Annotated in this window: 45 protein-coding genes (2 of these 45 cut by a window edge); 28 read left to right on the top strand and 17 right to left on the bottom strand. The window is 47.6% G+C overall.

What is annotated here, in order from left to right:
- The 4 genes from D9Y29_RS18290 to D9Y29_RS18275 all read right to left on the bottom strand — a co-directional run.
- Positions 1-337: the beginning of a RagB/SusD family nutrient uptake outer membrane protein gene (locus D9Y29_RS18290; protein WP_127130878.1), read on the bottom strand. Its footprint begins 965 nt before the window's first position; only the first 337 of its 1,302 coding nucleotides appear in the window; it begins with the start codon at positions 335-337; the stop codon falls past the left edge of the window.
- Between the two features lie 18 nt (positions 338-355).
- Positions 356-3,886, bottom strand: a complete 3,531-nt coding sequence (locus D9Y29_RS18285; protein WP_164735468.1) for a SusC/RagA family TonB-linked outer membrane protein — start codon at positions 3,884-3,886, stop codon at positions 356-358.
- A gap of 212 nt (positions 3,887-4,098) precedes the next feature.
- The gene (locus D9Y29_RS18280; protein WP_127130874.1) at positions 4,099-5,217 is read right to left on the bottom strand and encodes a FecR family protein; all 1,119 of its coding nucleotides are present in this window, start codon (positions 5,215-5,217) and stop codon (positions 4,099-4,101) included.
- 93 nt (positions 5,218-5,310) lie between these two features.
- Complete coding sequence (locus tag D9Y29_RS18275; protein ID WP_127130872.1) at positions 5,311-5,901, bottom strand: RNA polymerase sigma factor; 591 nt, start codon at positions 5,899-5,901, stop codon at positions 5,311-5,313.
- Positions 5,902-6,094: 193 nt separating this feature from the next.
- Between D9Y29_RS18275 and D9Y29_RS18270 the strand changes: the two genes are divergently transcribed.
- The 8 genes from D9Y29_RS18270 to D9Y29_RS18235 all read left to right on the top strand — a co-directional run bounded on the left by D9Y29_RS18270 (position 6,095) and on the right by D9Y29_RS18235 (position 17,844).
- Positions 6,095-6,646 (top strand): RNA polymerase sigma factor, encoded by a 552-nt coding sequence (locus D9Y29_RS18270; protein ID WP_164735467.1) that lies wholly within the window; start codon positions 6,095-6,097, stop codon positions 6,644-6,646.
- A 91-nt stretch (positions 6,647-6,737) separates the two neighbouring features.
- Positions 6,738-7,952, top strand: coding sequence for a FecR family protein (locus D9Y29_RS18265; RefSeq protein ID WP_127130868.1), 1,215 nt, complete (start codon positions 6,738-6,740; stop codon positions 7,950-7,952).
- A gap of 140 nt (positions 7,953-8,092) precedes the next feature.
- A complete protein-coding gene (locus D9Y29_RS18260) occupies positions 8,093-11,662 on the top strand; it encodes a SusC/RagA family TonB-linked outer membrane protein (RefSeq protein WP_127130866.1) in 3,570 nt (1,189 codons plus the stop codon).
- A 9-nt stretch (positions 11,663-11,671) separates the two neighbouring features.
- A complete protein-coding gene (locus D9Y29_RS18255; protein ID WP_127130864.1) occupies positions 11,672-13,084 on the top strand; it encodes a RagB/SusD family nutrient uptake outer membrane protein in 1,413 nt (470 codons plus the stop codon).
- A 20-nt stretch (positions 13,085-13,104) separates the two neighbouring features.
- A complete protein-coding gene (locus D9Y29_RS18250) occupies positions 13,105-13,938 on the top strand; it encodes a substrate import-associated zinc metallohydrolase lipoprotein (RefSeq protein ID WP_127130862.1) in 834 nt (277 codons plus the stop codon).
- A gap of 2 nt (positions 13,939-13,940) precedes the next feature.
- Complete coding sequence (locus D9Y29_RS18245; RefSeq protein WP_127130860.1) at positions 13,941-15,425, top strand: DUF4302 domain-containing protein; 1,485 nt, start codon at positions 13,941-13,943, stop codon at positions 15,423-15,425.
- A gap of 20 nt (positions 15,426-15,445) precedes the next feature.
- Positions 15,446-16,792 (top strand): DUF4302 domain-containing protein, encoded by a 1,347-nt coding sequence (locus tag D9Y29_RS18240; RefSeq protein WP_127130858.1) that lies wholly within the window; start codon positions 15,446-15,448, stop codon positions 16,790-16,792.
- A gap of 11 nt (positions 16,793-16,803) precedes the next feature.
- Positions 16,804-17,844, top strand: coding sequence for an isoaspartyl peptidase/L-asparaginase family protein (locus tag D9Y29_RS18235; RefSeq protein ID WP_241237976.1), 1,041 nt, complete (start codon positions 16,804-16,806; stop codon positions 17,842-17,844).
- A gap of 69 nt (positions 17,845-17,913) precedes the next feature.
- Here D9Y29_RS18235 and D9Y29_RS18230 read toward each other — a convergent pair whose 3' ends face one another.
- Positions 17,914-18,633, bottom strand: a complete 720-nt coding sequence (locus tag D9Y29_RS18230; protein WP_127130856.1) for a hypothetical protein — start codon at positions 18,631-18,633, stop codon at positions 17,914-17,916.
- A 125-nt stretch (positions 18,634-18,758) separates the two neighbouring features.
- Between D9Y29_RS18230 and D9Y29_RS18225 the strand changes: the two genes are divergently transcribed.
- Positions 18,759-19,871, top strand: coding sequence for an SGNH/GDSL hydrolase family protein (locus D9Y29_RS18225; protein ID WP_164735466.1), 1,113 nt, complete (start codon positions 18,759-18,761; stop codon positions 19,869-19,871).
- A 59-nt stretch (positions 19,872-19,930) separates the two neighbouring features.
- On the opposite strand, the gene D9Y29_RS18220 is transcribed toward D9Y29_RS18225, so the two are convergent.
- Complete coding sequence (locus D9Y29_RS18220) at positions 19,931-21,100, bottom strand: LA_2272 family surface repeat-containing protein (RefSeq protein ID WP_127130852.1); 1,170 nt, start codon at positions 21,098-21,100, stop codon at positions 19,931-19,933.
- Positions 21,101-21,315: 215 nt separating this feature from the next.
- On the opposite strand from D9Y29_RS18220, the gene D9Y29_RS18215 reads away from it, so the two are divergent.
- Positions 21,316-22,308 (top strand): helix-turn-helix domain-containing protein, encoded by a 993-nt coding sequence (locus tag D9Y29_RS18215; protein WP_127130851.1) that lies wholly within the window; start codon positions 21,316-21,318, stop codon positions 22,306-22,308.
- Between the two features lie 22 nt (positions 22,309-22,330).
- Positions 22,331-23,530: an outer membrane protein assembly factor BamB family protein gene (locus tag D9Y29_RS18210; RefSeq protein WP_127130849.1), complete on the top strand. Its 1,200-nt coding sequence runs from the start codon at positions 22,331-22,333 to the stop codon at positions 23,528-23,530.
- 8 nt (positions 23,531-23,538) lie between these two features.
- Here D9Y29_RS18210 and D9Y29_RS18205 read toward each other — a convergent pair whose 3' ends face one another.
- From D9Y29_RS18205 to D9Y29_RS18195, 3 genes are all read right to left on the bottom strand, one after another.
- On the bottom strand, positions 23,539-24,585 hold the full coding sequence (locus tag D9Y29_RS18205; RefSeq protein WP_127130847.1) for a linear amide C-N hydrolase: 1,047 nt from the start codon (positions 24,583-24,585) through the stop codon (positions 23,539-23,541).
- Between the two features lie 80 nt (positions 24,586-24,665).
- Complete coding sequence (locus D9Y29_RS18200) at positions 24,666-25,091, bottom strand: hypothetical protein (RefSeq protein ID WP_241237975.1); 426 nt, start codon at positions 25,089-25,091, stop codon at positions 24,666-24,668.
- Complete coding sequence (locus D9Y29_RS18195; RefSeq protein WP_127130845.1) at positions 25,072-25,428, bottom strand: hypothetical protein; 357 nt, start codon at positions 25,426-25,428, stop codon at positions 25,072-25,074. Before D9Y29_RS18195 ends, D9Y29_RS18200 begins: the two co-directional genes overlap by 20 nt.
- Positions 25,429-25,718: 290 nt before the next feature.
- Here D9Y29_RS18195 and D9Y29_RS18190 point away from each other — a divergent pair, with 290 nt between their 5' ends.
- The 3 genes from D9Y29_RS18190 (at position 25,719) to D9Y29_RS18180 (ending at position 28,334) form a co-directional block, all read left to right on the top strand.
- The gene (locus D9Y29_RS18190; protein ID WP_164735465.1) at positions 25,719-26,198 is read left to right on the top strand and encodes a LytR/AlgR family response regulator transcription factor; all 480 of its coding nucleotides are present in this window, start codon (positions 25,719-25,721) and stop codon (positions 26,196-26,198) included.
- A gap of 20 nt (positions 26,199-26,218) precedes the next feature.
- Complete coding sequence (locus tag D9Y29_RS18185) at positions 26,219-27,508, top strand: OmpA family protein (RefSeq protein WP_164735464.1); 1,290 nt, start codon at positions 26,219-26,221, stop codon at positions 27,506-27,508.
- Positions 27,509-27,593: 85 nt separating this feature from the next.
- Positions 27,594-28,334, top strand: coding sequence for a LytR/AlgR family response regulator transcription factor (locus D9Y29_RS18180; protein ID WP_127130839.1), 741 nt, complete (start codon positions 27,594-27,596; stop codon positions 28,332-28,334).
- Positions 28,335-28,368: 34 nt separating this feature from the next.
- On the opposite strand, the gene cls is transcribed toward D9Y29_RS18180, so the two are convergent.
- The 5 genes from cls to D9Y29_RS18155 form a co-directional block, all read right to left on the bottom strand.
- On the bottom strand, positions 28,369-29,823 hold the full coding sequence (cls, locus tag D9Y29_RS18175; protein WP_127130837.1) for a cardiolipin synthase: 1,455 nt from the start codon (positions 29,821-29,823) through the stop codon (positions 28,369-28,371).
- Between the two features lie 36 nt (positions 29,824-29,859).
- Positions 29,860-30,954, bottom strand: a complete 1,095-nt coding sequence (locus D9Y29_RS18170) for a PorP/SprF family type IX secretion system membrane protein (RefSeq protein WP_127130835.1) — start codon at positions 30,952-30,954, stop codon at positions 29,860-29,862.
- Positions 30,955-30,964: 10 nt separating this feature from the next.
- The gene (locus D9Y29_RS18165) at positions 30,965-34,702 is read right to left on the bottom strand and encodes a DUF7948 domain-containing protein (protein WP_241237974.1); all 3,738 of its coding nucleotides are present in this window, start codon (positions 34,700-34,702) and stop codon (positions 30,965-30,967) included.
- Between the two features lie 72 nt (positions 34,703-34,774).
- Positions 34,775-36,865, bottom strand: a complete 2,091-nt coding sequence (gene recG / locus D9Y29_RS18160) for an ATP-dependent DNA helicase RecG (protein WP_127130833.1) — start codon at positions 36,863-36,865, stop codon at positions 34,775-34,777.
- 47 nt (positions 36,866-36,912) lie between these two features.
- Positions 36,913-38,535 (bottom strand): hypothetical protein, encoded by a 1,623-nt coding sequence (locus tag D9Y29_RS18155; RefSeq protein WP_127130831.1) that lies wholly within the window; start codon positions 38,533-38,535, stop codon positions 36,913-36,915.
- On the opposite strand from D9Y29_RS18155, the gene D9Y29_RS18150 reads away from it, so the two are divergent.
- Genes D9Y29_RS18150 through D9Y29_RS18135 form a run of 4 tightly spaced genes read left to right on the top strand, consistent with a single transcriptional unit; the run spans position 38,536 to position 42,247 of the window.
- The gene (locus D9Y29_RS18150; RefSeq protein ID WP_241237973.1) at positions 38,536-39,546 is read left to right on the top strand and encodes a decaprenyl-phosphate phosphoribosyltransferase; all 1,011 of its coding nucleotides are present in this window, start codon (positions 38,536-38,538) and stop codon (positions 39,544-39,546) included.
- A gap of 20 nt (positions 39,547-39,566) precedes the next feature.
- Complete coding sequence (locus D9Y29_RS18145) at positions 39,567-40,901, top strand: FAD-binding oxidoreductase (protein ID WP_127130829.1); 1,335 nt, start codon at positions 39,567-39,569, stop codon at positions 40,899-40,901.
- A gap of 24 nt (positions 40,902-40,925) precedes the next feature.
- The gene (locus D9Y29_RS18140) at positions 40,926-41,657 is read left to right on the top strand and encodes an SDR family oxidoreductase (RefSeq protein WP_127130827.1); all 732 of its coding nucleotides are present in this window, start codon (positions 40,926-40,928) and stop codon (positions 41,655-41,657) included.
- Positions 41,654-42,247 carry an HAD-IB family hydrolase gene (locus D9Y29_RS18135; protein WP_164735463.1) on the top strand — a complete coding sequence of 198 codons (594 nt, stop codon included), beginning with the start codon at positions 41,654-41,656 and terminating at the stop codon, positions 42,245-42,247. Before D9Y29_RS18140 ends, D9Y29_RS18135 begins: the two co-directional genes overlap by 4 nt.
- 8 nt (positions 42,248-42,255) lie before the next feature.
- Here the strand turns inward: D9Y29_RS18135 and D9Y29_RS18130 are convergent, their stop codons facing one another.
- The gene (locus D9Y29_RS18130) at positions 42,256-44,157 is read right to left on the bottom strand and encodes a PKD domain-containing protein (RefSeq protein WP_127130823.1); all 1,902 of its coding nucleotides are present in this window, start codon (positions 44,155-44,157) and stop codon (positions 42,256-42,258) included.
- 510 nt (positions 44,158-44,667) lie between these two features.
- Here D9Y29_RS18130 and D9Y29_RS18125 point away from each other — a divergent pair.
- Both D9Y29_RS18125 and D9Y29_RS18120 read left to right on the top strand, forming a co-directional pair.
- The gene (locus D9Y29_RS18125) at positions 44,668-45,303 is read left to right on the top strand and encodes a DUF4136 domain-containing protein (RefSeq protein WP_127130821.1); all 636 of its coding nucleotides are present in this window, start codon (positions 44,668-44,670) and stop codon (positions 45,301-45,303) included.
- 38 nt (positions 45,304-45,341) lie between these two features.
- Complete coding sequence (locus D9Y29_RS18120; protein WP_127130819.1) at positions 45,342-45,971, top strand: outer membrane beta-barrel protein; 630 nt, start codon at positions 45,342-45,344, stop codon at positions 45,969-45,971.
- Between the two features lie 274 nt (positions 45,972-46,245).
- Here the strand turns inward: D9Y29_RS18120 and D9Y29_RS18115 are convergent, their stop codons facing one another.
- Positions 46,246-46,797: a YqgE/AlgH family protein gene (locus D9Y29_RS18115; RefSeq protein WP_127130817.1), complete on the bottom strand. Its 552-nt coding sequence runs from the start codon at positions 46,795-46,797 to the stop codon at positions 46,246-46,248.
- 273 nt (positions 46,798-47,070) lie between these two features.
- Between D9Y29_RS18115 and D9Y29_RS18110 the strand changes: the two genes are divergently transcribed.
- On the top strand, positions 47,071-48,444 hold the full coding sequence (locus D9Y29_RS18110; RefSeq protein WP_241237971.1) for a sensor histidine kinase: 1,374 nt from the start codon (positions 47,071-47,073) through the stop codon (positions 48,442-48,444).
- On the opposite strand, the gene D9Y29_RS18105 is transcribed toward D9Y29_RS18110, so the two are convergent.
- Positions 48,441-49,667, bottom strand: a complete 1,227-nt coding sequence (locus tag D9Y29_RS18105; protein WP_127130813.1) for an S-adenosylmethionine:tRNA ribosyltransferase-isomerase — start codon at positions 49,665-49,667, stop codon at positions 48,441-48,443. The genes D9Y29_RS18110 and D9Y29_RS18105 overlap by 4 nt on opposite strands.
- A gap of 638 nt (positions 49,668-50,305) precedes the next feature.
- Between D9Y29_RS18105 and mraZ the strand changes: the two genes are divergently transcribed.
- The 7 genes in view from mraZ to murD are tightly spaced (at most 26 nt apart) and all read left to right on the top strand, a layout consistent with a single transcriptional unit that may run on beyond the window.
- Positions 50,306-50,782 (top strand): division/cell wall cluster transcriptional repressor MraZ, encoded by a 477-nt coding sequence (gene mraZ / locus D9Y29_RS18100; RefSeq protein ID WP_127130811.1) that lies wholly within the window; start codon positions 50,306-50,308, stop codon positions 50,780-50,782.
- A complete protein-coding gene (gene rsmH, locus D9Y29_RS18095; RefSeq protein ID WP_127130809.1) occupies positions 50,779-51,708 on the top strand; it encodes a 16S rRNA (cytosine(1402)-N(4))-methyltransferase RsmH in 930 nt (309 codons plus the stop codon). The genes mraZ and rsmH overlap by 4 nt, the downstream gene beginning before the upstream one ends.
- Positions 51,701-52,072, top strand: a complete 372-nt coding sequence (locus D9Y29_RS18090) for an FtsL-like putative cell division protein (RefSeq protein WP_127130807.1) — start codon at positions 51,701-51,703, stop codon at positions 52,070-52,072. Before rsmH ends, D9Y29_RS18090 begins: the two co-directional genes overlap by 8 nt.
- 15 nt (positions 52,073-52,087) lie before the next feature.
- On the top strand, positions 52,088-54,235 hold the full coding sequence (locus D9Y29_RS18085; protein ID WP_127130805.1) for a penicillin-binding protein: 2,148 nt from the start codon (positions 52,088-52,090) through the stop codon (positions 54,233-54,235).
- A gap of 21 nt (positions 54,236-54,256) precedes the next feature.
- On the top strand, positions 54,257-55,723 hold the full coding sequence (locus tag D9Y29_RS18080; protein WP_127130803.1) for a UDP-N-acetylmuramoyl-L-alanyl-D-glutamate--2,6-diaminopimelate ligase: 1,467 nt from the start codon (positions 54,257-54,259) through the stop codon (positions 55,721-55,723).
- 26 nt (positions 55,724-55,749) lie between these two features.
- Complete coding sequence (mraY, locus tag D9Y29_RS18075; RefSeq protein ID WP_127130801.1) at positions 55,750-57,027, top strand: phospho-N-acetylmuramoyl-pentapeptide-transferase; 1,278 nt, start codon at positions 55,750-55,752, stop codon at positions 57,025-57,027.
- Positions 57,028-57,671, top strand: partial view of a UDP-N-acetylmuramoyl-L-alanine--D-glutamate ligase gene (murD, locus tag D9Y29_RS18070; protein ID WP_127130799.1) — the 5' portion only. The gene runs 697 nt beyond the window's last position; only the first 644 of its 1,341 coding nucleotides appear in the window; the start codon lies at positions 57,028-57,030; its stop codon lies beyond the right edge, outside the window. It begins immediately after the preceding gene.

Below are 57,671 nucleotides of genomic sequence, written 5' to 3'. Positions count from 1 at the left end.
CCATCACTTCATTGATCACGAGATTGGCATAGTAAACGGTTTTGTAAGGCATAGACCACAGCGTGGGATCCTCGTTCACATAAGGCTGGTCCTGCCAGGTGTACAATCTTGCTGTAATGCCGTTGGGAGTGCGGGAAGGCAGGTATTCGAAATTATCGCTCAGCTGGATCAGTGGCCAGTTGAAATAGCCATTCACGTCATCAGCATTCAGGAGCTGATCATAATCCGGAGTGGCGCTTACGGTTACCACGCCTGGCTGATCCACTTCCAGGAATTTTTTCTCACAGCTGGTGATGAATAGAACGGATGATAATATGATGGGGATGATCTTGTTCATGTTTTTGATGATTGTGCATTAAAAATTGGCCAGTACGCCGAAAGTGTAGGTGGGAGTGATGGGGAGGGTTCTTTCACCACTTTCCATCAGGTGGGCTTCGGGATCAATTCCATTTTTATTCTTTAACCATTTCCATGCGTTCCTCACCTGGAAGTTGAGTTTGATACTGTTCACCGGCCAGGTGCCCAGCATCTTTTTATCGAAGAGATAGGCAACGGCCACTTCACGTAGTTTGATGAAAGCGGCGGAAGCGAATTTCTGATCGCTCCAGTTGTACTGGTTGCTTTGCATTACACTCTTCCTGGGAATCTGTGTATGCAATTCATCGCCTGGCTTTTGCCACCTGGATGCAGCTACACGGGATACATTCGTATAGCCTTCACCGTTGAAACTGTTGGAGAAATAGAATTCATCCAGCATATCGGTTGCCATGAAATGACCACCATTGGCGATGAAGAGGAAGGACAGGTCCCAGTTGCCGTACTGCAGAATATTCGTAAGACCTGCCGTGTATTTGGGAACGATGGAGCCGATCACCACCAGGTCTTCATATTTGAGATTGGAGTATTGTGCGGCGGGGATCTTTACACGCTTGCCATCCGGCTGCACATCCCACATCAGGCCTGCGCCTGTTTCATCCACACCTGCCCACTGATAAGCGAAAAATGTACGGGAAGGGAAGCCGGTGAAATTCCTTGGGAATCCGGCCAGGCTTCCATTGTTGAGATTCGAGTATCCCACCTTGTTAGTGTTGAGGCCGAGATTCACGGTAGTCTGCCAGCGGAATTTACTGTTGTTGATATTGATGGTGTTCAGCCTCAGCTCAACGCCTTTGTTGGTGATATCGGATGTATTCAGGTTGATCAGGTAGAAACCTGTGCGGGTGGGGTCCCAGGTTTGCGATGCCAGCAGGTCAGTGGTCTTCTTATGGTAAAAATCTACAGAGCCGCTGATCCTGTTGGAAAGTAAACTGAAATCCAATGCAAGGTTATGTGTGAAAGTAGGCTCCCATCGCAGTTCCCTGTTGGCAGGAGAATTGATATTGAGATGCGTGTTGTTGAGATTGAAACTGCTCCAGGCCTGCGCGATGGTCCTGAGTGATGAGGAAGTAAGATCAGGTACGTTACCGGTAAGACCTGCAGTATATCTTATTTGCAGGAGGTTCATCCAGGAAGGCGCTTTGATAAAATGCTCGCGCAGCAGGTCCCATTTCAATCCTGCGGAAGCCAGTATCTGTTTGTTCAAACCTGCGGACCGGTCGAAACGGCTGCTCTTGTTGATACGCGCGCTGGTGCTCAAAGTATATTTCCCTTTGTAAGCGTAGGAACCTGCAAAATAGTAGAAGATATAACGATCATCCAGTGTGCTTTTCTTGAAATACTGATCGTATTCGAATTTGCTGAACAGGGTGCTGACCGGATTTTCCACGCCAACTGTTGTGATATACCTGAAGTCAACGGGGAAGTTGAGATTATTGGATGGATCGTATCCGAAACGGGTATCCATCGAATTATCGAAAAGTGATTTTTGTCTTTCAAGGCCCAGTGTCATATCCACCCTGTGATCATGATTGAAAGTATGGTTCAGGTCAAGCTGGGCGCGTACATAAAAATTCCTGGTGGTATTCCTCGTTTCAGAAAGTATGCCGCCTTTGGGAATGTTGAAAACGGGCAATGTGCCGTCCAGCGTGGCATAGCTGGCAACGAGGTTGCGTGCCTGGAAGGAACTGGCGTTATAGATATCTTTTTTCAGCTCATCGATATTCTCCGATTTATAGCTGACACTAAGGGCGATGCTGTTATTGAACTTGTAGCTAAGGGTGGACTGAAGACGGAGATTATTGGTCTTGTTGTTGAAATCATAGTCTGTCAGGTCATCGAGCGGGGCATAAGTAAGCGCGGGAAAGCCGGCTTCCACGAATTGCCTGCTAAGATCATCATTCCACCTGTATGGGATCTGCCGGTGACTGCCGTCCGGGTTGCGCAATCTTTCATAAGGAAGGATCTTCAGCGAGCCCGGAACAACGGAGTTGGAACTGCCACCGAATCTTTTCAGTGGAGATACATCCTGGTCATTCACACTGTAGTTGGCATTGATGGCCAGTGTGAGCTTGCTGGTGAGTTTGATGTCGCTGTTGAAGTTCACATTGGTCTTCCGGAATTCATCGCCTTTGTAAAGATTGGTGCCTTTTACATAACCGAAGGAAGCGTAGTAGCTGAAACGGTCTGTGGGCGCGGCACTGATACTGACTGTATTGTCAGTGGAATAAGCATTATTGAAGAATTCCTTTGCGGCTTCTTTGAGGTTATCGTAAGTTCCGATCTCCTTCAATCTTCTGTCTCTTTCTTCTGCAGTGATCTTTCCTTCTTCAAAATCGAACAGGGTAGCAAATACAGGCGTGTAGGCATCGCGGGAATAACTGTAGTCGTCGCGGGCGGGAATATTGTTCGGGTAGGCATAGAATTCTTCTTTTTCAAACTCCACCATTTCAGCAGGGCTCAGCAGGTTGAGGTAGCTGAGTTTGGGCCTGGGGTTGATATTGAAAGATGAACGGAAAGTGACCCTGGGCGAAAGTGTTTTTCCTTTTTTGGTATTGATCACGATCACACCATTGGTGGCTTTCACGCCCCAGATGGCGGCTGCGGCCGCATCGCGAAGCAGGGTAATTGTTTCAACATCGTTCGGATTGATGGTAGACAGGCTGCCTTCGATGGGAAATCCATCTACAACGATCAATGGTTGTTGATTGCCGAAAGTAGACACGCCGCGCATCAGGATGCTTGGATCGTCTTCCCCTTCAATACCATTGGCGCTTTTGGAGATCAGCAATCCCGGCGCCATGCCTTCTATCAGGTTGAAGAGATCCGGCGAGGTCCTGCGTTCCAGGTCTTTTGCCGTTATCACGGAGTAAGAGCCGGTTGCCCGCTCTTTGGGTATCTTCTGGTAGCCGGTATTCACGGAAACGGTTACATCTCCCAGTGAGGATACTTTGGTTTTCACTACAATCAGGATATTGTTCTTCCCATTCACTTTTACTTCCTGTGTTTCATAATTCACGCTGGAAACGATCAGTACTGCCTGCTCGTTCACTCCTTCGAGTGTGAACTCGCCTTTGCTGTTGGTAGCAGTGCCTTTGTCTGTGCCTTTCACTGTGACCGTTACGCCGCTGGCAGGCTCGCCGCTTTCCGTGGTGATCCGGCCCCGGATTTCGATAGTGGGAGGGTAGAGTTGAAAAACAGGCGGCGCGATCTTCCTTGCAGAGATCACGATCGTTTTTTTCTGAATGGAATAATCGAATAATTGTTCCTTTAGAACATTATCGAGGAACGACAATAAAGGCATATTATTCGCCTGAATGTTTACCGGAGCAGCTTTCCGGAGGATGGCGCCGTCATAGAAAACTACAAAGCCGGTTTGTTTTTCAATGGCGGTAAACACTTCTTTCAGGGAAGCTTTCTTCCCTGAAAATGTGATAGTCTGGGAGTTACTTTTGGCGCTGATATGCAAACAGAGCCCCAGTAATAGAATGCCGACAAATGTGAGCCGCATAAGCAGTTGTTTTTTCGCAGAGGATAGGGAACGCGTGTTGTGGCGCCCTTTCCGGAGAGCATTTAATTGCATAAATTCGCAACAGTTTTGGGTTTGATAATAATAATAGTCAGCAACGGCTATCTTGATTTGACCACCCGAAATATTGCCGGGCCCGATCGCGACTCGGGTTCCGGTTTTTTCAGATGATCAATTTTGTCCTTTTTTATAGTTTATGGTGTTATCACCAGTTTTCTTTCACCCTCCAGTTTTATATGCAGATCAGCTTTTTCCAGTAAGGAGATCAACTCGGAAAGGTTAAGGTCCCGCTGCATCTTGCCCTGGAATTCCCGCTTTGGAATAGCGCCTTCATAACTTACTTCAATATTGTACCAGCGTTGCAATTGCCGCATAACCGTGGGGATATCGGCATTCACGAAATGAAAAAGTCCGTTCTTCCAGGCAATTGCTTCGTCAACATCTGCGTCCCTAACTGTAACAGTATTTTCATCTACCTGTGCCTGCCGGCCCGGTTGCAGCAAGGAAGAAGATGATGAATGATTGTGTTTCACTTTTACAGATCCTTCCAGCAAAGTGGTGCGTTCGTTCAGTTCATCGGAATAGGCATTGATATTGAAGCTGGTGCCGATCACTTCCACCTTTTGTTTGCGTGTGATAACAATAAAGGGTTTGTTCTTATCTATTGCTATTTCCAGGTAAGCTTCTCCATCGATTTCCACTTTTCTTTCATTTCCGGAGAAGGTGCTGGGGTACCGGATAGAGCTGGCAGCGTTGAGCCATACCTGTGAACCATCGGGCAATTGCAATTGGAACTGGCGGCCTTTCGGCGTGCTCATGGTATGCCAGGCAATTGAGCCATTGTTTCGCTGCGGATACATGAGCTGTCCATTTTTCACTTCCATGCTGATACCGTTCAACTGCAGTATGCTGCCATTTTTCACAGTGTCCAGCATGATCTGTTTTCCATCTGCCAGTGTAAGGATGGCGCCATCCTTACCAGGCGGAATATCTTTGGCAGCAAACGTTGCAGGCTTTTGCCCTGTGCTCTTTTCGGACGTTGACAGCCAGAACCAGGTCCCCAGCACTGCGGCCACCACAGCAGCCGCTGCTGCGATCCTGAACCAGTTTTGTTTCACCAAAGGCCGTTCCATGGCGGACTGTGGCCGGCTTGCTTCCAGGTCATGCCAGACCTCATCGAATAGTTCCTGGAACAATGGAGCCAGTGCCGGATCATTGCTGAGGGCAAACAATTCCTGTTGTTCCGCTGCGCTGATGCTGGCATCGAGCTGTTTCTGAAGAAGCGCTTTCAGTCGTTGTCGGGTATTGTTCACAGTTACAGGTTTAAATGAAGTAACAGAACGTGAACAGTAGAAACGAACGGCAGGAGGTTCACTACCAGTTGCTGTAAAAATATTTTTTGCAGGTTACCATTCTTTCAGCAGGAAGGCGATCGGGAGGAGTGCGCCATGTTTGTTCACATGCTCGCGCACGGAGCGGATGGCCTGGGCCATATGATTGCGGACAGTGTTGGGAGAGAGTTGCAGCCGCTCAGCGATCTGCTCATAACTGAGATGATGATCGCGATGTAATGTGTAGATGATCCTTTTTTGCGGAGGAAGCCTGTTGATGCCATCACGATAAATACGTAGCAGTTCTTTCTCCTGTAGCTGGTCAACAGGCTGCTGGTACAGGTTACTGACAGCTTCATACAATACCTGTTGCAAAGCCTGGTCCCTGCCTGCTTTCCGGTACATGTCCAGCACCAGGTTCTGTGTGATACGTTTGATATAAGGAAGAATGATCATGTGTTCCGGGAACTGTTCTCTTTTTTCCCAGACCTTCACAAAAGTTTCCTGTACTACTTCTTCCGAGAGCTCCCTTGATTTGGTGAGATAGAATGCAAATGCAAAAACAGGTTGCTGGTATAGTTCATAAATGGAGTTGAATGCCGCTTCATCACCTGCTGCAAGCCGCTTCAGCAGCTGTTCTTCGTTATATGATGCGTGCCTGATCAATGGATATGAACTTGGGTATGCAACTTACAAAAGTTGACGCTATTCATTCTATTAAAATGATATTTGTCCGGAATTACTGGTTTACCGGTATATTCCGGAAATCCTGTTTTTTCGTTTTTAATTATATTTATAGCGTTTAAAGGAAAAGGAACTGACTGCAGATAGCTTACATACTGACCATGAACTATTCCGTTTGATAGCGCTCGATGATGAGGAAGCCTACAGACTTTTTTTCCAGCGTCATTTTGACCGGCTCTTTGGAGTGATGCTCCGTTACATTGGCCGGAGGCCGGATGCAGAGGATATAGTGCAGTCTGTATTCCTGAAAGTGTGGGAGAAACGGAAACAGCTTCCGCAGATCGCACAGCCTGAAAGCTGGCTGTTCATCACTGCCCGCAATGAATTCGTGAACAGGTTCCGCAAACTCAGAACGGAACAACAATACCGCGATTATCTTAGTGACATGTTTGCAGAAGAGCTGGATGCTCCTGATCACCTGCTGATCATCCGGCAGCGTGATTCGCTGATCCGGAAAGCCCTGCACGGCCTTCCGGAAAAACAGCAGCAGGCATTTCTGCTCAGCAGGGAAGAAGGACTTACCTATGAAAAGATCGCGGAGCGGATGGGTGTTGCCCGCACCACCGTGAAGGAGCATATCTCCCGTGCCATGAAAACTTTGAGGGATTTCATGCTTTCCAATGAAGGGGAAATGCTGGTCTTTTTCTGTTTTTCCATTTTTTCATAAATTTTTTTGAGAGGCATGTCCTCCCATATTTAAACCCGTGCGTCTTTATTATACCGGAAGGAATTACTGAAGGCTGATTTCAAACCTTGTCATGACCAACGAACAATTCAAAACCCTGCTGTTGAAATTCAAACAGCAACAACTGACCGGAGAAGAGCTGGATCTTTTCCTGAAGGAAGCATCATTACCTGAGCGCGAAGCGCTGTTGGGTGAAATGCTTACTGACGACCTGGCTGCGTATACTCCCGGAGCTTCAACTGATCCGGAGGCCGCAGAGAAGGTATGGAATAAACTCTCGGAGGCAAGGAACAACATTGAAATTCCGGAAGCTGCACCGGCGAAGCTGTACAGGCTTCGTTATTGGAAATGGGCGGCTGCCGCTGTTGTGATCATTGCTGCCGCAATTTGGTTAAGGTTCATAAGCGGCGCGGATCACAACAGCAAGATGGCAAAAAATGAACCGGCAGCAGCCATCGAGCCAGTGCAACAATCCGTGGTGCTTACATTATCTGATGGCAGGACCATCCAGCTGGATAGTGTGGCCAATGGTAAGCTCGCTGAAGAAGGCGCAACACAGGTGATGAAAGCATCCGGCGGAGAGCTCAGTTACCAGGTAACAGACAATAAACTGGCTGCATCGCAGGAAACCTTGTACAATTCCATGAGCACACCGCCGGGCACTCAATATCATTTTACACTTCCCGATGGTACGCGTGTATGGATGAACGCCGCTTCTTCTATCAGCTTCCCCACTGCTTTCACAGGAAAACAACGCCAGGTGAAGATCAAAGGCGAAGTATATTTTGAAGTGCTTCAGAATAAGGAGCAACCCTTCCTGGTGAATGTAGACGATCGCGGCCTGGTGGAAGTATTGGGCACGTCTTTCAACATCAATGCCTACAATAATGAGCAGGCCATCAAAACAACATTGCTGGAAGGCAGTCTGCTGGTAGGCAACCGGCTGGAAGCCGGCAGATCAAAAGACCAGGTGAAACTCAAGCCAGGTGAGCAGGCTTTGCAAAAGGAAAATCATGTACCGGTTGTATTGAAAGAGGTAGATAAAGAAAAAGTGATGGCCTGGAAAACCGGGGTCTTCAATTTCAACAATGCCAGTTTACAGGAAGTGATGAGAGAGCTGGCGCGCTGGTATGATATTGAAGTGGTGTATGAGAAAGGAGTTCCTGAGCTGGAATTTGTTGGTAAGATCAGCCGGAAACTCACGCTGCAACAGGTGTTGAACGGATTGCAGGGAACAGGTTTCAAGTTCAGGATAGAGGCTGGCCGCAAACTGGTCATCACTCACTGACAGATATAAATTGTACCGGCCTTCCCATCCGGGTAATTGGCCGATTCCATGAAGTAACCATTTAGATTTAATAATAATACACAGGCAGAAAACTGCACTGCCGTGTGAAGGATTTGTATTGCCTTGTAAACAAAGCGCGGATGAGACCCAAAACCATAACACTAATTGCGTGCCTGCTATTATTCCAGGCAACCCTCTTTGCTCAGAAAGTAAATTTCACCGGTAAGTCGGTAACACTGCAAAAAACATTTGCTGTCATCGAATCGCAAACCGGCTACTCAGTGTTCTGTAACAAGGAACTGTTGAAACAGGCGAAACCTGTTACCGTTACTGCTGTTGACATGCCATTGCAGAAATTCCTGCAACTTATTCTGGAAGGTCAGCAGCTCCGGTACAACATCGAGGGCAACACCATTTTCATCAAGCAAACGGAAAAAGCAATCCCTAAACCCCCAAACGATGATACCCATTTGGCTCCCGCCAGCCGGGAGCTGAAGGGTAAAATCCTGGATGCTGCAACTGGCAATCCTGTTGCCGGTGCAAGCATTCATATTCCTGCCAGGAATACCGGTGTGAGCTCCGATACAAAAGGAGAATTCAGTATCAAAGTGAATGATGGTGAAAAGATAGAGATCAGCTCTATCGGTTATGAGTCGCAGGAGCTTATCATCAGGGCAGGAACACAGTCACTCGATATCAGACTGAATGTTGCGCAGGAAGCGATGAAAGATGTGGTGGTAACGGGTTATCAAAAAGTGAACAAACGTACATTTACCGGCTCTGTTGGAAAAGTGAAGTCCGATCAGCTGGCAACTGCCGGTATCTCCGATGTGGGCAAATCATTGCAGGGTATGGTGGCCGGTGTGGCCGTGGAAAACACCAGCGGCACATTCGGTACTAAATCAAAGATCCGCATCCGCGGCACTTCTTCCATCAGCGGAAACCAGGAACCACTCTGGGTTGTAGACGGCGTAGTGATAGACGATCCGGTGAACCTCAATCCCAACCAGCTTTATTCAGGCGATGCAGCCACCATGCTCAGCTCCGCCATCAGTGGCATCAATCCTGATGATATAGAAGATATTCAGATCCTCAAAGATGCATCAGCTACCGCCATGTACGGAACACAGGCTGTGAATGGCGTGATCGTTGTTTCTACCAAAAAAGGAAAGATCGGTGCGCCGGTGGTGAGCTACAAGAATAATTTCAGCATGGCCATGAAGCCTTCCATCACACAGTTCAATGTGATGAACTCCAAACAAAGGATGGAGTTCTCTGAAGAGCTTTATGATAAGAACATGCTTGACTTCACCAACCTCAACCGTAACTACGGCGCATTTGGGAAACTGCTCTCGCAATTGTCGCGCAAAGAAATCACCTGGGACGAATACTACGATAATATCCAGCGCGCTAAAACGTATAACACGGACTGGTTTGATGAGCTGTTCAGGAATTCTGTAAACCAGGAACACAGCATCAGTGTGAGTTCAGGAACAGAGAAATCACAGATCTATTTGTCCGGCAGCTATTTCAGGGATGCGGGTCAAACAGTAGGCCAGCATCTCGACAGGTACACCGCTAATATCAGGGCCAATTTCGATTTCTCTAAGAAATTCTCTCTCACCGGAACCCTGTATGCTTCAGCGAGGAACCAACGCACATTCGGTACAGAGAACTCCACAGAAGCCATTGCCGGTATTGTTGAGCGCGCATTCGATATCAATCCCTATACCTATGCGCGCAGCACCAGCAGGGCTATGAGACCCTATGACGATAATGGCAACCCGGAATATTACCAGATGAACTATGCGCCTTTCAATATCGTGAACGAACTGAAGAATAATTTCATCGATATCCGGTTGCGTGAGATCAAATTCCAGGTAGATGCCAACTGGAAGATCACGAAGAACCTTTCTTACAATGGTATCTTCTCAGGCCGTATGTCTTCCGTTGCCAGTGATCATATCGCAACAGAAAAATCGAATACGGCATTGAGCTACCGCGCCATGCAGAACAGTTCTGTCCGCAGTGCCAATACAAATCTTTATAATGATCCGTTCGATCTTAGTCAGTACCCTATTTCAGTTTTACCCCGGGGTGGAATCGTGATCACCGATAACACCCTCGGGGAATTCTACACTGTTCGGAATTCCCTGAACTGGAAATCTTATTTTGCGCAGAACCATAGCATCGATCTGTTGGCGGGCACCGAGCTTCGCCACAGGAAGTACCTCACGGATTATTACAAGGGCTATGGTTTCGAGTATTTCAGCGGGCTCACGTCCAGCCCAGATTACAGGGCTATTCAGCGAGATATTCTTTCCGGTTCTTCAGACCCTTATTATGGTAAATCGCAGAACATTCAACATGAGGCCAGCTTCTTTGCCAACCTCGCATATTCCATTCAGAACAAATACAATTTCACACTCTCCACCCGTGCGGACGGGTCCAACAGGCTCGGCACTTCCGAACGCTTCCGCTTCCTGCCGATCTGGGTGGTGGGAGCCAGCTGGAATATGGATGAAGAAGGATTCATCAAAGACATCGAAGCTATCGATTTCCTGAAGTTGAGGGGCTCTTACGGATTGCGTGGAAATATCAGCGGCCTTGGCAGCGCAGAGATGCTGGCTTACTACGGAACTACCAAACGCTTCGATCCCAATACCATCGAAACGGTGATCAATATCACTTCTCCCGAAAATCCTACCATGAGATGGGAAAAAGAAAAAATGTTCAATGCGGCTGTAGAGTTCGGATTGTATAACAGGGTTACTACCACACTGGAATATTACAGCCGTTACAATTATGATCTCATCGGCGGTATCGAAGTTTCACGTGTAAGTGGTCAGCAACGCAAGACAGTGAACTGGGCCGATATGCGCAACCACGGGTTTGAGGTTACCATCAATACAAGTAATATCAAAAGAAGGGACTTCGCCTGGAATACCATTTTTACTTTCGGTTATAACAAGAATAAAGTAACAAGAATTCAGCAAAACAATACAGTGTTGCTTGCCACCGTTGGAACTGGCGCCGCAGCAGTGGGCAAGCCGGTGAACGGTTTGTATTCTTTCCGTTTTGCTGGTCTGGATGCGGACGGTCTTCCACTTTTCTACAATGCAAAAGACAATCCGACTTACCAGATATCGAAGTATAGTCGTGATCTCAATATGCTCAGATACGAGGGAAGCCGTGATCCGCTTGGTTCCGGTGGCCTTACCAACTCCTTTCGATACAAGAACCTGAATTTGTCTTTTCTCTTTACCTATTCCTTTGGCAATGTGGTCCGCCTGAATCCCATCATGCAACGCTACTTCTCTGATGTGGAAGCGCTGGATGCAACGCTGGTGAACAGGTGGCGTGCACCCGGTCATGAGCAGTATACCAATGTGCCACGCATCATTGAAGCGGAAACACGTACCATGCTACTGGAAGCAAGCGCTGATCCATTCACATTTTACAACAGGAGCGATATAAGAACAGCCAACGGTTCTTTCATCCGCCTGAAAAATGTTATGGTCAATTACGCATTGCCCAATGCACTGATAAAAAAATATGGTATGAAGGGATTCCAGATCACTGCACAGGCGCAGAACCTGGCCCTCTGGGCTGATTCCAAATTGCAGGGACAGGATCCCGAAGCGCTGGTATCCGGCATATCGATTCCCGCCGCCACTACTTTCACCTTAGGTCTGAACATTAACTTATAAGCAGGAACCATGAATAATATTGCTAAATATCTTTTTTTACTTTTCACTGCCGGCATACTCCTGGGCGGCTGTAAAAAGTTCCTGGAAGTGAACCCCGATAATCGCGTGAGGCCACAGTCCGTGGAGGATTACCAGGCCATCATCACCGGCGCTTATCCACAGGCCTTCCATATGTTTACGGAATTGTATACCGATAATTACCGGTTCTATGATTATCCCGATTACAACAATGCCAATATCAATTCCTGGCTCAAACCCATCTATCTCTGGTCCGATGAATACATCACCGGCAACGCCGTTACGCCGGAAGCAGGATGGAGAAAATATTACAACAGTATCTACAATGCCAATGTGGTGCTGGAGAGCATCGATAATGCCCCAGGCGATGACGAACTCCGCCGTAACGTAAAAGGGGAAGCGCTGCTGGTGCGCGCTTACGCACATTTCATGCTCGTGAACATCTTTGCCAAACATTATGATGCTGCTACGGCCGCTTCGGACCTGGGCATTCCCTATGCGCTGGCAACAGAGAAGGAAGCAGGAGCTACTTACAAAAGGGATAATGTAAAACATGTGTATGACCTCATCGAGAAGGATGCGCTGGAAGGCATTGCCCTGGTGAACGATGCATTGATGAAAGTTCCCAAACATCATTTCAATAAAACAGCAGCCAATGCATTCATGAGCCGTTTCTATCTCTTCAAAGGCGATTGGGAAAAATGCATCGAATACAGTAACAAAGTGCTCAACGCCAATTCAAGTGTGAGGAACCTGCTGGTTGACTGGGATAAGGATTTTTCCACCGGTAATTACAGCGCTTTTGCAAATGCTTATTGTTCCGTGAACCAGCCGAATGTGCTGATGATGCAATACACGCTGGAGTGGAATTCCTTCTACCTCACAGGCATGTATGGAAACGAGTTCAGGAGCACGTTTGCTGCGGAAGATATCCGCGGCCGCATGTTCACTTTCACCAGTAACCAAACTCCGAATTATATTATTCGAAAATTCAGGTCGGTTCAATCGGAAGGACATCAGTATTCCGATGTGGCCTTGTTTGTTGTGGAAGAAGTGATGTACAATGCGGCGGAAGCTTATGTGCGCAAGCAGAATCCCGATTATGATTATGCCATCAATGCGCTGAATACGATCCTGGTGAAACGCCTGCGTCCTTACACTGCACTGAAGCGTTCAGACTATCCTACTGAAAAGGCAATGCTCGACAAGATCCTGGATGAAAGAAGAAGGGAACTTTGTTATGAAGGATACAGATGGTTCGATATAAAACGATACAATATTCCGGTCACCCACTGGAATGGTGTGAGGGATATCGAATTGAAAGCCGATGATCCCAGAAGGCTTTTCCAGATACCGTTTGCAGAACTGACTGCCAACATAGATATGGAACCGAATCCCAGGTAATCACTGCTAAAATAACTATCATGCATAAACGAATTATATTATACGCTATCGCCTGCTGCCTGCTTGCCACATCCTGCAAGAAGGAAGATGCGATCCCTTACGAACCTTACGAAGCGCCGGCCAAACCTGATAATCCAACAGACCTGGCTATCTATGATATTTTCACGGAATACCAGAGCAAGATCATTTATCGCTGGGACAGGCGCTATATCACCGCCGATGCATTTGCTTCACCTCCCAATGAATCCATTGTACTGCCTTATGTAGAGAATGTGCTGCGCAAGCTGTTCATTGCTCCTTACGACAGGCAGAAGTCTGAATTCATGCGGCAGAACATGCCTATAGAGATGATCCTTTTCGGTACGAAAATGAATTATGTGGAAGGCGATGAGAGAAACTTCAGCGCTTCCGGAACTGCCTACGGATTGAGCCGCGTGATTGTGACCAGTGTGAATGGTTATGATCTCACAGATGCCAACTGGCTGAAAAATCAGTACGCAACTTTGCACCACGAGTTTGCACATGTACTGGATAAAAAGTTCGGCAGGCCTGCAGGATTCGATAAGATCTCTGAAGGTAAATATGCAGGCGGCACCAGTTATGCAGCTTTTACACAGGCCGAAGCACGCAGTAGAGGCTTCTGGCGTAACTATGGCATGAGCAATGAATCAGAGGATTTCGCCACCTGGGTGGATGGTATTGTTACCACTCCCAAAGAAAACGTACTGCTGATCGCAGACGAGAACACTTTCCTTCAGCAGAAGTACAAAATGGTGTACAATTTCTATCTGGAAAAAGGCATCGACCTGCATGTGTTACAGGCTTATTTACAAAACGTACTCGATAATCTCTGATCATGAAACTATTCAACCAAACAATACTGCTTTGTTTCCTGACAGTCATGCTGACTCTCGATGCCTGCCGGAAACCTTCTACCCATCTGCCTGAAAGGGAAATGCCCCCCACTGTGGCAGAACTGGCTGCCGAATATAAAAAGATTCTGGTAGCGGCTACTGATGGCTGGTATGTACTATATAAACCGACTTCCGAATCTGAAGGTATTGCCGTGAAGATCAAGTTCGCAGAAGATGGAAAAATGAAAATCGTTTCCGGTCTGAGGGATTACCATGAGGAAGCGGATGCTGACTATTCTTTTGCCGGTGAAACGATCCTTCAGATCGTATTTGCTGATAATTCTGTTTTTGGAGAGCTTACCAGGACTGTAAATGGTTTCAATAAATTCAAGATCGTTCAGCAGGAGGATGGCAGCTTTTCTTTGAAGAGAGCGGATGGTTTCGATAACCTCAGTTATGCCCTGGTAAAAGTGAATGCCACCAACCAGCAGGTATTGCAAGCACAGGTCCAGGCAGTGCTTGACCAGATCGCATTTGAAGAGGAACAGGAAAGACTGACCACGGAAGCAAGAGAAAAAATTGCTACGCTTGTGGAAGCCGGTCCCGGCTATTACTGGAAGAACCTGCTGCTGGAAAATTTCGGAGCAAGGCTGGAGGCGATCGATACAACTGCCAGGACCATCACTCTTGCATGGCCTGCAACAGGTTCATCAAACGCAGAGTCGCATACTATCAACTATAAGCCTGTGCCTGCGGGCATGACGCTGGAACCTGCTATTACGAAAGATAGCTACACCATCGATACACTGAAATTTGGCGCATTTACAGATGGTTCGCTTGAGATCACTTCTGCCGGGAATGCCGGCGCCGGAAAGCTGGGCTGGATGCATGTTCCGCCATTCCCGTTCCAGAACGCGATCTCAGGCGCCCCCAATACGTACACTACTGCCGACTATTTTGTAAGGAATGGTGAACTACCGCGCTTCTTCGGATATACGCTTGACAATATGGATATCTATTACAGTCCGGCTCTGCAACCATATATCAATGACCTCAAAGAATATTTTGTAACACAGGGCTTCAAGGCAGATGAATTGTTCCGTTTACAATTCTATAATAACAACTACAACGGCACCACTATCCCTGATGATCATGCGCAGCGAAACCAGCTGCAATTGCTGATTAGGAACGGCGCCGGAAACAGCACATTCCAGGTGTTCCATTATGACCTGCTGAAGCTGGGGCCCAATCATGTTTCGATGGTAAGCTTCGGAACAACAGGCTCATCCGCCGCTCCTTATAAAGAAAAAGTGGTAGCGTTCATGAACGAGGTCTTTACTACTGAAGGCTTTACTGTAGTGCCCGTGGGCAGGAATAGTACATCCCCGTCTGCCCTGCAAAAGATCAGGCTGGTGAGCAGGAAAGACAGCCGGATCTGGCTGGAATTATTAGTGAATAACACCACACTGACCATCTATTTCGATTAACCCAACTTGTAATTACAGAGATGAAAAAAATAATCATTATTGCATTTATCGCTGCTTCGTTTGCAGGTTGCAGTAAAACCTATGATGGAACGGTAATCCCTGAAGATGTGCCGGACCTGGCTGCGCTTCAGAATAATTACATGCAGCAGCTGGCGGCATCCTCTGAAGGCTGGTACCTTGAATACAAACCTACCAGCAATCCCACGAAAGTGAGCCTGCTGATGAAATTCAGTAATGCCGGAAAAGTAAGCCTGGTGTCGGATTACAAAGGTTTTACCGATGAACAGGAAAATGTACGGTTCCGCGTTGGCGGGAATGTAAAGCCTGAACTGATCTTTGAAACCTATTCCGTGATGCATGCCATTGCGGAAAATATCGGTGGCAAATTCGAGTTTTACATCAGTCCGAATGCAGACGGAAATTTTTCCCTCACACAAATAAACGGTCCGGTAAACACTGTGTACACACTCCGTAAAGCTGTGGCCACAGACAGGGCAGATATCCTGGCCAAGGCCAATACTGCCCTGCTTTTACAGGAGTTTGCCGGTAACGCTTCTGCTTATTTCAAGAACCTGGAACTGGCAAGTTTCCATGCATTCTGGGAATTGAACACTGATCAACAAACATTGAAACTGACCTGGGAAGATCAGGCCGGAACGCCTGTGAGCAAAACAGTAACGTACAATTATATCGCAAACGGTATAGCCCTGAGTGAACCTGTAACCAAAGATGGGATCAGTATAGATGGCCTGTCATTCGGCACTGCTACTGCCAATGAGCTCGAAATAACTGCTGCCGGGAATGCAGGAGCGGGAAGGATTGCCGTATCCCACACACCCGCATTTCCCTACAAGGGCACAGCCAACCTTTTCATGCGTATCGATAATGTGTTGCCGAGATTCTTCGCATATACACTGGATGATCCGGCAACCTATTACAGCCCTGACCTGCAACCGCATGTAGCTGCATTACGTGAGCTGATCTCTCCGGTGCAACTGAGGATCCAGCTGTATCATTACAATATGAATTCAGGCGGCACAACACCTGCCAATCAATTGTATTCGATGCAACTCCTGGTAAAGAATGAAACAGGAGGCAATTTATTCATCCCTTATTATACATCCCTGGCAAAAGTGGATGAAAGCCATGTAGTGGTAACGCCGCTTGGTACCACCAACTCTGTTGGTACGCAATATCTTACTCCAGTACTGGATTTTATGAATATTATCTTCCCGGAAGAAGGAGTAACGGTTGTTCCCAATGGAAGATCCGGAACGCTGCAACGCTTACGCGTGATCAGCAGGAAGGATTCCAGGATCTGGTTCAATATCATCGTGAGCACGCCAACCGGTATTTATGTAGACTAAAAAAATGAACAGTGAAAAGGAGCAGATTCATCGCATGCATTGTTTTGATTGGGCTTGCAGGCCTTCAATGGAACAAACCCGCAAAGCCTTCACCCAAATATGTACTGGTGCTTCACGGCGGCGCCGGTACGATACTGAAAAAGAATATGAGCGATGCCGCAGAACAGAAATACCGGGAAGCATTAACCGAAGCTTTGAAGTCGGGCTACAAACTGATGCAGAACGGAGGCTCCGGACTGGATGCGGTGGTGGCTGCTATCAAAGTGATGGAAGACTCTCCGCTGTTCAATGCAGGTAAAGGCGCTGTATTCACCAATAATGGGAAAAATGAACTGGACGCCAGCATTATGGACGGCGCAACACTGGCCGCAGGCGCAGTGGCCGGTGTAACCACTATTAAAAATCCGATCACAGGTGCAAGAGCAGTGATGGAAAAATCAGGACATGTAATGCTGAGCGGAAAGGGAGCAGACGATTTCGCAAAAGTGCAGGGACTTGAAATAGTGGACCCTGCTTACTTCTATACCGAAGGCAGATGGAAGGCGTTGCAGCGCTTACTTAAAAAAGATTCCGCCAAAACCGAACTGGACCATGATGAAAAGAAAACTTCTATCGTGCCAACTGCAAAAAGTAATGATGAGAAATTCGGCACTGTTGGCGCAGTGGCGCTCGACAAAAAAGGTAACCTGGCGGCTGGCACCAGTACAGGTGGCATGACCAATAAGAAATATGGACGAGTGGGCGATTCTCCCATCATCGGCGCAGGTACTTATGCCAACCAGCAGGTAGCTGTATCCTGCACAGGATGGGGTGAATTCTATATCCGTACTGTGGCTGCCTATGATGTTGCCGCACAAATGGAATACAGGAATCTCCCGGTGGCAAAAGCTGCGCAGCAGGTAATCGATAAAATCGGAAAGCTTGGTGGTAACGGGGGCATGGTGGCGCTGGATAAAAATGGAAAGATGGCGATGCCGTTCAATACTGAAGGAATGTTTCGTGCTGCCATAAACGAAGAGGGAAAAGTGTCTGTGTGGTTTTACAGGGATTAGTTCAAAAACAGAAATAGAAACAAAAGAGACTGCGCCATTCTTTCAGCGTAGTCTCCTTTATTTTTTGCTTCAGTTCTTTTTGGCTTCAAGGGTTTTGATCCGCAGATTCTGCTCATCAACAGTTTTTTTCAGATCAATTAGATAGAGCGTAAGCTCTTCAATTTTTTTCAGCAATGCTGCCTGATTGTCGCCCAGGTCGAGGCCATTCTCTTCAACTTCTTTTGCCGGAACAATTTCCGGAAGATGGCGATTGGCTTTGATAAAGCGCTCCAGTTGATCCAATGGCATCAGTTTGTAGGATGGATGGAAAACATAATCAGGCCAACCCGTAGCTGTTACTTTTACTTTTTTTGTAAAGATGTTTCCATTCACACATAGCTTTTCTGTTGGCGCTGTGATGCCGATACCAATGTTCCCCGTGTTGGTTATAGTCATTACAGATACATCGCTATTGTTGTACACAGACACAATATTTGTTTTATTGTCTCCATTACTTAGTGCAATGGCTTCTGTCTGATAGCTATGCAGTGCATTGAGTTTACCTATGATTGTACCCCTTTGTCCTTTGATACGGATAACGGAATTACCATCAGAAGTAATTTCCGGATTACTGCCGGTACCTTGTTGGATCACCGCCAGATTTGCCAGCCTGGCTACCCCTGCTACATGAAGCAGTCTGTTGGGAGTGGTGGTGCCAATACCCACATTGCCGGTGGCAGGAAAAGTATTTTGGGCTTTTGTTGTGCTAAAAGAAAGCAATGCGAGTCCGATGATAACAGGGAATTTCATAAATAATCAGGTTTAAGGTTTTACAATGTAATAAAAATAGGTATGCACATAAAGAACATGTTTTTTCGGTAAGTAGAATCACTTAGCAGCCAGGAAGTATGCATCGGATTCCCTATTTTTATACAATGAGCAAAGGCAGGAAAATCCTTCACCGCTTCCTCTATGGATGTTTCTTACTGGCTGTTACTTTTCTTGCATTGGAGATCATCCTTCGTATCTACAATCCTTTTGGGTTCCGGCTGAAAGGAGACCAGATCATCCTGCCTGTGAATACAAAACTGACTATTCAGAATTCCATCAATCCTAAACTGGATAGTGTAATTGTGAACACGAGGAATGAACTGGGGTTCCGCGGGCCATCAAAACCTGCTGATTTCAACAACAGGCTCAGCATCATTGCTGTGGGCGGCAGTACAACCGAATGCCATTTCAATAATGATAATAAAACCTGGCCTGCCTTGCTGGAGAATAAACTGGTCAGCTCTATTCAACATGTATGGATCAATAATGCCGGCCTGGATGGCCATTCCACTTTTGGCCACCAGGTATTGCTACAGGATTACCTGGTGAAGATCAAACCAAAAGTGGTACTCTTTTTCACAGGCGTCAATGATATCGAAAGCGACCGCCCCAGTTTCCACGATCAGCAAAACAAGCGAGGCGCATTCTCTGATCTCAAACACTATATTGTCAATAACAGTGAAGTGCTGAGCCTGCTGGTGAATCTCGCGAGGGGCTGGAAGGCCCAGAAGGCGCATAATACCAGCGGCGTGAATATCGATCCCAGGCAGTTGCCGGTTTCACATATGACTGAGGCGGAATCAGCAGCAAAGTTGAAATTGCAGCAACAATTCCTGCCGGGCTACCGGGAACGGGTAAGTGAACTGATCGATACCTGTCTTAAGTACCAGATCAAGCCAGTGTTTATCACGCAGCCACTATTGTATGGAGAAGGGGTCGATAGTGTAACGCAGGTGGACCTTGCTTGCATTCAGCATAAGAGTATGAGCGGAAAATGCGCCTGGCAGGTACTTGAGCTGTACAACGATGAATTGAGAAAACTAGGCTCAGAAAAAAATATACTGGTGATCGACCTGGCGGCAAGAATGCCAAAGAACAGTCTTTATTTTTATGATGAAGCACATTTCACCAATGCCGGAACAGAGAAGGTAGCTGCCATCGTAAATGAATCGCTCAGTCCCTGGCTGGCGATTAATTTCCCATCTTACCATCAATAGAAAATGGCGCGCCGGTAACGGATCGCCATCGTGTTGGAGATATAAGGGAAGAAAGAAAACTATACAGTCCTTTTACTGAAATTCCAGTTGATGATCGGGAATTTCCGTCTGCCGTTTTCGTTCCATAACCCAATCTGGATCCCCCTCAGGTGTTTGCATTTATTAACCAGCCCGATCTGTAAACCCCTTCCTTTTATGCTTCTGTTTCCTAAGCCGGCAATGGCCAGGCCATGGAATTCATCAATTCGGTTGGTCAAACCTGTTATACATATTCCTTTCGATACGGTGAGCAAACAGAGCAAGCCATTGACAGCTACTCCATGCAAACGGCCTTCACCAATGAGCCCACCACCGCTGATGCTAAGGCCATAGATCTTATCCACTGCTTCACTATACCGGATGGTATCCGGCATATTCTTAACCCTGTAGGTTGAATCACGGGGCAAGAAAGGCAGGTACATCATAAAAATAGCTCCCATCAGGTCTGCATTCAGGTTCACTCCTTTTATGGTAAGGGAATCTTTGTTGAAGCCAAATGTTTGGATACCGATAGTAAGGCCATTGATCCGCTGAGCTCTCGAGGGTGTGAACCATACTACATTCCTTTCAGATTTAGGATAAGGTGGGGGAGGCGTCAGCGCTATGCCGCTTTCACAATCCAATGTGGCGGTATCATTGTAGTAGAAAGCTCTGTTGCATTTCAGGAAAAGCAAAGCAGTGCTCTTGGCGTGGAGGAAGGTCACTAATTCCACTTTTTCACTTCTGGTACTGTCGCGCGAATAGAGTAAGACTGTCTTCTCCGGAAACTTTTTTGCCTGGAGCCCATAGGTGAATACCGGTTTGTAATTGACAAGCTGGATGGTGTTGAATATTTGTCCAAGGCTTTTTTCATAAGTGAGAATACAGTTGATCTGCAGGGGATGCAGCCGGAAGAGTGAGTCTTTCCTGTAACTGTTCTGAGGACCGAAATGTTGGTAATAGATAGAGTCATTCCTGATATCAGTAACGCGTATCAACCAGTTGCCTCCTTCCCAGAGTAGGATCCTGTAAACGCAGTTGCGATAAATGTAAAATGGTTTTTTGCCGCCAGCCTCATAATCATTCGTATTGAACTGAGCATCCCTGTGAAGAACACGATAAAAATACAGGTTCTGTACAACGCTGTCCAGCGGTGTGGCTGAAGCTGTGGTCCCGGTAACGAGACAAATGATTGTAATTATTTTTTTCATGCCGGGTGGTTTTCAGCAAACCTAATGGCTGGATCCCGGGATCAGTAACGGTAAACTGCGTCGGATTTTGAAGTTGTTGCAATGAACAGGAATCGTTTGACCCCTTGAAAGAACTTGCAGCGTAAACCAGTTTGATATATGGATTTGTTCTACTGTAATGGCGGAATTCCATAAACTCTTCCTGCTTATTGCGGATTTTCAGTAATTTTCTTCCAATGGATGCTAAAGTCTTACAACAATTACTGTTCAAAAAGATAAAAGAACAACTACCGGAGCATGTTTCACTGGCAGAAGATCTGGGCGAATTGCTGGGATTGAGTTCTGACAGCGTTTACAGGCGGATCAGGGGCGAAAAGCCGGTTGACCTGGAAGAGTTGCAGGCCATTTGCCGCCATTATCATCTATCGCTGGATGGTCTGCTGCAATTGAATGCAGATGCTGTATTGTTCCAGGCGCCCGGCGTCAGCAATGGATTCATCCCCTTTGAAAAGCATATGCAGGGCATGCTGGAACAGTTCCGGTATTTTACCAGCTTCAAAAAAAGGGAAATCTTTTATCTCTGCAAAGACACACCTTTTTGGTATTTCTTTCTCTTCCCTGCCATGGCTTCGTTCAAAACATTCTTCTGGAGCCGCACCATCAACAATCAACCGGAACTGCAACAGGAATTGTTTTCCCTGGAAGCTTTTCCGGCGGAAGAATGCAGGCGTATTGGCTGGCAACTGCTGGAAGAACATAATAAAATGGATTCAACGGAACTTTGGAACCTGGAAAGCATTCACAGCAGTATCAACCAGGTGTCCTATTACAGGGATGCAGGCATCTTCCGCGAAAGAAAAGATCTGATTGCGGTGGTGGACGATTTTATCAGGATGCTGGACCACCTTCAGCAACAGGCAGAACGCGGCATTACATTCCTGCCCGGCGACAGCGATCTTAAACCTCACGGAAACCTGCAGTTCTACGTGAATGAATTGATACTCGGTAACAATACCATCCTGCTGAATCTCGACGATCAAAAGCTGAGCATGGTCACCTATAGCGTGTTCAACTATATCTCCACCAGGGATACTAGATTTGCCGCCAAAGCATTCGGGACCTTCAACACTTTGCTAAGCCGCAGTTCCCTTATCAGCAGGTCAGGAGAAAAGGAACGCAATAAATTCTTCAATACGCTGCGTGATAAAGTGAATCATCTCAGGAACTAATGTAACATCTAACCTTATTCTTATGCGATCGCTAATTCCTGTTTTCCTTTTTTGTTTTTCTTTTTGCGGTTATGCACAGTCGTCTTCCGGCGGTAAACTGCTATGGAAATATCAGGCTGCTGCAGGTATCATTGGCGGCGCCTGCGCAGGAGGGCATGACCAACTCTTTTTTGGAGATACTACCGGTAACCTGTATTCGCTATCTGTTTCCGGGAAACCTCACAAGGTGCTGGCAAAACTGCCTGCAGGCATTCAGTCAACGCCGGCTGTGGCAGGAAACAGGTTGTTCGTCTATTGTAATAATGGCATCCTGTATTCGCTAGATCTGAAAACAGGGGCAACCGTATGGCAATTCAATACCGGTGGAGAAAAACAGTATGATTTCTGGGATTATTACAGATCATCTCCTTTATTTGCTGATGGACTGCTGTACTTCGGTAGTGGCGATCAGCATGTGTATGCAGTTGAAGCAGCTACAGGTAAAGTAAAATGGAAATTCAAAACAGGTGGAATAGTGCACGCAGACCCGGTGTTGAGCAACGATACTCTTTACATCGGAAGTTATGATGGAAAAATGTACGCGCTTTCAGCAGGGAGTGGACAATTGATCTGGGAATTTAAATCGATTGGCGACCGTTACTTTCCCAAAGGCGAAATTCAAAAGGCGGCGTTGATCGCCGGGGATGCCGTAATTGTCGGAAGCAGGGATTTCAATATTTACGCCATCAGTAAATCCACTGGCAACGGTTTATGGAACAGGAAGGAAGCCGGAAGCTGGATCATTGCTACTCCCATTCTGCACAATGGAAATATATTCTACGGCACTTCCGATAGCCATTCCTTCTATTCCACCTCACAGGAGGATGGCAGCACAAACTGGAAGATCCCGATCCCGTTCAGATCATATAATACGCCTGTTGTGTTTGATTCCCGACTGTTCGCTGGTTGCTTCAATGGTATCTTATATGAGCTGGACCCGGCATCCGGAAAGGTCCTTTGGCAGTTCAGTACAGTTGGAAAACGGAAAAATGGGCAAACAATTTTTGATGCCAGTGATCAGCTCCGGAAAGATTTCAAGATATATGGGAATGAAGAAGAAACTGCAAGGGCGGAGCGCATGATCTTCAACGTGGGAGCGATACTTGCCACGCCTCTGCTCAGGGATGGCGTACTCTATTTTGGCGCTACCGATGGTTATTTCTATGCGCTGGACCTTCGCTGATGAGCAGTCTATTTGCATTTGATGCTGCTGAAATACTTTCCCAGCGCTACAATCGATTCTTCAGTGATTTGCAGATGTGTTCTGGACTCCTCTACTGATTTGCGGACTACCAACAGGTTTTGTGTTTCATCCAGCGGCTTGAGATTACCGGCAATATTGCCTGTTAGTGGGGTATTGATGTCGATCGACTTTGCCTGGCCGTTACATTTGAAATCGAGTACCGCAAAAGAAATCGACCTGCGCTGATTATTGCCATGCGTAGTAAAATGGATCTGCCTGTTACTGATATCATACACAATACTCCATTTGGTGTACTGCGCCTGCGATACATTGTTGAGGATTTTGAATGCATAATCCACAGGAGCCATTGAGTTGTTGCCCTGTTGGTATTGTTGCAGCATATGGCAGGCTGTGGTGAACCTGTCCAGCGAGTTATTGGATTCTTTCGAGCGAGTTGCCGGATCCAGTTGCGCAACACTCGATTCATAAGTGCTGTTGGTTAGTACGGGAGCGAGAAGCTCATTCCCCTGGTGCACAACTGTTTTACCATCCAGGAATTCGATGGTAGCTGCTTTGCCGGATGCATCGGCCACCAGGTAATGCAGTGGAGCGGAATGATCGCGGTCTATGCGGATCTTCCTATCGGTGGCCAGCACTTCTTCGATACTGGCGCAATTGTCTAGTTGGTACTGTATCCATTGCAATTCATTCAGGGCTGCCCGCTTGTCGGCAACAGGATAGCTGGTGCCCTGCAACCACATCAGTTCCACTACCAGTCCTTTTTCATTCATGCCGCCATGCGGCATTTCCTTTCCGAACTGGTTGAAGGTAACGCTGCCATATTGGGAAGTCCAGCTGATGGGCTGCTCTCCACTGGTAAGGAAGGCTTTTTTCTGAAGCCCGGCGGCATTCACCAGGAGGAGGCCGTTGCCGCTTACCCAATCGTAATTGCGCCCAAACACCAGTTGTCCATTTTTATTCAGCAGAAAAGTAGAACAGGCAAAAGTGGATATGGCCGTAACCTGTAAAAGCAGGAGCGAGAATAGCTTTTTCATTTTTCAAATTACAAACAAAAAAGGACACTGATTGTGTCCTTCCGTTAAGAAAAATCCCATCATATATCATCATCGTTCAATCATTCCTGGATCACGGGCGGCGTGCTGATCACTGGTAGTGTTGCCTGCAAGCGGCGGCGTGATATTCTTCTGCCCCTGAAGAAAAAGTAAAGATTGATAAAGAGCATGAAGCCAAGATAAATGCTGAAGCCTCCTATTTTGGGGCTGAGGGCTTCTATCATGTCCCTGGGATCATTCATGGTGACTTCGATGGTGAGGATCAACAACCCAAAGCCCAGGTTCAGGAGATAGAAGCCCGTCTTGAAAAGTTTGTTGGTGGCATTGGCAATGTCTTCCTTGTTGTGAAAGATATCCAGCATGAATGTTTTTCCACTTTTGAATAAGGTGCCGGCCACATACCAGGTCAGCAGCAGCATGATAGGAAGGTAGATGCAATAAGCGATAAGATGATAATCTTTCATATTGTCAGAGTTTATGGTTTGCATGATGTTGTTTGCGGCCGATGTAAAGGATCACGACCATATTCACGAAGTGGATGCAGGCCAGCAGCAGCATGATGGCTCCAACTTTTAAAGCCAGCAGAGACGCCATTTGCGCAGCAGTGTAAATCTCTTTCCATTCGTTCACGCTAAGCGCCACATAGCCCAGGTTCAGCAGGTAATAGCCGATCAGTAACAAGCGGTTGATATAGCCAGTGAGTGCTTCATTCCCTTCCAAAATATTGAGGATATAGATCCGGCCATTGCGGTAAAAGGACAATCCTGTATGCACTGTAATGAAATAAGTGATCAGGAAATAGAGGATGTAGGCGATGGTGTTCATGGTGCCTTTTTTAGGGCTGCCTTTTTCACTTCGGCGCTTTCACAACGCAAAATTGTGTAATTGTTTTGAACTTTCAAAATATTCTGAAAAACAAATTTTGAGAGTAGCGGAGCTACCGAGATTGCATCATCTGCAGACCAACTGCTGGTATTGCAATTCAAAGGAAGATAGTGCAACTCGTCGTACTGCCACGGTTGGAAGGAAATTCCGGGACTAATTTGCCTGCCATAATCATTTAATAAGAAAACCCGATCCCCATGCACGCAGTTAGCCAACCACAACCCGCCTCAATGCGGGTACAGCTTTCCCTGAATTCCGAAGAGTTCCGCAGGCTTAAGATGGTTCTGCCGGACTGTATTGTTCAATGTGAAAATTCCGGTGAGGAAGAGAGCGGCACAATGATGGTTCCATCTGGTTCGTCATTGCCGGCATTCCGGAAGAGGTTCCTGGTGAGAAAAGGAAAGGAATTGATTTCCGTGCATTGCAACGATATAGCCTACTTCTATTCCAGGAATAAGCTCAGCTATCTGAAAACATTCGATGGCAAGAATTTCCTGGTGCGCATGAGCCTGGAAGAAATTGAACAATGCCTTTCTCCGGACCAGTTCTTCCGGGCCAGCAGACAGGTGATCACCAGCCATACCGCTGTGCAGAAAATCCTGCTTTGGTTCAACGGCAATCTCAAAGTTGAACTGGCGCCCAGGGAAATCGACAATGTAATAGTAAGCCGCCTCAAAGCCAACCAGTTCAGGCAATGGCTGGGAGAATAAATTTTCAAATCAACAAGTCTATGCGGAGCATTTATCTTTTAGCAGTTGCGCTGTTATGCTGCAGCGTGGTGGATGCACAGCTTCTCAAGAATATCAAGGATGCTGTGAAAAACAAAGCAGAACAAAAGACAGTTCAGAAATCTGCCGATAAAACGGGGGACGTGATGGACGATGTACTGAGCGGAAAAGCATTCAGGAAAAAGAAAAAAGGCGAAGAGGAGAAAGATGAAAAGAATAAAAAAATAAAAGAGAAAACTGCTCCAGAGGGCAAGACCTTTAACCTGTACAGCAAATTCGATTTCATCCCGGGCGAGAAAGTGATCGCCTTCGAGGATTTTTCCCAGGATAATGCAGGTGATTTTCCCGCCAAATGGAATACGAATACATCGGCTGAAGTTGTTACTGCCACTGAATTACCGGGCAAATGGCTGAAGCTGGATGGGAATGGCGTATTCATGCCGGGTTTCATTACATCGCTTCCGGAAAATTTTACGCTGGAAATGGACCTGATCTGTAATGATGGTTTCCGCACCACGTCTTCGCCCCTGTACCTTGCCATTGCATCACTCAAAACTCAATCTGAATATACACGCTGGCAACAGGGGCAGGGTGGTCAGGAGGGATTCCAGGTATGGTTCCTTCCGAATATGGTTTCTCAAAAAGCAGGCAGGATCGGGTACAATCAGGTGAGTGGTACAGATGGATCACGCCAGCAATTTGAAACGGATAAATTCCACGCCTATGGCGGTAAGAATACAGTTAAGGTAAGTATCTGGCGCCAGAAGAGAAGGATAAGAATGTACCTGGATGAAGAAAAAGTGATAGATGTACAGCAGGCGCTCGGTGATGTCAATTACAATTCACTTGTATTCACCATGAACACCAGCACAACAAAACCTGATTATTATCTTATCTCCAATATCCGCATCGCAGGCGGTTTGCCGGATATGCGCAGCAAGTTCATGACGGAAGGCAAGGTGAGCACCAGCGCTATTCTCTTTGATGTGAACAGCGATAGGATCAAACCTGCTTCCTTCCCGGTGATCAAAGAAATGGCCGCAGTTTTGAAGGAAAACGGTAATGTACGTGTGAAGATAACAGGACATACGGATAGTGATGGGGATGATGCGCATAACAAGGCATTGTCCATCAAAAGGGCAGATGCTGTGAAAGCACTGCTGGAAAAGGAATTTGGCATATCGGCAGACAGAATGGAAACAGATGGAAAAGGAGAATCCGAACCTTTGGAAAAAGATAATACTCCTGCTGCCAAAGCCAATAACCGGCGCGTGGAGTTTATAAAACTATAAGATACACAAACGGGAAATTCAAGTGGCGGGGCCCCGGGCCCTGTCCATTTTTTTAGTTTTCATAAGTATATTGCATCTAGTATTTATGCTTCTCAAAAAAGTGATCATAGCAGACGATGAAGCTGCTGCCAGGACCATCCTGCAGCAGTACCTGGAAGAATATCCTGAAATGGAGATTGTTGCGCAATGTCAGGATGGCCTGGAAGCGGTAGCTGCTATAGACAGGATGGAGCCTGATCTTGTTTTCCTCGATATCCAGATGCCGGGCCTCAGCGGGTTCCAGGTACTGAGACAGATCATTCATGTGCCACAGATCATTTTCACTACTGCCTATGATCAGTATGCGCTGAAAGCGTTTGACTCCAATGCGATCGACTATCTTCTGAAACCTTATACACGAGAGCGTTTCAACCAGGCCGTTGCCAAAGTGCTTACACGCCAGGGTAATGATCTGGCCAGGCTGACAGCTCTCACTGATGCAGTGGGGCAACCTGAACAGGGATACCCGGAACGGATCCTCCTGGAAAGCGGAAACAAAATGATCAGCCTTGCTGTACAGGATATCGCGTACCTCGCAGCTGAAAAGGATTATACCCGCATCTACACTTTGCAAAAGAATTTCCTCAGTAATTACGGGATCGGTGTATTGGAGCAGCGGCTGAATCCTGCGGCGTTCATCCGCGTCCATCGTTCCAGTATCGTAAACATCCATCATATCAGGGAAGTGTATAAAGAGAATAATGATGCTTACCTGGTACTTAACAATGATGTCTCTCTCAAAGTGAGCAGGGGATATATCGATAACCTGAAAAAGCTGATGTACTAAAGCAGATTGCGCCGGCGGCTTCCAGCAACATTCATTATAACAGGGGAGAAAGCAGCCTGGCTGATTTCTCGAGTAATTGCCGCCAGGTGCTGCGCTTCATCCATTCAGCATATATTACTTCTTCCGAATCTTCCAGGTCCTGCAGGAACACTTCTGTCATCTTTTCTCCAAATCCCTGGTCGTAGATAATGGTATTGAGCTCAAAGTTGAGGTCGAAGCTTCGGAAGTCGATATTGGCGGAACCCACCATGCTCAGTGTTTCATCTATCACCAGTGTTTTGGAATGCACAAATCCTTTCTGGTAAAGATAGATACGCACGCCGCATTCGAGCAATGGTTCAAAGTATGATTGCGTGGCATAATTCACCGTTTTGGAATCCGATATACCGGGGACCAGTAACCGCACATCACAGCCACTGAGTGCGGCTTTTTTGATAGCGTCGTAAATACTGTTATTGGGAATGAAATAAGGTGTGGTGATATACACTTTTTGCTGCGCATTGGCGATGGCAGTGAAATAGCTGAGCATCACATCCGCGCGTGGATAATCGGGACCGCTTACAGCGATCTGTGTGAGCATTCCGAAATCAGGACGGCGGTGGGGAATGGGAAAGATCTCATTGTTCGGCGTGAGATTCTGGTCTGAGCAAAAGTTCCAGTCGGCCAGGAAATGGTATTGAAGGTTGAGCACGGCCGGACCTTCGATCATCACGTGAGTATCGCGCCAGTAAAGCTTTTTAAGGTCTTCTCCATTGATATACTTGTCAGATACATTGATGCCGCCGGTAAAGCCTGTTTGTCCATCCACAATGATCAGCTTGCGGTGGTTCCGGTAATTGATGCGGCTGGCGAGGAAAACGAAATAGATCTTGTAAAAGGGATAGATCTCAACACCGGCCTGTTCCAGTTCCCGGACCCATCTTTTCTTTAGTCCGTTGCTGCCGAAATCATCGTAGATGAAGCGCACTTTCACACCTGCGCGGGCCTTGCGCATGAGGATGGCTTTGATCTGATTGCCGATCTCATCATTATCGTAAATATAATATTGGATATGAATGCTGCTTTGCGCTGCTTCCAGCGCTTTGATCACATCGGGGAATTTGTTCTCTCCGTTCAACAGGAGTTTGATATGGTTCAATGATAAGAAAGAAAGGGAATCCCTGATCAGCAGTTTGGCGAGGCCGGCGAAATTGCCCACATCATCGTGGTGCGACTGGAGTAATCGGAGGGCGGATTCATCGATGTCTTTGCGGAGGTTTTGCAGCAGGTATTCGTCTGTAATGATCTTTTTATTGTAGATCTTCCGTTTCCTGTAATTGACGCCCAGAGAAAAATACACAATGCTGCCGGCAACCGGCAGTACGATAGTGAGGAGCAGGTAACCCAATGCCTTGCTCACATTCACCGTATCGAATATGATACGGATCATGGTAAAGATCATCAGGGCATAGACACATACAATCAGGATGATCTCAGTAACTGGGCTCATATTTGTTGGTTAAAGGGCGGCCGGGCCGGGGTTACCCTAGTATCTGAACGTAGGGCAAAGGCTTTGGCGGCGGTCGCCATTGTATTCGTCGTAAAATCCGCGCTTCATCAATGCGAACTCCAGGGCGCCGCGTGTATTGTTGTACTGCTTGAGCCCGGAAGTGGTTGCATCGTAGGTGAAGGTAAGACGAATACTCTTCCATTCAAACCCGATCATGGGAATAAAGGCATCACCTGGGCGGTAGTAGATACCCCCGAGTACCTGGGATTCGCCTTCTTCGCCCAGGTTGTACTGGGCATAGAGGCCGCCAACAGTTTCAGAAGCATTGGCCTGCCGGGAATGGTACACCATCGGGTTCACGATAACGTCCTCATGCACTTTGATGCTGGCATTCAGGAATGCGGTATAACGCATGGGGATACGCGAATTTTCATCGCCGATTGGATCTGTATTGAAGAAGGACTCACGGGGCCTGTTGAGGTGCCAGGCGGAAACGCCGGCATTGATATATACTTTATCTGTAGGGAAGAACGCATAGTTCATGCCCATCTGTACATCAAAATAGTTGATATTGGGATTGTCGAGATACGCGTTGGTAGGGAGTTTGCTGTCGAAGAATTCGCCGTCGAACTGGTCTGGGAATTTAAGATCGGTGGTGTTCACGCGCTTGTTCACCCAGCCGATATTGAAGCCGGCAGAGATGAGGTGGGCTACGCCAATCATCTGGTGGTAGGCAACGGAGCCATACACTTTGGTGGAAGTGAGACTGCCGGAACCCGCCTGGTCGCGAAGGATCAAACCACCAACCCCCATCCAGCCACTGGTGATGCGGTCTCTGAAAATCTGTGCATCGCCCCAGATGCTGTAAGTTTTATAAGGCATGGTCATAATGGTAGACCACTGGTTCCTGTAATTGGCGCCGATACGGTAATCTGCATCGGGAATAAATCCTGTATTGGCAGGATTGGTGCTCAGTGGAGAATTGAACCACTGGGAGAAATGCAGGTCCTGAGCCTTCAGGTTGCCCATGAAAATCATTCCTGCCAGCGTTAGAATATATGAAATTCTCAGGCAGGAATGGGTCCTCGCCGCGTTGCTGCACATATCTGGTGACTGATGGCTGGATTTCATGTGAAATGATTTATCGTATCAAAGTAATATCGCCCGTTTTTGTTACCCTTCTTCCGTCTGTAAACTGCACTTCTAACGTGTATACGTATACGTCCATTGGCTGCAGTTGTCCGCGGAATGTACCATCCCATCCGGCGAGCCTGTTATTGGTTTCGAAAACTTTCTGGCCATTACGGTTATAGATCTTCCAGGTCATGGTACTGATACCAAAACCCTGCACCATCACGATGCTGTTCCTGCCGCCGCGGCCTGGGGTGAATGCATTGGGTACGTCCAGTAAAGGATTCACCCAGGCATGCACGATAGTAGTGGCTGTATCTGTACATTCATACTGGTTGAAAGTGATCAGGGTTACATTGTATGTGCCGGTTGCATTGTACTGATGATGCACAGTGTCCAGGTTATTGGTGATCCTTTCTTCTCCGTCACCGAAGATCCATTTATGTCTTATGCCGTTGGAATTGTTCGTGAACACGGCTGGTTTGTTGATATCTGTAGTTTGATCAGGTTGTGGTCCTACCACTGCAACTGGTTTGGGATTCACTGTGAGGGTGAATGTGGTATCGTGCACCTTGTTGCAGGTGGAGTTATCGTAAGCTGTCAGCTTAACGGTATAGGTACCCAGGTTGGGATAGGTATGTGTTGGATTCTCATCTGTTGAAACAGGACTACCGTCGCCGAAGTCCCATTCAAAATTGGTACCTGCGATGGAGGTATTGGTGAAAACTGCATCATATGGCTGACATCCCATTGGCGGCGTTACAAATTGCGCGCGAACATTGGCGGCAATACGAACATTCTTCACTATTGTATCGGGTGAGTTGCAATAGCGGTCGTCATTGGCGAGGATGAGCTTCACCGGATAAGTGCCAGGTCCGAAGAATTTATGGGTAATGTCCCTGTCGTCCGTGGTCACTTTTGCTGAGCCGTCTGCAAAATCCCAGGTGAAGGAAGTTGGCAGGAATGGCTGTGCATTGGGTGCGAGTGTAGACAGGTTATCCAGCAGGAATTCAGTTGATTCGCAGGGGCCGAGTTTAGTGAAGGAGAAATCGATATTAGCCTTATCGTCTCTCACAAGGATGGTGAGATAAGATGTGTCGCGGATATTACAACTTGCCGAATCAACTGCGATCATGCGTACCCGGTAGGTTCCAATGTTATTGTAGGTGAAAGCGGCAGTGGGGTTTGGCAGGATCTCATCAGTAACGCCATCTCCATCGTAATCCCATTCATATGTTTTTGCATTGGCGATGGTATCGCGGAAGGTTACGTCAAATGGCGCGCAACCGGATGTATCGGGCCTGCCTTGAGAATATGCTTTGGGGGCGGAGATCACGCCGGCAAAATTGAAGCGGATCTTTACTGCTGCCAGGTTACAGCCTGCGTCTCCGGCGCCATTGGTCTGGGACCATACATTGGGCGTAACGGGGAAGGGCTGGTTGATCGGGTATTGTGCTCCCCGGAAACAATTGGCGCAGATTGCCTGGTAGATAACGCCCAGTTCATCGTAGCGGCTGGTGCCGCCGTCTACGTGTTCCCCTTCGCCACCCATCTGTCCGAAGTAAGAGCCATACAATAATTCTGCCGCATCTTTCTTCAATACAAAGAAGTAGAGGTCCCGGTCATCTGTGGTGGTCTTCATCGCGTCGGCAGAGAGGGGCATTCCCAGTACGCCACCTGTATTGTAAGGATTGGAGTTGGGAGCGATCCATCCACCCCATCCAGAAATATAAACGTTTTCGCAGCGGTCCACGAGGAAGGCTACGGGAGACATATTTGGTTGTCGCTTTCCGTTACCAAATACAGTGCTGTATTCGATGCCTGAGAGGTCTCTTTTCAGTTTGACAATGAACTGAGCGGAACCGGCCTGACCGTATGCTGCATTGATGATGGGCCAGTTGCCGCCTTCGGTAACGCCCATCACATAGGGGTATTGATTGCGATCGAAGCGGATACCGTAAATGGCATCGAAGGAACCTGTACCGAGATAAGTGCGTTTGATGGCTGTGTTTCCATCGTTGCTGATCTGCAGGATGAAACCATCCATGCCACCTGCAGGATCTGGTTGATGGGCACCGGTATTGCTGCCGGGCAGGTCGCCGCTGTTAGTGGTGCCTGCCACGTAGATATCGCGGGTAACCGGGTGCACGGCCAGTACAAAAGCGCCATCATCGCCGCTGCCGCCGAGGAATGAGCTCCAGACGAGGTTGCGGCAATCACGATCGATCTTCAGTACAACGCCATCCTGCCTTCCACCGCCGGGAGTTTGCTGGAAAGCACTGCCGGTTACATGGAAGCCACCGGTGGCGCTCAGTGATTGTGTTTGGGCTGCTACATAAATGGCGCCATCTGCATCCAGCACCACTTCGCTTCTTGAATCATCTCCGTAGAAGCGCATGGTGGATGCTGCTGCAGGGCCGGAGCCGCTACTTCTTTGTCTCTCTTCATAGTTCACACAATCCGCTCCGCTGCCGCCGATCACGATGGACCCGATAAGGGCATTGCCATTCACACTTAACTTGGTGATGAAGAGATCAGCATTTCCGCCTCCGCCAAGAATACCACTGGTGGTGGCATCGATGGGAAAGGAGGAACCGGAATAAGTTCTTCCAATGATCACGAGATTGCCTGCGGCATCGCAGATCAGGCTGTGTGGGTATTCGGAATCACTTCCGCCAATATAGGTTGCCCATGCACGTTGGCCATTGGGTGTGAATTTGAAGATGCCCACATCGGTACCGCGGCCGGCAACGCCACCCTGGAAATTTTGCTTGTAAGCGCCGGGCGTAGTGCGGAACCCTTCCCCGAAAACGATACTGCCTGAATAAAGGGAACCATCCGGCGCCGGTGTGGCGGTGAAACCGTATTCATTGGCGAAAGATCCGGTGAAGGATACGAAGATCACAGTAGGGTCTATCACCAGTGTGCTGTTCTTATTATGGTCCTTTATATCGAATTTTACCGTGTTGCTGTTGGCGACCACAAATTTACATTCCACTTCCTGGCGGCCGCTGCTCATATCGAACTGGTAGGAGTAAGGATATCTTTCACGTACAGAACCAACCGAAGTTTTGATCAGCAACTCACCATTGCGTGTAGACAGTTTTTCTGCGCCTGAATATTTCATGCGCACTTTACCGGGATCTGCTCCTGGATGGACGATGATATCGTATTTGAGATTTCCGTAATCTGCGTAGTAGCGGACATCGATGCCCTCATAAATATTTTTATAAGTGAGCGCAGTGTAGGTGCCTACATTGCTGGCCCATTTGGAAGGATCGTTGCCAATGAAATAGCTGGTATTGTTGGAGACAGCTTTTTCCGGAATGATCTGCGGATTGGGATTGGCGCCTTCGAATTCTACCAGGTAGGTATGACCGCGAACGATCATCGGGTTGGGATCCTGCGAATTGTTGTTGCGGCCGCCGGCGCCTGGTTCCAATGGATCCCGGGTAGTGTTGGTGGCAGTGCGTTTGTCGCGTGGTGGACGGCTGATGCCATTGTCGCCATGGCCATGATGATAATGTTTGTGCGCGCGGTCGAGATCATCAGGGTGGTACATGTTCACGGAGAAGCCGCGGGACGTTAAGAAGAAAGCGCCTGTTGCGAATTCTCCCTTGAACCTTATTTCCTTATTCCACTGACCCTTGTTCTCAATAAATTCAAAAGTGCCTGAGCCATTCTGTGCGGACAAATGGAGGGTGGCGAGACAAAGCAAAGCAACGGCTATCAGATTTTTCCTGCCCAAGATTTCTTTTTTACAATTTACTGAAATAATATCTGTAATGGCGTTACGGCATGCGTAACAGACCGGGAAAATTTAAGAGATTTTACTCCAGGCAGTCTTGCCCTGTAAGGATTGCAGATAGTTTTTGAGGCGCAAATTATTGGCCGAGCTGAGGTCCGGGTCCGTATCTATGATGCGGCTGGCCATTTCTTTTGCCAGTTCGAGCCATTCCCTGTCCTGCAAGATGTTGGCCAGCTTGAAATTCAGCATTCCACTCTGCCTGGTTCCTTCAATATCACCGGGTCCGCGCAGCTCCAGGTCTTTCTCTGCGATCTTGAATCCATCAGTTGTTGCCACCATCGTCTTTAACCGTTCGAGTGCATCATTGTTCAGTTTATTGCTTGTTAATAAAATGCAAAAGCTTTTCTCGCTTCCTCTTCCCACTCTTCCTCTGAGCTGGTGCAATTGCGATAAACCGAATTTTTCTGCACTTTCAATCACCATCACACTGGCATTGGGCACATCAACGCCTACTTCTATCACTGTTGTAGCAACCATGATTTGAGTGTCATGGTCCTTAAAACGTTGCATGTTGGTTTCGCGTATCTCGTTGGTTTGTCTTCCGTGGACCATGCTGATCCAGAACTTCGGTTCGGGGAAATATGCTTTTACATTTTCATATCCTTTCATCAGATTCTCGTAGTCCATTTTCTCTGATTCTTCGATCAGGGGGAAAATGATATAAGCCTGTCGTCCTTTTTCAATTTCTGATCGTATAAATCCCATTACCTGGCTGCGCGTCTGCTCATAACGATGTACGGTTTGAATGGGCTTACGGTTGGGTGGAAGCTCATCCATAACGCTGTAATCGAGATCTCCGTATGCTGTCATGGCCAGGGTTCTCGGAATGGGCGTGGCCGTCATCACCAGCACATGCGGAGGGATGGATGCCTTGGCCCATAATTTGGCGCGCTGGGCTACGCCAAAGCGATGCTGTTCGTCCACAATCGCCAGTCCCAGGTTGTTGAAGATCACAGGATCTTCCACCAGTGCATGTGTTCCTATAATAAAATGAATGGCGCCACTGGCCAGTTCTTCCAGGATCTTTTTCCTTTCAGATTTTTTGGTAGTGCCGGTGAGGATCTTCACATTCACGGGCAGGTCTTTCAGCAGTTTGGCGATATTGGCATAGTGCTGGCGGGCAAGGATCTCTGTAGGGGCCATCAGGCAGCTCTGGTATCCGTTATCTGCAGCCAGCAACATCACCAGTAATGCTACAATTGTTTTGCCACTGCCTACATCGCCCTGCAAAAGACGGTTCATCTGTTTGCCGGTGCCGGTATCTTTCCTGATCTCTTTCACCACTCTTTTTTGTGCGCCGGTGAGTTGGAAGGGAAGATGATTTTCATAAAAATCATTGAACAGTTCACCCACCTGCGAGAACACAACACCGCGTGAATAGCGGTGGCGCTGGGATTTGATCAGTCCCATTCTCAGCTGGGCGATAAAAAACTCTTCAAATTTGAGCCGGTTCATGGCCGCCTGCCAGGCTTCGGGCGAAGGGGGAAAATGAATATGCTGCAGGGCCTGGAACCTGTTTACAAGTTTGGTATACTGAAGTATTTCTTCGGGGAGGTTTTCGGGCAGGTCCTGTTCCCTAAGCTGTGAAACCAGGGTCTGTGTGAGCTTGCCTATCTGCCGGCCTCCGAGTCCGCGGGCTTTGAGCTTTTCTGTTGTTGGATATACGGGCTCGAGATAAGCCTTGGTTTCTTTGCCAACTTCCTGCAGTGATTCGATTTCAGGATGCGTCATCTGTGGTTGCCCCTGGAAGAAACTCACTTTGCCGAATACACGGAAACCGGATCCGATGGTGAGTGTTTTTTCCATCCAGGTGATGCCCTGGAACCAGATCAGCTCCATGGTTCCGGTTTGATCGCGGATCTCGGCCACCAGTCTTCTGGCTCTTTTTTCCCCGATGATGTTTACACTGGTGATGCGGCCCGCTACCTGGATATAATCGGTATTGGGCGTGATGTCCCTGATGAGGTTCACGCGGGTACGGTCTACATGCCGGAAAGGGTAGTATTCCAGCAGGTCCCTGAAAGTGAAAATGCTCAGCTCCTTGCGCAGCATTTCCCCACGTTGCGGGCCTACGCCTTTCAGGTATTCAATGGGACTGGTCAATATGTGGCTTGCTCCGGAAATGCTAAATAATTTGGAGCAAAAATAACCTATTCTTTCACATACACTTCAATCCATGAATTGCTGCTCGGTTTTCTCGTAGCGGGGAATACATCGATCTGTTTATAATCTTTCAGCAGCGCTTCGCGCACGCGGAAGGGATAGAAATTATTTGCGTAGGGAATGTATTCGTACAAAACGAGATCGTAGTGTTTCCTGTGGATACGGTCAACGAACATATCCGTTTGTTTCACGAACATGCCTACGCCCTGGTGGAACCAGAGGGGATAGTAATCACCTGCTTCCAGTGAATAGGGAATTTCTACTGCCAGCGGCGTGAGCTCAGACATATTCAGCACTTTCAGGTTCTTGTTGTTTTTCACCAATGGCATCGCCATCAGTCTTTCGATACCATCCACTGTGGGGCCGGGCACAAGGATCTTTTCAAATGCTTTTAGATTGGGAACACGCCATTGGCTGAGTGGCACATCTGTAGTATCAAGGCTGAGTATATAAGTGTTCTTGTTCACTACATTCGGGTACTCGATACCGTTATACTTTGTGGTAGCAACCGGTTCGCCACCTCCCTTGAATACGAAACGTTCGAAATATTTCCATACCATATGGCTCCACCAGAGCAGTACGCCGATGGTCCCCACGATGATATATTTTTTTTGGTCCCAGTCTATGGGCAGCAATTTACCCAGCATGGCAAAAATGAAAATGAAAGCGAAACTATGGAAGAAGATATTGTTATCGGCCGGCACATAACTGGTCACCTGGAAGATGGCCGCTTCGGCCATGATGCCAAGGGTAAGGAGCGTAAAGATCATTTGTGGTTTATCGCGCCAGTATGCTGACCAGTTTTTGATGGTCACCATCAACAATAGTGCAATAATGAACAAATAGAACTTCAGCCACATGGAAGCGTGCATGAATTCCCCGATGATATCCCTGAGGGATACACGAGAAGTATGTGGTGGCTGTCCATGATTGAACCAGTACCCAAACCCATGACCGGTGAAGGGCAGGATCATTACCAGGGCTGTTATAAGCGTGGCGCCCACGAAAACACCGGCGGGCAGCCATTTTTTTTCCGTGAGACCGGTATAGAACAGCAGTGCGAGGCAGATGAGGAATCCGAGTGCACCGCCATCCTGTTTGGTGAAGAAGGAGAAGAAGAGGAACATGCCAGCCGGGATCAGCCATAGCAGCTGTTTCCGGCTCCGGGTCCCCGTAAGATATTTCAACAGGAATGCGATACCGATCAGCTCATACACGATCACAGTATGATTGTACCAGGGCCAGTAATTAAGAAAAGAATAAGAGAGGCTGAATAACAGCACTCCCAGGAAACGTAGTCCTGGCTGCACTTTCAGGCTTTTACCGATAGACAGGAACGCAAATCCTGATAAGAGATTGATAAATGCCTGCGCCTTTACCAGGGTGATCAGCTGAGGACCGAACAATTTGAAGAAGAGTGCAGGCACCGCCCAGTACATATAACCGAGGGGGATCCCGAAGTCTTTGTAGGGAAGTTGTCCTTCAGACATACGGTAGGCGCCTTCCCAACTCAGGAAAATATTGATGCGATACGGGAAAACGGCAAAGAGGGGGGCGATCGCAATGACTACGATCACCAGGATTTCGGCGATTGCCAGTAAACGTTTCATATGAACAAATATAATGTGCATCCCCTGAACATGGAAATGATTGATCCGCTACCTTTTAGTGGTATTGCGCCTTCGGGGATTTGGCTGTATCTTGCGCCCCAGATAGCAGCGATCATGCGAGATTATATTAAATTGTTGCGGCCAAAGGATTGGGCCAAGAATCTGTTCCTGTTCGTACCTTCTTTTTTTGCAGGTAAGTTGTTCAACCTGCACAAATTTGAATTACTGATAGGTGGTTTTATCGCGTTCAGTTTTCTCGCCAGCAGCATTTATATTCTCAATGACTACCGTGATATTGAAGCGGACCGTAAACACCCGACCAAGTGCAAACGCCCGCTGGCTGCAGGTTCTGTGAGTAAGCCCACAGCGCTCATTGTCTGCTTCCTGCTCCTGGCAGCTGGTTTGCTGATCAGTTACCTGTTAGACGGCAGCGGCAAATTCCTCTTCGTTACTTCCCTTTATTATTTACTGAATATCGGTTATTGCTTTGGGTTGAAGAATGTGAGCATACTCGATATGATCATCGTGGCCATTGGCTTTGTGCTGCGTGTGAAAGGAGGCTCCGTACTGGCTGAAGTTGACCTGAGCCAGTGGCTTACCATCATGACCTTCCTCCTGGCCATTTTTATGGCAATAGCGAAAAGAAGGGACGATGTTATGCTAAAAACAAGCACAGGGCAGGAAATGAGAAAAGTGATAAAAGGCTATAACCTGGACTTCCTGAACACCATGCTGGGCCTGATCTGCGCCATATTAATAGTGACATATATCAATTATACGGTAAGCTCTGCCGTGCTTTACAGCCAGTTCGGCCACCGTATCTATTATACCGCCCTTTTTGTGATTGCAGGAATTATGCGATATTTGCAAATCACCTTCGTCCTGAACAAGGCCGGCTCACCTACCGAGATCCTGTACAAAGACCGATTTATCCAGGTTACCCTCCTCTTATGGATTGCCAGTTTCTTTTTCATTTTGTATATGAAAGATGTAACGATTTTTGACAAATAAAACATCCTGGCAAGTTTGTTATGAAAAAAGTGATCGCCAACTGGGGCAATTACCCAGCTATGGAAAGCGATGAACGGCTGTTCTCTTACGATGACCAATTACAGGACATCATTCGCAGCAGCCAACATTTCATCCCCCGCGGAAATGGCCGCTGTTATGGCGATGCCTCCCTCGGCGAAGAAACCATCAACACCATCAAATACGATAAGATTCTCTCCTTCGATACAGAGAACGGCGTATTCGAGTGCCAGAGCGGTCTCACACTCGACCAGATCCTGGAAGTGATCGTTCCCAAAGGATGGTTCCTTCCTGTTACACCCGGCACCAAATTCATTACTGTCGGTGGCGCCGTGGGCAGCGATGTTCACGGAAAGAACCACCACGTGGATGGTACATTCGGTCAGCATATCACCGATATGGATATCATCCTGGCCAATGGTTCATCGGTTACCTGTTCCCCGTCTCAATTCCCGGACCTCTTTGAAGCAACCTGCGGCGGGATGGGACTAACAGGAATGATCACACGAGTTAAATTCCAATTAAAAAAGATCCCTTCTTCCTATATCAGTCAAAAACAGATCAAGGCTGCCAATCTGGATGAACTGATCCGTTTGTTTGAAGAGTACAAGCACTATACTTACTCCATGGCCTGGATCGATTGCCTGCAAAAAGGCAATAGTTTTGGCCGTGGTATCATGACCATCGGTGAGTTTGCAAAACCTGAAGAGCTGAATGAGAAGCAGCGCAAAGCCCCGCTGGCGCTGCCTAAGAAGAAAGCCATCACCATACCCTTCAATTTCCCTTCCTGGAGTTTGAATACATTCACAGTAAAGGCTTTCAATTTTCTTTATTACAATAAAAATGTAAAAAAGGAAATCAGTTCCGTCACAACCTACGAGCCTTTCTTCTATCCGCTGGATGCACTGCTGCACTGGAACCGTTGTTACGGGAAGAAAGGATTTGTGCAGTACCAGTTCGTGTTGCCGTTGGAAGCCAAAGAGGGGCTGATCGATATTCTCAGCCGCATCGGTGCAAAAGGAATGGGCTCCTTCCTGGTGGTGCTGAAAGTTTTCGGTAAACAGGAGAACAGCCTTATCTCATTTCCATTCGAAGGATATACACTGGCCCTGGATTTTCCCGTGCGCAAAGGATTGTTCGAGTTCCTGGATGAACTGGACCAGGTGGTGCTCAAATATGGCGGCAGGCTTTACATGAGCAAAGATGCGAGAATGAAGCCTTCCATGCTGGAAGCAGGTTACCCGAGATTGCAGGAATTCAAATCGATCGTTCAGAAATATAACCCGGAAGGAAAGATCCGTTCCATCCAGTCAGACAGGCTGGAGCTTACAAAGTAAATCACAAAGAGAAACAACCGCATAATGCCTACCGTTCTAATTCTTGGCGCTGCTTCCGATATGGCTGTGGCAATAGCAAAGAAATACGCTTCCAAAGGATTCAATGTGCAACTGGCCGCCCGCAATACCGGCCGGCTTCAGGCACTGCAATCGGATATAGCTATCCGTTATAATGTTCAATGCAGCCTGCATGAATTCGATGCACTGAATTTTGAAAGCCATCAGTCCTTTTTCGATGGGCTCACTCAAAAGCCTGAAATTACTGTTTGTATTTTTGGTTACCTGGGAGACAATGAAACTGCCCGTGCCAACTGGCATGAATCAGCGAAGATCATCAACACCAACTATACAGGTACTGTGAGCATCCTCAATGTGGTCAGCAATTTTTACGCTGCACAGAAAAGCGGCACCATCGTGGGGATCAGCTCTGTTGCAGGTGAACGCGGCAGGCAGAGTAATTATATGTATGGCAGCGCCAAAGCGGGTTTTACGGCCTATTTGTCCGGTTTGAGAAACCGTATGTTCCATGAAAACGTACATGTAACAAGCATACAGCCCGGATTTGTATACACCGCTATGACCGCGAATATGAAGTTGCCGCCATTGCTGACGGCAAAACCGGAAGATGTAGCCAATACTGTGTTCAATGCGGCCGCTAAAAAGAAGAATGTGGTATATGTGAAATGGTTCTGGCGCTGGATCATGCTGATCATCAAATCTGTTCCGGAATTCATGTTCAAAAAATTAAAATTGTGAGCAGAAGGATCGCCTTTTTTGATTTCGATGGCACTATCACCACAAAGGATACCATGCTCGAAATGATACGGTATACTTTCGGGCCCTGGAAATTCATGCTCGGTTTTATGCTGAACAGCCCGTTCATTGTGGCTTACAAGCTGGGGCTGATCTCCAATCATGTGGCCAAGCAACAGGTGTTGCGTTTCTTCTTTGGCAAAATGAGCACTGAGAAATTCAATATGCTTTGCCGTGAGTATGCGGAGGAGGCTATTCCATTGGTGGTTAGGACAAGGGCTTTGAAAGAAATAGCCTTATTGAAATCGAATGGTGCTGCTGTAATAGTGGTATCAGCCTCACCGGAGAACTGGCTCCAGCCCTGGTGCGATGCCAATGGGCTGCAGTTACTGGCCACGCGTATGCAGGTCAGCAATGGACGGATCACCGGAAGGATAGAAGGATTGAATTGTCACGGTGTTGAAAAAGTGCGCCGCATCCGCGAATCATTCGATCTTACTCATTTTGACCAGGTATACTGCTATGGAGACACAAACGGTGACAAGCCCATGCTGGAACTTGCCACCGTGTCATTTTTTAAACCATTCCGCTAGAAGCACTACTACTTCTTAACGATCTTTCTTACTTCGCGCCATCCATTTTCCCCGGTAATGGCCACCAGGTAAATGCCAGTATTGAGGTCGCGGGTATCGATATCTGCCATCAGCTGGTCTTGTTGCTTGGCGTATTGTGATTGTTTGATCAGTCTTCCATCCATGCTCAGGATCCGTACTGTAAGTCTGCCGCGTTCCTGGTTGTTCACGGATACCCAAAGCGTTTGCTGCACGGGGTTAGGGAAGAATTCAGTATTCATACTTAGCTTATCCCGGTGTACAGGAACGATTGTCGAATACATGGGTTTACCTGCCGAAATAATTTTCAGCCGGTAATAGGATTGTCCGTTCGCATGGAACCAGCTATAGGTCTGCTGTGGCATCTTACCGGTACTGCGGGTGGAATATACAGTAGCGAATTTCTTTCCGTCATCGCTTGCTTCGATCTCGAATTGTTCATCGCCGGTTTCTTCGGTAGTGCTCCATTTAAGCTGAGTGCCTGTTCCGCTGGGATAAGCAGTGAAGGCTTTCAACTTGATGGGCAAAACAATGGAATTGGACTTCACCACCACAGTGTCTTTGGTGGTGGCGCCCAGGTTATCGGTGGTAGTCAGTTCAAACTTATAATCACCGATCAGGAGGTTAGAGATCCTTGGCGCTGGTGCATTGGCGTCAGATAATGAGTACACTGCAGGGCCATCGATCTTATTCCAGCGATAACTTACAACAGTGCCATCAGGATCATAAGAGCTGCCTCCGTTGAGATCGGCTTCGGCGATCAATACTTCCTGGTCGGGACCTGCTTCGGTAACAGGAGGAATATTGGGCGCAGTGCCATTCACCACGGTGATGGTTACCTGATCTACTGACCAGTCTGCACGATCATCCACTGCTTTCAGTTCGTATACATAAGTGCCGGCTGAGGTGAGGTTCACTACACGGGTGAGGCCATCGGCAGATTCTGGTGTCATGATCGTACCTACAGATGGGCCTGATACTTTTCTCCAGAGGAATTTCACCAGTTTCCCGTCTTCATCCTTTGAATACACGGCGCTGAGATTTACCTGCGGCCTTGCAGTGGAAATGGTGGCATCGGGACCTGCATTGGCGATGGGTCTGCGGTTAATGGGGAGCGATTTATTTTGTCCCAGGAACCACTCATACAGGTTTGGGTTCTGGTTGTTATGCGTAACATCATAAACGCGGCCCCAGATAGCGTGACCGCCGGTTGGCCAGATGGTCATGATGGGATCCACTTTCGGGTTACAGTTGTTGCGGATATTGGTGATACTGCCGATAGTGCAACTGACAGGCGCAGCGCTGTTGTCGTCATTGGCATGAAAGCTCCACATGGGCAGGTCTGCTTTGGCGATATTGCACCAGTCGGTACTCTGGCAGGCGCCGCAACTGGTAGCGATAGCGGCGAATTGTCTTCCATTGGCTTCAGACGCTCCGCAATATGACCAGGTCCCGCCTCCACCCATACTGAGGCCGGTCAGGAAGATACGGTTCTCGTCCACGCTGAAATTGGCTTTACCGTATTTGATCATTTCATCGATAATGAAATTTTGCCAGAAGCTGTAATAGTTCTCGTTCAGTTGCGGCATCAGCACGATAAAGGATTCTGTTTTTCCATTCCAGGTGAAGGTCATATTATGGCCGTCGCGGATATTTCGGGGGAGGCCCTGCTCAAGTACACGGTATAAGGTGGTGGTGCCGTTCCCGCGTTCGCCATAACCGTGCAGGAATACGATCATTGGGTATTTGATCGAAGGATCGTAGTTCGCGGGTTTGAACTCATAGAAAGCGATGTCTTCATTGCTGCCTGTTTTCTTGATGGTCCTGGCTGTCAGCTGCGCGCTGGCCGTGGCGGTTATGAGCAGGCACAGGATTGCTAGTAAATTCTTCATGAGGTTCGGATTAAAAGAGTGAAAAGGGCTGTGCTAACGGTAAGGAACAATCGAAAATAACGGGTACAGTAACAGGAAAGCGGACCTTTTCAGCCGGGAGGCTGGTAGTTGCCGTAATAATAGGTGCAGAGCAAACAGTGGATTGGGTATTGTTTGGTCTTCATAGGGATTAAATTGTGTAGAAATATAATCAATTAATGTACCATTGGCGCTGAAATCCCCCTCCATTGCAGCATTCAGGCGAAAATCGAGTGTTTCTGCGGGAAAGCTTTTTCGGGCTTTTCCGGTGGGGAATACCAGCGGGGGATCGTAGAACTGACATGTAATTTTTGCAGATGGCAGTTGATTTTCTTTAATAAAGCTTTAATAAATGATCGTTTTGGTAGCTGATCAGCCTCTTTTTTTAAGTTCGTTTTAATGTCTGTTAGTGGACTGTTAAGCTCAGAACCAGCTGATTAAACAGGCATTGGCTTTGTGCAGTCTAAAGGGAGATCATAAAAAAACAGGAATATGAAAAATTTCATCTTAACCATTGGAATAGCGGCTTCGTCCATGCTTGTTCTGGCTGGATGTACAAAAGACCCGCTCGATAACATGACAGAGGAAGAAAGCAGGATCTATATCACCAATCATGATAGAACCGCTGCCTTTTCTTCTTATACAACATTCAGTGTGGCCGACTCCGTGGCCGTGATCGATAATAATAAACTGTCCGAGAAATCTTTGACGGATGTGGATGCTGCATTCATCGCAGCCGTTAAGAAACAATTGCAGGACAGAGGCTATACCCTCGTAGCCAAAGATGCGGACCCTGATCTGGGTATCAATATCAACCGCATCTACAATACCTATTCCGGTATCGTGAGTTATCCTGACTATTGGGGTGGTTATCCCGGTATCTGGGATCCCTGGTACTGGGGTTATCCTGGATATGGCTACTACTGGCCCGGGTTCTATGGAGTATACTCCATCAAAGAAGGGGCGCTTTCTATCGATGCGCTGGACCTGAAGAATGCAGACAAGGACAATAAGATCCATGGAGTATGGAATGGTCTGATCCGGGGTTCCGGTATTTTCCGTCCGGGTGCAGGCGATAGCCAGATCAAAGCCCTTTTCGATCAGTCACCTTACTTCAAAAGAAGCTAAGCAGGTGAACTATTGTTGAACTGAAAAAAATTAGCATCATGAAAAAGATCAGCATTATTGCTTCGATGATAGCCGGTGCACTGCTCGTTACCCTGTTGCCCAATCAAAGCCAGGCACAGCAAGGCGTCACCAAATTGAATATCGGTTATAATATTGCTTCCCCGCTGGGCTCATTCAAAGATGAGGTGAATAAGACCTCCTTCCGCGGTTGGACAGCCAACGTACTGTATGGGTTAACCGATAAGATCTCCATAGGACTTGGAACAGGTTACCAGGACTTCTACCAGAAATATCCACGGGCCAATTACAAACTGGAAGAAGGTGGCGATATCTCTGCTGTAGTGAGCAATTCCATCCAGGTAGTACCGATCCTGGCAACAGGTCAGTACAACTTCCTTCCAGAAGGCCGCGTTCAACCTTATGCAGGTGTTGGCGTGGGTGGTAACCTGGTATTCTATCGCCAGTTCCTGGGAGAGTTCTCTAACAGTAAAACCAAATTCGGATTTGCGGTAAGGCCTGAAGCAGGTTTGTACATTCCGTTTGGAAAGCAGAGCCGATCAGGAATTACTTTGAATGCGAACTATAACTATATGCCGTTTAATTATAATGGCGTAAAACAATTGAGCAACTGGGGCGGTGGAATAGGTGTGAAGTTCCCTTTAGAGTAGTTGCCGCCTCCTGATATAAAAAATCCGGCTGTAAAACGAACCGCGCGGGAGAGAGGTGATTGGGCTGTGATTGGTGTGGTTGGGCTGTGGTAATATTATTAGACTTCTTCGCTTACGTTTTGAAGGCCGGAGTTTTTTATATCACTCGGCTGAGGTGCCGGAAAGTGCAGCAGTTTTTGTGAAGAAAGATATTTGTCCGGATGAATGGATAAAGCCCGCGGAAGCGGGCTTTTGTGTTTTATTCCTTTAATTAAATTCTTGTGTATTTGTCCAATTAGTTCAGCTGCGGATCGATGGGGTAGTTGGCCATCATCTCGTAATCCCCACCCAGGTCCTTCAGGGCATCTTTCCAGATCTCGTCTATTTTTTTATGGAATACGAGTTTGCGGGTAGCCTGTGCAGTGAGCCAGGATTTTTCCTTCAGTTCGTCATTCAGCTGGCCATTTCCCCAGCCGGAATAACCGATGAAGAAACGGATCTTGTTGAGATCAAGTGTGCCTTCTTTGATGAGGGAAATGGCTGTCTCGAAATCGCCACCCCAGTAAATACCATCCATTACCTGGAAGCTGCCGGGTATCAGTTCAGGGTATTGATGAAGGAAATGGATCGTATCCATTTGAACCGGGCCTCCGTAAAAAACGGGGAGTTTAAGTTCTTCGAGGTCGTTCATCAGTTCGTCGAGCGTATGATTGAAGGTTTTATTGATCACGAAACCAAAACTGCCTTCTTCCTGGTGATCGCACAAAAAAACCACTGTTCTCATAAAATTGGGATCCTTGAGAAATGGTTCTGCTATCAACAACGTACCTGGACCGGGAACTATCATATTTCTAAATTAAGACTTATATATTATTGACAAAATGATTGTTTAAAAAAAGAAAGGTTGCTCAAAACTTCCTAAGTTAGCGGCGCGGCACTGATAAAACTTAGTTAAAAGGAATCGTCTTCATTTAACTGGTTCCTGCCGTTCATCACCAGTTCATTAAATTTGCCGTTTGAAATTACCTGCTGAGGAAAAATGATCTGACTTCCCTAACCAATGGGATTGCTGCCGGTGGAGAGGATGCGGGTAATGACAGCGACCACAAAAACATATCATTTGCAACTGAGGAAAATATTTCCTGTGATCATTGTACTGATCAGTCTATCACTGATCGGCACGATCTACGTACAGTATAACTGGCTGCTTACCATGGAAGCAGAAAAGCAGCACGAATTCAAATCGAAACTTGTGAGGTCGTTGGACGAAGTGGGCAAATCGCTGATGGAACAAAAAGGCACTTTGCCTACGCTCAAAACCTTCCGCAACAAACCAGGCCTCACCTGGCCCTCTGAACAATTCCGCCTGGAGTTGATGAAGCCACCTACCATCGCGCAGAAATTCACGGAATTTGAAGTGCAGGAAAAACTGCAGAAAGCTTTCGATAGTCAGGATGGTCTGAAAGGGATCAAGTTCGAGTTCGCCATCACGGCCAACGTGAACCTGATGCACTATGAATTGAAATCCGCCAACTTCATCAATCTCTGGCAGGACACCGTGAACAACCAGCAATTTGTTTACTATTTCCAGCCCGAAAGCGGCTCCGATCTCGAGAACCTGGTGCCTGAAGAAGTGATGATGCTGGTTGTGCCCAACGTGAAGAAACTGGTATTGAAACAAATGAGAGGGATGATCATCGGGGCCATCTTCTTCACCATCGTGATCATTCTCGCATTCTATGTAACCGTAGCTGCACTGATACGTCAAAAGAAAATGAGTGAGATCAAGAACGATTTCATCAATAACATGACGCATGAGTTCAAAACGCCGTTAGCCACCATATCGCTGGCAGTGGATGCACTACGGAACGAAAAAGTATTGCAGGACCGCCAGAAGATGGAATATTTCAGCGGCATCATCAAGGAAGAGAACAAACGGATGAACAAGCATGTGGAAACCATTCTGCAGGCAGCTGTGATGGACCGGCAGGAATTACAACTGGCCAAGCGCCCTGTACATTTACATGAACTGCTCAATGATATCATCGAGGATTATACGTTAAGACTCCAGGAAAAGCAGGGCAGCGCTGAATTACAGCTCAATGCCCGCAGGGACCTGGTGGAAGCCGATCCCGTGCATTTCAGGAATCTTTTTTCCAATCTCATAGACAACGCAGTAAAATACTCCAACGATAATCTCTTTATCAGGATCACAACGCACAGCACCAATAAGAACCTGGTGGTGCGGGTTGAAGACAATGGTATCGGTATGAGCAAGGAAACGGTACGCCGGATCTTTGAAAAATTCTACCGTGCCCATACCGGCAATATTCACAACGTGAAAGGTTTCGGTCTTGGTCTCAGCTACGTGAAAACCATGGTGGACGCACATCACGGGAAGATCAAGGTAGACAGTACACTGGGCAGGGGCTCTGTGTTCACACTCGAATTTCCCCTGTTGAAAGCAACAGCCGTTGATCCTGAAATGGCTTAATGCCTGAAGAGCAAACAGCCATCTCCATAACTCAGGAAACGGAATTTATTTGTCAACGCATAATGGTAGATCTCCTTCCATTTTGGACCGGCAAAAGCCGCTACCAGTAACAGCAATGTGGATTGTGGCTGGTGGAAATTAGTGACCAGCGCATGAGGGATGCGAATGGTGTAGCCTGGTGCTATCAACAGTTGTGTGCGGGTGAGCAACCTGTTCAAACCTTTTTGTTCGAGATATTGCAAGAGCCCTTCCAGCGCGGCTTTTGCAGGAATATCCCCATTCATTTCATAGGCATCCCATTGTTGTACAGTCAGTTCTTCCGGCTGGATGTCCGGCTGCGCCAATGTTTTGCAGCCCAGCCAATAAAGGGATTCGATGGTACGCAGAGAAGTGGTCCCTACTGCTGTGATACGAGAATCGAGATGGTCAATCAAATTTCGTATGCTCTCCGCCGTTACATCGATGAATTCAATATGCATCGGATGGTCTTCCAGTGTTTCTGATTTCACGGGTTGGAAAGTGCCTGCGCCTACATGCAGGGTAACGAAGCTCCTGGCGATATGCTTTGCATCCAGTTTTTGAAAGAGGGTATCTGTGAAATGCAGGCCGGCTGTGGGAGCAGCTACAGATCCTTCATGTTTTGCATAGATAGTCTGGTAGCGGTCCTCATCTGCCAGTTCTGCTTTCCTTTTGATATAGGGTGGGAGTGGCATTACGCCGGCAAGGTGTAACACTTCAGCGAAGCTGAGATCCGGTTGGTCCCAGCTGAGTTCAATGGCAAAGCTGTCTTTTATCTTTTCAATGTAAGTGGCGTGCAGCGTAAGTTCCGTGTTGCTGTGCGCAATCTTTTTTTCTAAGATATTGCCGGGTTTCCATTTAGAGGCGCCGCCAACGAGGCACATCCAGGTTACCGATCCGCATGTGCTCATGGCCGTGGTGATGTCAGGATATTTCACATGTGGTTCCAGGCAAAAAATCTCTATTGTGGCTCCGGTTGTTTTTTGAAAAAGCAGCCTGGCAGCTACCACGCGTGTGTTGTTAAAAACCAGTAAGGAGCTGGAAGGAAGATAGTGATCGAGATTACGATAAATATCTTCACTGATTGTTGAATCTTTCCAGATAAGTAAGCGCGATGCATCCCGGTTGGGCAGGGGATATTTGGCGATCAGTTCTTCGGGGAGATCGTATGTGAAATCTTTGATAGCTATTTCTTTGGGGTGCATGCGCGCAAAGGTAAGGCGGACAGTGCAATAGTAAGTTGATGTAACGGTTCAGTGTATGCCCAATCGCTCGCCTCCGGCGAGTGATTTTTATTTAGTCGCCTCTGGCGACGCGGTGGGGCTGACTAAAAAGGCGGAGAGCTGGCAGTCGCTCGCCTCTGGCGAGTGACTTCTATTTGTTCGCCTCCGGCGAACACCGTGTCGCCGGAGGCGACTGAATAAAGCTCACTCGCCGGGAGGCGAGCGAGTGGGCACGCCTTGTAATTCCACTTTCCGGCTCTGCAAATTCCTCCCACTTTTCCCCCACTTTTTTCCCTTTTTTCAAAATCCCAATCATTTCCCAGAAAATGAGATTTCCTTTTTTCCAATCTGAAAGTGGAAAATTACACAGTCCGGATCCCTTGATTTTGAAGGATTAACAACGCTGATGCACAGGATACGCACAGGTTTTACCCGTAAATCCACAGGAAATTCACAAATAACTCAGGAGTTTTTAACATATAAGGCTGAAATGCAGGCTGATGGCGGGTTTGAAATATGCGAGCCTGTGGAAAAATTAAATTTTCCAATTCTCTCCGCGGCTGTGGGAAAATGTGTTATTTTGTGTTTATAAATGGGAGTAAGGCATTTATCCGCTGTAAATGATTGAATTTCTGGGAGAATACGAGGCTACGTTGGACGCCAAAGGGCGTTTCCTTCTACCGGCTGCCCTTAAAAAGCAGATTCCGGAAGAAGCGGGGACCCAGTTTGTGATCAACAGAGGCTTTGAAACCTGCCTTGTGTTATATCCCACGCTGAGCTGGAAGCCAATATTTTCCAGGTTAAGCAAATTGAATGATTTCGACCCCAAGGTACGCGAATTCAGGAGAAAGTTCCTGAACGGCGCTACCAACATCGAGCTGGATTCCGCGGGTCGATTATTGGTGCCACCCAATCTGAAGGAATATGCAGGTTTGGATAAAGACATTGTGGTGGTTTCTGCAGTAAACAAAATCGAGATCTGGGATAAAGTAAAGTACCAACAGTTCTTTGAATCTTCTTCATCTGACAATTTCAGTCAACTGGCACATCAGGTGATGGCAGGCGCCGATAGTGCCCCATCCGACCTTGAGTTATGATAAATGATCAGGAAAATAGTTCATACCATGTGCCCGTTCTCCTGCAGGAAGTACTGCAGGGATTGAATATTCAGCCTGATGGCACTTACGTGGACTGCACTTTCGGTGGAGGCGGACATTCCCGCGAGATCCTTCGACTGCTCGGACCGCAGGGCAGACTCATCGCTTTCGACCAGGATGCGGATGCCAGGCAGAACCTTCCGGACGATCCCAGGGTCCTCTTCGTTCCCCATAATTTCCGCCACCTCCAGCGTTTCCTCCGCCTGAACAATGCCATTCCCGTTGACGGCATCCTCGCTGACCTCGGCGTCAGCAGCCACCAGTTCGATGAAGCAGACCGCGGATTCTCCACCCGTTTCGACGGCGATATGGATATGCGTATGGACACCCGGCAAACACTCACTGCTTTCGATGTGGTGAACACTTACTCCGAACAACAGCTGCACAAACTGTTTGAACAATACGGAGAAGTCACCAATGCCAAAACCCTCGCCAGAACTATCGTTCAGGCAAGACAAACTCAGTCGCTCCGCACCATCGCCAATTTCAAACAGGCACTGCATTCCGTGGTGAAGGGAAATCCCAACAAGTACTTTGCCCAGGTTTTCCAGGCGTTGCGCATTGAAGTGAATGATGAATTGGGAGCATTGAAAGAAATGCTGCAACAAGTTCCTTCTCTTTTGAAACCCGGTGGCCGTGTTGCTATCATCACGTTCCACTCGCTGGAAGACAGGATTGTCAAAAATTATTTCCGCAAAGGCACATTCGAAGACGAAGATCCAACAGACCTGTTCGGCAACAAACCATCTGAACAGGTTTTCAGGATCATCACCAAAAAACCGGTGACCGCCTCCGATGCCGAATTAAAAAGAAACCCCCGCTCCCGCAGCGCCAAGCTGAGGGTAGCTGAAAAAGCATATGAGTGACGAAAAAGAAATAAGGGAAGCGAAGGAAGCAAGAGAAGCCAGGAGAGAATGGCTGAAGATCTTCAGCTACCGCTGGATCACACGCAATATCCCGTTCTTTCTTTTTCTCGCAGCGCTCGCAGTGGTCTATATCTATAACGGCCACTACGCAGACAAAACGATCCGCAGTATCAACAAAGTTTCAAAAGAACTGAAAGAACTGCACCATGAATACAAAACATTAAAAAGTGAAGTGATGTTCCGCAGCAAACAAAGCGAACTCGCCAAAGCTGTTGATACACTCGGACTGAAAGAACTGACCGTACCACCCATCGTGTTGCGGGACTCAGTTTACAAAGCCGATTCACTGATGAAAAATAGATAAAAGAGGAACTGCTGAGTGGAAGTAAAACGCGACATATTATGGAGGGTATACCTCGCATTCATCCTGATTGTGGTGTTCAGCATCACTATTCTTGGTCGCGCTATCTACATCCAGCAATTCCAGGGTAAACACTGGATCGCTGAAGCCAGCCAGCAGATGGAACGCTTCGTGGAAACAGATGCAGAACGCGGCACCATCTATTCAGAAGATGGCGCTATGCTCAGCACTTCCATTCCCTACTTCGATATCTATATCGATTTCGCAGCCGACGGATTGAGAGCAAAAAACGGAGAACGTTTCAAGAATAATATAGATTCTTTGTCTATCGGGCTGGCCAATCTTTTCCAGGATATGAACGCGCAGGAATACAAAACACTCCTGCAAAACGGCTACCGGAAAAAGAAGAGATATTATCTCCTCAAAAAGAATATCAGCTTCCGGCAATACAAAACGCTTCGCTCCCTGCCACTCGTTCGTCAGGGGAAAGACAAAAGCGGATTCATTGCAGAAGTGAAGGATAAAAGACTCAACCCTTTCGTACTCCTTGCCAACCGTACCATCGGATTGAGCCGGGAATATGTTGACAGTGATGGAAAAGTGAAAAACACGAATGTGGGTCTGGAAAAAACCTACGACTCATTACTAAGGGGTGAAACCGGAAAGAAACTCATGCGCAAAGTGGCGGCTGGTGTGTTCATGCCGGTGGATGGTACAGAGATCGAACCACAGAATGGAAAAGATATCGTTACCACCCTCGATGTGAACATACAGGACATTGCAGAGAACGCACTTTTAAAAGTGATGCAGGAAAATGAATGCACCAACGGCACCTGCCTGGTGATGGAAGTGAAAACCGGAAAGATCAAAGCCATCGCCAATCTCGGCAGAAGGCCCGATGGCAGTTACTGGGAAGATCTCAACTACGCGCTCCGCGCCTCTGAACCGGGATCCGTTTTCAAACTCGCCACCATGCTGAGCCTGCTGGAAGATAAATACATCACACTCGATCAGCACGTGAACCTCGAAGGAGGCGCCTGGCGCTACATGACGCGCACCGTCTACGACTCCGAAGAGCATGGCAAGCATGATGTAACAGTGAAACAGGCATTCGACGCCAGCTCCAACGTGGGAATGGCAAAACTGGTAACGGCCCATTATTCAAAGAACCCCAACCAGTTTGTGAACCACCTGAAAAAACTCCGCTTCGATAAATATTCCGGCATCGATCTTCTCGGCGAAACAACGCCGGTAGTGAAGAAGCCGAAAGACAGAACATGGAGCGGCACCTCATTGCCCTGGATGAGTTTCGGATACGAAGTACTGGTTAGTCCGCTGCAATCGCTGATGCTCTACAACGCAGTGGCCAACAATGGAAAGATGATGAAACCTTACCTGGTGAATTCCATCCGGGAGAACGGACAGGTGATCAAACAGCATTCACCCGAAGTATTGGAAGAATCGATCTGCAGTCCGGAAACACTGGAACAATTACAAAGCTGTCTCCGCTCCGTGTGTGCCACACCGGGAGGAACAGGATACAGGCTCTTTCTCGGAACGCCTTATGAAGTGGCCGGGAAGACTGGTACCTCACAGGTGGCCAATGGGAACAGGGGATATGCCGATCATATCCACCAGAGCAGTTTCGCCGGTTATTTTCCGGCACGGGATCCCAAGTACAGCATCATAGTGGTGATAGTGAACAAACCCTTCGCTTCAAAATATTATGGTGCGGCTATTGCCGGACCTGTATTCAAGGAGATTGCAGACAAGCTTTATGCCCTGAATGCAGATGAAGACAAAAGCAATGAGAGTTTCCGCGTAACGCGCATGAAGAAAGACAGCAGCAATTATCTGTATGCCGGACAGGCGGATGATCTGCGCCTGATCATGGACGCAGTACAGATGAAGTACAGGGATTCTGTGAAGAAAGATGAATGGAGCAGGATGTACGCCGTGAACTATCAACCAGTGATGAGCGGGCAGGCCGTTTCAAGAAAAATGATGCCCGATGTGAGAGGGATGGGATTGAAAGATGCCATCTACCTGCTGGAGAACATGCAACTGAAAGTGAATGTGCAGGGAAAAGGAAAAGTAAGTACACAAACAATATTGCCCGGTACCCCCATCAATAAGGGACAGGCAGTAACGATAGGATTGAATTAATAATTATAGACTAACCCAGGCATGGCAATTCTGCAGGACATCTTGTACAAGGTACGGATCCGTTCCGTTCACGGAGATACCCGTGTAAATGTGAATGCGCTTCAGCTTGATTCACGCAAAGTGAGCGCCGGTAATGCTTTCATCGCGCTGAAAGGTGTGGCCTCCGATGGTCATGACTATATCGCTAAAGTGGTGGAGCAGGGCGCAGCCGCCGTGATCTGCGAAACAATGCCTGCCGTTATCAAAGAAGGGGTTACCTATATAGAAGTAGAGAACAGCCATATTGCAGCAGGTTTCCTCGCTCATAATTTCTATGGCCAGCCCTCAGAAAAACTGAAACTGGTAGGGGTAACAGGCACCAATGGTAAGACCACCATCGCTACTTTATTATTCAAACTCTTTTCCGGGCTGGGCCACAAATGTGGTTTGCTCAGCACGGTAGACAATCATATCGGTGATGAGGTTGTTCCTGCAACGCATACCACACCTGATGCAGTTAGTCTGAATGCACTGCTGAAACAAATGGTAGATGCCGGTTGCACCCATGCTTTTATGGAAACCAGCTCACACGCTATCCATCAGCATCGCATTGCAGGTCTCCGCTATGCCGGCGGACTCTTCAGTAATATCACCCACGATCACCTGGATTATCACAAAACATTCGATGAATATATCCGCGTGAAGAAATCCTTCTTTGATGGACTTCCTTCCGATGCATTCGCTATCAGTAATGCAGACGATAAACGCGGCGCCGTGATGTTGCAGAACACTGCAGCGCACAAATATTTCTACAGCCTGCGCACGTTGGCTGACTTCAAAGGAAAGATCATCGAGAACGCGCTCTCAGGACTGGTGATGAATATCAACGACCAGGAAGTGCATTTTCGCCTGATCGGTGAGTTCAACGCTTACAATCTCCTGGCTGTATACGGCGCTGCCATCTGTATGGGTGAAGAAAGGAACGAAGTGTTGCGTGTACTCAGCATGCTCTCCGGTGCAGAAGGAAGATTCGATTATATCATTTCAAAGAACGGACAGGTGATCGGTATTGTGGATTATGCCCACACACCCGATGCGCTGCTGAATGTGCTCACTACAATCAAGAAACTGCGGAAAGGTCATGAACAGATCATCACCGTAGTGGGATGTGGCGGCGACCGTGACAAGACCAAGCGTCCTGAAATGGGCGAGATCGCCTGTGAGCACAGTGATAAAGCCATCTTCACTTCGGATAACCCCCGCAGTGAGGACCCGCTGGAGATCCTGAAAGACATGGAAGCAACCCTGAACACCGCCGCAAAGCGCAAGTTCATTTCCATTGCAGACAGGAAGGAAGCCATCAAAACCGCCGTGAGCCTGGCGAAACCCGAAGACATTGTGCTGATAGCAGGCAAAGGCCACGAGAAATACCAGGAGATCAAAGGAGTGAAACATCCTTTCGACGATAAACAGGTTTTGAAGGAAATGTTTGACATGTTAGACAAGTAACCCAAAGCAAAACACAGAACCAGCATATGTTGTATCACCTGACCGAATGGCTTAGAGAATTAGGGGTAAAGTTCCCCGGGAGCGCATTGTTCCAGTTCATCACCTCCCGTGTGATGCTGGCTGTGATCCTCTCTTTGCTGATCACTACCGTATTCGGTAAGAAGCTGATCAACTACCTGCGCAAAAAGCAGGTGGGCGAATCCGTTCGTGATCTCGGTCTGGCAGGTGAACAACAAAAGAAAGGAACGCCAACCATGGGAGGGCTGATCATTATCCTCGCCATCCTGGTGCCTACTTTATTGCTGGCCGATCTGAATAAAGCCTATATACGCCTGATGATCTTCGCTACTGTTTGGCTTGGCGTCATTGGTTTCATAGATGATTACCTGAAGCTCCGCGCAAAGAAGCTGGCGCAGAAATCGGGAGTGGCCTATAAAAAAGGCGACAAGGATGGGCTGGCAGGATGGTTCAAGGTGCTGGGGCAGGTTGTGCTGGGAATTGTAGTGGGCTGCGTGATCCTTTTCAACCAGAACACAAAAGTATGGAGGGATTATTCAGGACCTGTGAGAGCCGATGACACTACCATCATCAAAAGAACATTCGACGGACAAACAAAATATTTCGTGGAAGCAGATGCCCCGATCACTACCATCCCTTTCGTGAAAAGTCATGAGTTCAACTACTCCAAACTTTTACCGGAAGCGCTGCGCGGCTTTACCTGGCTGCTCTATATCGGTATCGTGATCTTCATCGTAACAGCTGTTTCCAATGGCGCCAATATCACGGATGGACTGGATGGTCTGGCAACAGGCACCAGCGCAATCATCGGGGCTTGTCTTGGCATCTTTGCCTATGCGAGCGGTAACCTCCGGTTTGCGGAATACCTGAACATCATGTATATCCCCAATCTCGGTGAGCTCAGCATTTTTATAGGCGCATTGATCGGGGCCTGTGTAGGGTTCCTTTGGTACAATGCTTATCCCGCGCAGGTTTTCATGGGAGATACCGGCAGTTTGACGCTGGGTGGTATCATCGCCGCGCTGGCCATCATTGTAAGAAAAGAATTATTGATCCCCATCTTCTGCGGAGTGTTCCTGGTAGAAGTGCTGAGCGTAACGCTGCAGGTGAGCTGGTTCAAGTATACGAAGAAGAAATATGGCGAAGGACGAAGGATCTTTCTCATGAGCCCGCTGCATCACCATTACCAGAAGCTGGGCTATCATGAATCGAAGATCGTAACGAGGTTCTGGATCGTAACAATATTATGTATCGTGTTCGCAGTAGTGACTTTAAAGATCAGGTAATTGGCAAAACGATTGATCATATTGGGTGGAGGGGAAAGCGGCGTGGGCGCTGCCATCCTCGGTAAGCAGAAAGGGTACGATGTATTCCTCTCTGATGCCGGGAACATTGCCGATAAATACAGGAAGGAACTGGACGAATATGGCATCGCTTACGAGTCCGGCCGGCATTCAGAAGAACGTATCCTGGAAGCCGATGAAGTGATGAAGAGCCCTGGCATTCCTGAAAAGAATGAGCTGGTAAAGAAAATAAGAAAGAAAGGCATTCGCATCATCAGTGAGATTGAGCTGGCCTATCGATACAAAGGGAACAGCAGGATCGTTGGTATTACCGGGGCCAATGGAAAGACCACTACCACTTCGCTCATTTATCATATCTGTAAAACAGCGGGGCTGGATGCAGCGCTGGTAGGGAATATCGGTTTCTCTTTTGCGAAGCAGGTGGCATTGGATCCTAAAGAGCTGTACGTGGCGGAGATCAGCAGCTTTCAGCTGGATGATATCCATGAGTTCAGACCAGATGTGGCAATCCTGACCAATATCACGGAAGACCACCTGGACAGGTACGAGTACAATTTCGGGAATTATATAAACAGCAAGTTCCGGATCGTCGAGAATCAGACTGCTGATGATTATTTCATCTTTTG

The organism is Pseudoflavitalea rhizosphaerae, from assembly GCF_003991355.1.
Taxonomy (GTDB): domain Bacteria; phylum Bacteroidota; class Bacteroidia; order Chitinophagales; family Chitinophagaceae; genus Pseudobacter; species Pseudobacter rhizosphaerae.
The sequence above is the reverse complement of the archived record's forward strand: the minus strand, read 5'-3'. Positions and strand labels throughout refer to the sequence as shown.

What these genes read in the sequence shown, in the direction of transcription:
- D9Y29_RS18285 (WP_164735468.1), bottom strand. Translation starts at nt 3,886, where the DNA reads ATGCGGCTCACATTTGTCGGCATTCTATTACTGGGGCTCTGTTTGCAT.
- D9Y29_RS18265 (WP_127130868.1), top strand. Translation starts at nt 6,738, where the DNA reads ATGACCAACGAACAATTCAAAACCCTGCTGTTGAAATTCAAACAGCAA.
- D9Y29_RS18260 (WP_127130866.1), top strand. Translation starts at nt 8,093, where the DNA reads ATGAGACCCAAAACCATAACACTAATTGCGTGCCTGCTATTATTCCAG.
- D9Y29_RS18255 (WP_127130864.1), top strand. Translation starts at nt 11,672, where the DNA reads ATGAATAATATTGCTAAATATCTTTTTTTACTTTTCACTGCCGGCATA.
- D9Y29_RS18250 (WP_127130862.1), top strand. Translation starts at nt 13,105, where the DNA reads ATGCATAAACGAATTATATTATACGCTATCGCCTGCTGCCTGCTTGCC.
- D9Y29_RS18245 (WP_127130860.1), top strand. Translation starts at nt 13,941, where the DNA reads ATGAAACTATTCAACCAAACAATACTGCTTTGTTTCCTGACAGTCATG.
- D9Y29_RS18240 (WP_127130858.1), top strand. Translation starts at nt 15,446, where the DNA reads ATGAAAAAAATAATCATTATTGCATTTATCGCTGCTTCGTTTGCAGGT.
- D9Y29_RS18230 (WP_127130856.1), bottom strand. Translation starts at nt 18,633, where the DNA reads ATGAAATTCCCTGTTATCATCGGACTCGCATTGCTTTCTTTTAGCACA.
- D9Y29_RS18225 (WP_164735466.1), top strand. Translation starts at nt 18,759, where the DNA reads ATGAGCAAAGGCAGGAAAATCCTTCACCGCTTCCTCTATGGATGTTTC.
- D9Y29_RS18220 (WP_127130852.1), bottom strand. Translation starts at nt 21,100, where the DNA reads ATGAAAAAAATAATTACAATCATTTGTCTCGTTACCGGGACCACAGCT.
- D9Y29_RS18215 (WP_127130851.1), top strand. Translation starts at nt 21,316, where the DNA reads ATGGATGCTAAAGTCTTACAACAATTACTGTTCAAAAAGATAAAAGAA.
- D9Y29_RS18210 (WP_127130849.1), top strand. Translation starts at nt 22,331, where the DNA reads ATGCGATCGCTAATTCCTGTTTTCCTTTTTTGTTTTTCTTTTTGCGGT.
- D9Y29_RS18205 (WP_127130847.1), bottom strand. Translation starts at nt 24,585, where the DNA reads ATGAAAAAGCTATTCTCGCTCCTGCTTTTACAGGTTACGGCCATATCC.
- D9Y29_RS18200 (WP_241237975.1), bottom strand. Translation starts at nt 25,091, where the DNA reads ATGCAAACCATAAACTCTGACAATATGAAAGATTATCATCTTATCGCT.
- D9Y29_RS18195 (WP_127130845.1), bottom strand. Translation starts at nt 25,428, where the DNA reads ATGAACACCATCGCCTACATCCTCTATTTCCTGATCACTTATTTCATT.
- D9Y29_RS18190 (WP_164735465.1), top strand. Translation starts at nt 25,719, where the DNA reads ATGCGGGTACAGCTTTCCCTGAATTCCGAAGAGTTCCGCAGGCTTAAG.
- D9Y29_RS18185 (WP_164735464.1), top strand. Translation starts at nt 26,219, where the DNA reads ATGCGGAGCATTTATCTTTTAGCAGTTGCGCTGTTATGCTGCAGCGTG.
- D9Y29_RS18180 (WP_127130839.1), top strand. Translation starts at nt 27,594, where the DNA reads ATGCTTCTCAAAAAAGTGATCATAGCAGACGATGAAGCTGCTGCCAGG.
- cls (WP_127130837.1), bottom strand. Translation starts at nt 29,823, where the DNA reads ATGAGCCCAGTTACTGAGATCATCCTGATTGTATGTGTCTATGCCCTG.
- D9Y29_RS18170 (WP_127130835.1), bottom strand. Translation starts at nt 30,954, where the DNA reads ATGAAATCCAGCCATCAGTCACCAGATATGTGCAGCAACGCGGCGAGG.
- D9Y29_RS18155 (WP_127130831.1), bottom strand. Translation starts at nt 38,535, where the DNA reads ATGAAACGTTTACTGGCAATCGCCGAAATCCTGGTGATCGTAGTCATT.
- D9Y29_RS18150 (WP_241237973.1), top strand. Translation starts at nt 38,536, where the DNA reads ATGAACAAATATAATGTGCATCCCCTGAACATGGAAATGATTGATCCG.
- D9Y29_RS18145 (WP_127130829.1), top strand. Translation starts at nt 39,567, where the DNA reads ATGAAAAAAGTGATCGCCAACTGGGGCAATTACCCAGCTATGGAAAGC.
- D9Y29_RS18140 (WP_127130827.1), top strand. Translation starts at nt 40,926, where the DNA reads ATGCCTACCGTTCTAATTCTTGGCGCTGCTTCCGATATGGCTGTGGCA.
- D9Y29_RS18130 (WP_127130823.1), bottom strand. Translation starts at nt 44,157, where the DNA reads ATGAAGAATTTACTAGCAATCCTGTGCCTGCTCATAACCGCCACGGCC.
- D9Y29_RS18125 (WP_127130821.1), top strand. Translation starts at nt 44,668, where the DNA reads ATGAAAAATTTCATCTTAACCATTGGAATAGCGGCTTCGTCCATGCTT.
- D9Y29_RS18120 (WP_127130819.1), top strand. Translation starts at nt 45,342, where the DNA reads ATGAAAAAGATCAGCATTATTGCTTCGATGATAGCCGGTGCACTGCTC.
- D9Y29_RS18115 (WP_127130817.1), bottom strand. Translation starts at nt 46,797, where the DNA reads ATGATAGTTCCCGGTCCAGGTACGTTGTTGATAGCAGAACCATTTCTC.
- D9Y29_RS18105 (WP_127130813.1), bottom strand. Translation starts at nt 49,667, where the DNA reads ATGCACCCCAAAGAAATAGCTATCAAAGATTTCACATACGATCTCCCC.
- mraZ (WP_127130811.1), top strand. Translation starts at nt 50,306, where the DNA reads ATGATTGAATTTCTGGGAGAATACGAGGCTACGTTGGACGCCAAAGGG.
- rsmH (WP_127130809.1), top strand. Translation starts at nt 50,779, where the DNA reads ATGATAAATGATCAGGAAAATAGTTCATACCATGTGCCCGTTCTCCTG.
- D9Y29_RS18090 (WP_127130807.1), top strand. Translation starts at nt 51,701, where the DNA reads ATGAGTGACGAAAAAGAAATAAGGGAAGCGAAGGAAGCAAGAGAAGCC.
- D9Y29_RS18080 (WP_127130803.1), top strand. Translation starts at nt 54,257, where the DNA reads ATGGCAATTCTGCAGGACATCTTGTACAAGGTACGGATCCGTTCCGTT.
- mraY (WP_127130801.1), top strand. Translation starts at nt 55,750, where the DNA reads ATGTTGTATCACCTGACCGAATGGCTTAGAGAATTAGGGGTAAAGTTC.